This is a genomic window from Methylobacterium frigidaeris (assembly GCF_022179185.1).
Classification (GTDB): domain Bacteria; phylum Pseudomonadota; class Alphaproteobacteria; order Rhizobiales; family Beijerinckiaceae; genus Methylobacterium; species Methylobacterium frigidaeris.
Genome location: NZ_BPQJ01000039.1, coordinates 1 through 57,671, shown reverse-complemented (window position 1 = coordinate 57,671; position 57,671 = coordinate 1). Strand labels below are relative to the sequence as shown.

Genomic DNA, 57,671 nt, shown 5'->3' with positions numbered 1-57,671 from the left:
GCAGAAGCGCCTGGCCCAGGAGGGCCGCGAGGAGGAGTCGCGCCAGCGCACCATCGAGCGCGAGCAGGAATGGGTCTCGGCCTCGCCGAAGGCCCGGCAGGCCAAGTCCAAGGCCCGTATCGCCCGCTACGAGGACCTCGTCGCCAAATCCCAGGAGAAGGGGCCCTCGACCGCGCAGATCGTCATCCCGATCGCCGAGCGGCTCGGCAACAACGTCATCGAATTCGACCACCTCGAGAAGGCCTTCGGCGACCGGCTGCTGATCGACGACCTGTCGTTCAAGCTGCCGCCGGGCGGCATCGTCGGGGTGATCGGCCCGAACGGCGCCGGCAAGACCACCCTGTTCCGGATGATCAACGGCCTGGAGAGCCCCGACAAGGGCGACATCCGCATCGGCGAGAGCGTCAAGCTCGGCTACGTCGACCAGTCCCGCGACGCGCTGAACCCCGATGCCACGGTCTGGCAGGAGATCTCGGGGGGCAACGACATCCTGTATCTCGGCAAGCGCGAGATCAACTCGCGGGCCTATTGCGGCGCCTTCAACTTCAAGGGCTCGGACCAGCAGAAGAAGGTCGGCGTGCTGTCGGGCGGTGAGCGCAACCGCGTCCACCTCGCCAAGATCCTCAAGAGCGGCGCCAACGTGCTGCTGCTCGACGAGCCGACCAACGACCTCGACGTCGACACCCTGCGGGCGCTGGAAGAGGCGCTGGAGGATTACGCCGGCTGCGCGGTGATCATCAGCCACGATCGCTGGTTCCTCGACCGGATCGCGACCCACATCCTGGCCTTCGAGGGCGATAGCCACGTCGAGTGGTTCGAGGGCAACTTTGCCGATTACGAGGCGGACAAGAAGCGGCGCCTGGGCGTCGATTCCACCATCCCTCACCGGATCAAGTACAAGAAGTTCAGCCGCTGAGCGGCGCGAAAGGGGCGGCGTCCTGCCGCCCCGTCCCACCAACGAAAGGGGCGGCGCTCCGCCGCCCCTTCGCCACCTTCAGGCAATAGAAAACGGGCCCCGCGGGGCCCGTTCTCGTATCCGGACTGTCCCCGTGACTACCGGGTCGCCGAGTACAGCGACGCGCCGGAGGCGATCGGCGAGGTGACGGTGGAGAACACGCTGAGCACCTTCTGGACCTCGGTGAAGGGCGCGTTCGAGACGTAGACGAGGTCGCGGTTGCGCATCCGGAAGGCCTGGGAGACGAACAGGCTGTTGGGGTCGCGCATGTTGATCCGGTAGACTACCGGCACGAAGTTCGAGGACAGGAGCGCGCTGCTCGGGCGCAGGCGGCGCACCACCGAGGCCGGCTCGAACCGGAAGATGAACACGCCGGCCGGATCGGCCTGGAAATCGCGCAGGCCGCCGGACTTGGCGAGCGCCTGGGCGAGCGTGATGCCCTCGGCCGAGAACGGGATCTCGTAATTCGCCCCCGTCGCACCGACGGCCAGGAAGGTCTGGGGGTCGCGCACCAGGGTGAGGGTGTCGCCCGGGCGCAGGAAGATGTTCTCGCGCGGGTTGGAGACGACGGCCGTGAGCGGCACCGTCGCGGTGGTCGGGCCGCGCGACAGCCGCACGAAGGTCTCGTTGACCGGCGCCGAGACGCCGCCCGCCGTGGCGATGACGTCGAGCAGGCGGTCGCCCTTCTCGGTCAGCGGCACGCGGCCACCGCCGAGGTTGGAGACCGGTCCGCCGCGGGCCGCCGCCAGGCGGGCGCCGCCACCGGCCGCCGCTGCCTCGCCCAGCACCGTGACGCTGGTGCTGAGCGGCGAATTCACGGTGACGAGCACCTGCGGCTGGATCGCCTTGCCGGCGAGCTCCTGCTCGATCTGGGCCTGCACGTCCGGGGCGCGCCGGCCCGCCACCTTGATGCGGCCGGCATAGGGCACCGAGATCGTCCCGTCCCGGGCCACGACCTGCTCGGGGATGCTCGAGGATTTCGAGCCGGTGGAGAAGCGGTCGGCGATGGCCGGCCCCGAGAACAGGCCGCCGCTGCCGGCCTCCCAGATCGTCACCGTCACGGCGTCGCCGACGCCGATCACCGGCTGCACCGAGGGGCGGCGGTCGCCGAAGGAAGCGAGCAGGCTGTCGAGGGGGCGGCCGCGCAGAGCCTCCACCACCGCCGCATCGACGTCGACGAGTTCGTAGCGGGCGAGCAGGCCCTGGTCGGTGGCGACGTCGGCGCCCTCAACGACCGCGCTCGCCGTCGGGCCTGCCGCGGGCAGGAAGCTGCTGCATCCCCCGATGAGGCAAGCCGCCGCCAGGACCGCTGGCATACCGACGCGCACCATGCACCACCCCTTTTGAAACCACCCGGGTCGTCCGCGACGGCCCTCCCGGTCTTCACTCCATCGATGCCGGCGCGCCGGCATCCGTCCCGATCGTTCGAGGCACACACCCTTTACGGGCGTGCGCCGCCCGCGGCCACGCTTCGCCGCTCCTCCCTACCATCTCAGGTCTTCGGGAGCGATGAACCGGGCGCTCCGCGTGCACAAGCGGCGGCGGTGTTGCACGGAGCCCACGCCGCGAGGCGCAACCCTCACGGCACCTCGGCCGCAAATACGTCGCGAGCGTGGCGGTTGGGGGTGCCGGCTGTGGCGCGGGTGCCACGTGGTGCGGGAACGGCCTGTGAATCCCGGGAATAAACCCCGATCCGTCCACGTTCCTGCCCAGATCGCCAGCCTAATGGCGACGATCGTCCGTTGGACGATCGCGACGGCGTCCACCGTACCCGCGCGACGATGGCCCTGCGATTTCTCCCGACTGTTGCAGACCTGCCATTGTTCGTCCCGGACCGGCCGGTACTGTCCGCGTCGTCAGCGGCTCGCGCGCGGATCGCGCGCCCCGAATGTCCGTCCGGGCAGGCTGGCCGCAGCCTGCGCGGGCCTTGACCGTCGCAGGACCCTGCCGGGCGACTGGCCGTCGGCTCCTGCCCAGACTCGAGGTGTGCCCGTGAGAGCTGATCCCGCGCGAAACGTCGAACCGGCCCGGCAGGCCGTCCGTCCGGGCGCCCGTCAGGTCTTCCTGTTCCTGCAGGGCCCGGTCACGCCGTACTTCGCCCGGGTCGCCGACGCCCTCGAGGCGCGGGGCCACCGCTGCCTGCGGGTGAACCTCTGCTTCGGCGACTGGCTGTTCTGGCGCCGGTCCGGCGGGGTCAACTTCCGCGGCACCCGCGAGACCTGGCCGGCCTTCATCGCCGACCTGATCGACCGCGAGGGCGTGACCGACCTGATGCTGCTCGGCGAGCAGCGCTACTACCACAAGGTCGCGATCGCCGCCGCCAAGGCCCGCGGCCTGAACGTCACGGTGACGGATTTCGGCTATCTGCGGCCGGACTGGATCACCCTGGAGCGCGACGGCATGTCGGGCGACAGCTGCTTCCCGAAGGACCCCGAGGCCGTGATGGCGCTGGCCGCGCAGGCGCCCGAGCCCGACCTGGTGCCGCGCTACCGCGACAGCTTCCTCACCCAGGCCTCCTGGGACATGGCCTACCACCTGATGAGCAACTGGCTCTGGTGGCTCTATCCCGGCTACAAGTCGCACCAGGTGCATCACCCGGCCCTGGTCTACCTGGGCACCGGCCTGCACATCCTGCGCGCCAAGCGCACCGGCCCGCGGGGCGACGCCCTGGTGCGCCGCCTGCGGGAGGCCGGTACGACCTATTACGTTCTGCCGCTGCAGATGGAGAACGACTTCCAGCTGCGCGCCTACTCGCCGTTCTTCGACCTGAAGACGCCGATCCACGCGGTGATCCGCTCGTTCTCCGAGCATGCCCCGGCGGAGTCGCGCCTGCTCGTCAAGATCCATCCCCTCGATCCCGGCATCCGCAACTGGTCGCGCATCGTGCGCCGCTCGGCGGTGAAGTGGGGCGTGGCCGACCGGGTCGACTTCGTCGATGGCGGCGATCTCGGCGCGATGCTGGAGGGCTGCCGCGGCGTCGTCACGGTCAACAGCACCGTCGGCCTGTGGTCGATGCGGGCCAACAAGCCGACCATGACGCTCGGTGCCGCGATCTACGACATCCAGGGCCTGACCTACCAGGGCGCCCTCGAGACGTTCTGGACCCAGGCCGAGCCGCCCCGGCGCGATCTCTGGGACGCCTTCATCAAGGCGATCGTCGCCAACATCCAGATCCGCGGCGTCTACTACAAGGGCGAGGGCCTGGCGGCGGCGGTGGAGGCGACGGCCTCCCGCCTCGACCTCACACAGGGCGCCTGGCTCGAGGTCCGCTCCCGGGCGCGGACCATCTCGGAGGCTGGCGACGGCCTGCCGGGCATCGAGGCGCTGCAGAACGCCTGATCGCGCGACATCACATCCCATCAAGGATTGCTACGGGGCCGGAGACGGCCCCGTTTTCTTTTGAACATCCTGCCCTTGCGTCCCCCAATACTAGCCTTCGCATAGGTTAAAGCCAGCACGACGGCGTCCGTGCTGATCTGATGGCGCAACCCGTCTCAAAGAACGGGAGATTCATCGCCGTCCGGCTCCGTATTGCTGCATCGTTTCAGGTACCGGCCGGGCAGAATGCTTGCGCACCCGGACTGCACCGGCGGCAAGACCGCTCTCATCGCGCGACGACGCGGGCGGCGAGCGCGGCCGCGCGCCGGGTCCGAGGGGAGGATCCGCTCCGATGTCGTCCAACTCCAGCTCACCCACCGCCTCGGCCCCGTCGCTCGCCCGCCTTGCAGCGCGGGTCGTCGGCGCGGCCGTCCGGGCGCCGCTCTGGCTCGCGGGCGTCGCGGGGGCCGACAAGTCCTTCGCCAAGAACCCGATCCTCGGCAGCCCGGCCCTGAACCGGCTCGGCCTCCATGCCGGGCGGGTGCAGCTCGCCGCCCGCATGGCCGAGCAGCGGCGCGCGCGGCTCGCCCATCGCCTCGACCCGGCCGACCGCGCCGCGTTCGACCGCGACGGCATCGTGATCAAGCGCGACTTCCTCGACCCGGACGCCTTCGCGGCGCTGAAAGCCGAGATCTATGGGCGCCCCTTCGAGGCGCGGGAGCTGCGCCAGGGCCAGGCGGTGCAGCGGATGGTGCCCCTCGGCGGGCGCGCGATGGCCGAGTTGCCGCGCCTTCGGGCTCTGATCGAGCACCCGGATCTAAGGGCCCTGACCCACTACGCCGCCTCGCGCGCCGGCGAGCCGGTCACCTACCTCCAGACGGTGCTGGCCGAGCCCGACGGGCCGAACGACCCGCAGACCGCGCTCCACGCCGACACCTTCCACGCCACCACCAAGGGCTGGTTCTTCCTGCACGACGTGGCCGAGGAGGACGGGCCCTTCACCTACGTGCCGGGCTCGCACCGGCTGACCCCCGAGCGCCTCGCCTGGGAGCGGGCGCAGAGCGTCGCCGCCCGCGCCGCCGCCAACGGCCACCACGCCGCCGGCTCGTTCCGGATCGCCGAGGCGGAGCTGGCCGGGCTCGGCTACGGCCCGCCGGTGCGGGTGGCGGTACCGGGCAACACCCTGGTCATCGCCGACACGTTCGGGTTCCACGCCCGCGCCCCGAGCCTGCGGGCGAGCACGCGGGTGACGGTGCATACGTATATCCGCCGCAACCCGTTCCTGCCCTGGACCGGCCTCGACCCCAAGGGGCTGCCGGGCCTGCGTGGGCGGGAACTGGCGCTCTATCTCGGCCTGCAGGACATCCAGCGCCGGCTGACCGGCCGCGGCGCACCCTGGCGCCCGGTCGGCGCCATCGCCATCGACGCGCCGGCCCGGACCTGAGAGCTTCTCAGCCCCGCCGCAGCACGCGGCGCCAGACCACCGACCAGACCTGCTTGAGCAAGGCCTCGGGGGTGAGGGCGCGGCGCGCCAGTTCCGGATCGCCCTCGGCGAGGCGCTGCACGAGCACCTCGGGCGGGCAGGGCAGGCCGGTGCGCGGGTCGACGTAGCGCGGGTAGAGAATCAGGGCGCCGGCCACCAATTCGTCGAGCGTCAGGCGGCGGGTGCGGCGGGCGCAGCCCGGATCCTCGGTCAGGCCCCAACCGGCGTAGAAGGGCAGGCCGTGGGTGGTCACGGCCTTGCCGCGCAACAGCGCCTCGAAGCCGATCAGCGAGGTCACGACCTCGACCCGGTCCGCCGCCTCGATCGCATCGATCGCCGAGACGTCGCGCAGGACCACGTCGGCATGGGCGGCGAGCTCGTCCGGCGGCACCCAGCCGGGCCTCAGGCCCGCCTCGACGTCCGGATGCGGCTTGAAGGCGATCACGGCACCGGGATTGCGCTCCCGGGCGAGGCGCAGGAGCGCGGCATTGCCCGAGACCGTGGCGCCGCCGAGGCGGATCGAGGCGTCGTTCTCGACCTGGCCGGCGACCAGCACCACCGGGCCCGGCCGCGGCATCGGCGGCAGCGCGGCGCTGCCGACATTGTACTTGCTCACCCGCGCCTCGACCACCGCCTGGCGCAGGGCGGCCGCCCGGGCGAGGAGATCGGCCGGGAAGGTCCCGGTCTCGAGCAGGTGCTCGAGGTCGCTGGGACCGGTGGCATCGTAGTAGACGCCGGTGGCGTCGAGGACGTGCGAGGCGCCCGGCCGCAGGGCGACCCCGAGGCCGATCGAGCGCAGGAAGCCGTCCTCCATGCGCAGCAGCGGCACGCCCGCCTCGCGGCAGGCCGCCTCCGTCCCGGCCGGCATCCGGCTGGCCCAGGTCACGACGCGCCGGACCTCCGACAGCTCGCCCGCATTCACCGGCGCGTCGCCGCGGCGCACCACCGGGCGGCTGCCCGGCGCCGACAAAGTCCTGGTGATCCAGTCCCGCTTCCAGGCCGAGAAGCCGACGCAGAGGGTCGGCACCGCGTTCTCGCGCCAGCGCGACGCGACGAGGTCGAGGATCGCCACCGCGTCCTCGAACCGGGCGGGCGCCCCCGTATAGGGGTCGAAGTAGCGCGAGCAGACCAGGTAGGCGGCGGCGAAGACGTCCGCGGCTTCACGCCGTCGGGTGCGCCGCGGCAGGTGCAGCCGGTCGTGGGTGAAGCCCCAGCCGGCGTAGAAGGGCAGGCCGAAGCAGGTCACGGGCGTGCCCGCGAGCGCCGCCTCGAAACCGGCATGGGCCGAGACGACGTAGACGCGGTCGCATCCCTCGGCCACCGACCAAGCGGTGACGGGGTCGCTCACCAGGCGGGCGCCGGCCGCCTCCGCCGCCGCCGCGTCGATGTGGCCGCGCCGGCCGATCCTGGCGGCCGGATCCATCACCACCAGGCGCTCGGCCTCCGGCGCATCGGCGGCCGCGGCCGCCAGCATCGCCGCGAAGGCGCTGGCCCCGGCGAGGCCGAACCCGACCGTCGGGTCGCCGACCGCCTGATCGACGATCACCACGCGCCGATGGGTGGCGTCCGTCCGCGCCGGCAGGTCGCGGCGGCGGGGATCGTTGTCGAGGCTGAGCCTCCCCTCGCGCAGGCGCGCGATGCCGGCCCGGGCGCGGGCGAGAAGCTCGTCCGATTCCCAGCCGCCCTCCTCGAGCATGACCTCGAGCTCGCTCGGAGCCGTGGCATCGTAATGGATGCCGAGCCCGTCGATGATGTAGCTCAAGGCGCGCTCGGGACGGGCGTCGCCGAGCCGCAGGAAGCCCTCGTCCCAGCGGTCGCTCAGGCGCACCCGCCGCGAGGTCGGCTCGCTGCCCAGGCGCCGCGAGCGCCGTGGACCGGGCCCTTCCGACTCCGACGGCAACCGGGGCCACAACCGCTTCAGCTTGCCGCGATCCATCCGCCTCTCACTCACTGCGGACCGTGCCGCCCCGGCCATGCAACCTGGAGCAGGGCCCGTTCCACATCGCCCCGGCCCCGTCAAGCGGGCGCTCCGCGCGCAAGATCCGGGGCTTCAACGGGCCGGGGCCTGTGGTGCACCGGTTTTCCTTAAAGTGGATCTGGTTTTCAGTCCCGGGCCGACCAGATTTTTTCGCGACCCGACGGGGACCGCCGTGCTACAGGCGCGGGCCGTGCCGCCGCGTTCCGATCCCTCGGGAGAATCGCCTTTGCCCGTCATCCTGATCACCGGGGCCTCGAGCGGCATCGGCGCGGCCCTGGCGCAGCATTACGCCGCCCCCGGCACCACCCTGATACTGAACGCCCGCGGAGCCGAGCGCCTGGAGGCGGTGGCCGAGACCTGCCGGCGCAAGGGCGCCGCGGTCGAGACCCGGGCGCTCGACGTGCGCGACCGGGACGGCGTGCGGGCCTGGATCGACGACGCGGCCGAACGGCTCGGCCTCGACCTCGTCATCGCCAATGCGGGGGTCAATGGCGGCCATCCGGAAGGCGGGCTCGAGACCGAGGAGACCGCCTTCCTGGTCCTCGACGTGAACCTGATAGGCGCCCTCAACGTGGCGTTGCCGGCCGTCGCCCTCATGGCCGCGCGGGGCAAGGGCCAGATCGCGCTGATCTCCTCCCTCGCGGCCTACGCGCCGCTGCCCGACGCGCCGGCCTATAGCGGCACCAAGGCGGCGCTCCTCGCCCACGGCCTCGCTCTGCGCGAGAAGCTGGCGCCCAAGGGCGTGCGGATGAACGTGGTCTGCCCCGGCTACGTGAAGACCGCGATGGGGGCCGATTACGAGGGCTGGCGCCCGCTCGAGATGAGCGCCGAGGCCGCCGCCAAACGCATCGCCAAGGGCCTTGCCCGCGACGAGGCGGTGATCGCCTTCCCGGCGGCGCTCGCCGCGGCGGCGCGGGGCGCCGCGCTGATCCCGGAATCCTGGCGCCGCCTCGGCATGCGCGGCTTCAGCTTCCGGATGAGCGAGCGCCAGCAGCGCTGACCCGATTCTTGTCGCGGAGACGGTAGCCCGGTGCGGATCGCCCTGTTCACCCTCGAGGCCCTGCCCAACGCCCGGGCGGTGCGCCGCTTCGTGGCCGACCACGCCGAGCGGATCGCCTTCGTGGGCCTGTCCGATCCCGAGCGACCGAGCACCGGCGGGCTGACCGGCCAGGTGCGGCGCCACCTCGCGCGCTCCGGGCCCGGCTTCCTGCCTTACCTCGCGGTGAATTTCGGCCTGCCCGACCTCGCCCGGGGTCTGGCACCGGCGACGCAGGCGCTCGCCGGCAGCCGCGACGTGCCGGAGGCCACGCCCCTGCGGACCCTGTGCCGGCGCCTCGGCCTGCCGCACGCCACGATCACCGACGTGAACGGACCGGAGACGACCGGGCACCTGCGGGACTGCAGAGCCGACCTGATCCTGTCGTTCCACTTCGACCAGATCTTCGACGCTGCGACCCTCACGGCAGCCCCGAAGGGCGGGCTCAACGTCCATCCCTCGCTGCTGCCGCGCCACCGCGGCCCGGTACCGACCCTGCACGCGCTGCTGGAGGACGGGCCGAACTTCGGGGTCACGGTGCACCGGCTGGCGCCGGAGATCGATGCCGGCGGGATCCTGGCGCAGCAGGCCGTGTCGCTGCCGCCGGAGGTCACCGCTTCGCGAGCTGCCGTGCTGCTGCACGAGGCCGGGCGACCGCTGCTGGAGGAGGTGCTGGCCGAGGCCGGGCGGACGGGCGCCCTGCCGGAGGGGCGGAGCGTCCCGGTCCTGCCCTATTGCGGCTTCCCGACGCCGGCGCAGCTGCGCGACCTGAAGCGGCGAGGAAGGAAGCTCGTCGATGCCGGCGACCTGCGGGAGGCGTTGAGCCTGTCCCTCAAGCCGCAGGTGCTGGTCTGAACGAGATCACACCGCTCATCCCACCCGCGACCTCATCCTGAGATCGCCGGTGGGATTGAGCGAGGACCACGACACGGCCCCGTCCCGGGGCTATGCAACCCCGCGGCGACGAGGCGCGGTCACGCCCGTCGCGACATCAGCCGCTCGACCAGCGAGCCGCCCTGGTTCAGCTCGTCCAACTCATCGGCGAGCACCGTCACGGTCTCGCGGATCTGCTCGGGCGTGTGCTCGGAGGTGATGAAGAAGCGCAGGCGCGACGAGCGCTCCGGCACCGCCGGGTGGATGATCGGCTGCACGTTGATGCCGCGCTTGAACAGCCGATCGGACAGGGTCACGGCTTTCAGCGAATCGCCGAGGATCACCGGGACCACGGCGAGGCCGAGGCTGGTGCCGGTGTCGAGGCCGCGCTCGCGGGCGGTTGCGAGGAAGAGGGCGCCGTTGCGGCGAAGCCGCGCCACCCGCTCCGGCTCGCGCCGCATGAGCGCCAGCGACGCGGTGGCGGCAGCCGCGAGCGGCGGCGACAGGCCGACCGAGTAGACGAAGCCGCCGGCGGTGCATTTCAGCAATTCGACCAGCGCCGCGGCGCCCGCGATGTAGCCGCCGCAGGAGGACAGCGTCTTCGACAGCGTGCCCATCCAGATGTCGACGCTGCCGGGGGGCACGTCGCAATGCTCGTGCAGGCCGTGGCCGTCCTGGCCGAGCACGCCGAGGCCGTGGGCGTCGTCGACCATCAGCCAGGCGCCGTAGCGCTCCTTGAGGGCGACGACGCCGGCGAGGTCGGGGGCATCCCCGTCCATGCTGTAGAGGCCCTCGATCACGATCAGCGCCCGGCGGTGCTCGTGGCGCGTCGCGTGCAGCAGGGATTCGAGGGCCTGGAGGTCGTTATGGGCGAAGCTGCGGCGCTGGGCGCCCGACAGCTGCGCGCCGGTGACCACGGAGTTGTGGATCAGGGCGTCGTGATAGATCACGTCGCCGGGCTCCAGCAGGGCCGCGATCGTCGCCACGTTGGTGGCGTGGCCGCTCACCATCACCACGCAGGCCTCGGTGCCGTAATGCGCGGCGATGGCCTTCTCGAGGGTGAGGTGGCCCGGGCGCTCGCCGGCGACGATCCGGCTCGCTGAGGACGAGGTGCCGTAGGTGGCGAGCGCAGCTTGCGCCGCCGCGTTCACCTCCGGATGGCCGTTGAGACCGAGGTAATCGTAGGACGAGAAGTTGGTGAAGGCGCGCCCGTCGATCCGCGTCGTGGCGCCGGCCTTGGCGTCGTGCACGCGGAAGAACGGGTTGCCGAGGCCGATCAGGTCGGCCGCGGAGCGCTGGAGCTTCAGCTCCTTGTAGGCCGGCAGGCTGTCGAAGCTCTGGGCCTGGGCGAGGGCGGGCTTGGGCGCCGGACGGGCCGCCGCGGGACGGACAGGAGCCTTGCCGAGGCGGGCGGCGACGAAGCCCGCCAGGGCCTCGCGCCCGCCCGCTCCGTTGGAGGATCCACTGCTCATGAGGTGATGACCTTGATGTCCTGGCTGTTCTGTTCGACCAGCACCTGAAGGGACTGCAGCGCCTCGGCGTCGACCGCCTCCGCACCGCCGTGGCGCTGCGACAGGCTGAGCACCGCCGCCGCGCTCTCGTCGACCGGGGCCGCCACCGACTGGATCAGGGTGTCGGCGAGTTCGGTCACGGTCTGGCCGCTCGACACGCCGGAGGGCGGCGCGTCGAGGCCGAAGCGCTCCTGCAGGCTCGCGCCGAGTTCGACGCCCATCAGCGAGTCGAGGCCGATCTCCGAGAGCTGGCGCACCCGGCTGATGTCGTCCTTCGGCAGGCGCAGGATGCGGGCGATGTCCTCCACGATGGCGTCGGCGACGGTCTTGCGGACGTCGTCGAGGTCGTGGGCACGCAGGAGACCCGCGATGCTGATCGCGGCCTGTCCGCCGGCTTCCGCCTGCTGCTCCGAGCCGAGGCTGGCATAGCTCGGGGAACGCAGGGTCGCGAGGCGTTCGCGCGCCTTGCCCCAGTGCATCGCCGCGATGGCGATCACCGCGTCGTCCGGCGCCGCACCCTGCATCCCCAGAGCCTCGGCCATCAGGTCGAGGGACTTGCGGGCATCGACCGGGGTCACGCCGACCCGGCCGGCGAGCGTCTCCATCACCGCCTTGTTGCGGGCGAGCACGCCCACGTCGCCGATGGCGCCCCAGGCCACCGCCAGGGCCGGCAGGCCGAGGCGGCGGCGCTGGCGGGCCAGGCCCTCCATGAAGCCGTTGGCGGCGACGTAGGAGCCCTGGCCCGGATTGCCGATGAAGGTCGTGGCCGAGGAGAACAGCACGAAGTAGTCGAGCGCCCGGTCGCGGGTGAGCGCGTCGAGATGGCCGGCGCCGATCACCTTGGGGGCGATCACCGCCTCGAGGGCGGCCGGATCGAGATTCGCGATCAGGCCGTCCTGCAGCACCATCGCGCCGTGGATGATGCCGGCGAGCTTGACGCCCTTGGCCTCCACGCGCTCGATCAGGCGCTGCACCGCGGCGCGGTCGGTGATATCGCAGGATTCCACCTGGACCGCGACGCCGCGGGCGGTGAGATCGGCGATCGCCGAGAGCGCCGCCTCGCCCGTAGGCGCCTTGCGGCCGACGAGGGCGATGTGGCGCGCCCCCCGGTCGGCGAGCCAGCGCGCCGCCTCGATGCCGAAGCCGCCGAGCCCCCCGGTGACGAGGTGGACGCGGTCGGGCGCCACCACGAAGGGCTTCGTCGTCTCGGCCGGGATCGTGCCGGCCTTCGGCGGCGCGATCACGATCTTACCGACGTGACCCGATTGCTGCATCAGCCGGAACGCGTCGGAGACCTCCTCGGCCGCGAAGGGCTGGTAGGGCAGCGCCTTCAGGCTGCCGTCGGTGAAGAGCGCCATCACCTCGCGGAACAGCCGCTTGCCCTCTTCCGGCTGGAACTGGAGCAGCTGGTCGAGGTCGACGCCGAAATAGGACAGGTTCCGGCGGAACGGCCGCAGGCCGATATGAGTGTTGGCGACGTAGTCGCGCTTGCCCAGCTCGACGAAGCGCCCGAAGGGCTTGAGCGCGTTGAGGCTGCGCTCCATCGCCTCGCCGAACAGGCTGTTCAGCACCACGTCGACGCCGTCGCCGGTGATGCGGCGGATGTCGTCCACGAAGGCGAGCGAGCGGGAATCGAGCACGTGCTCGGCGCCGAGGGCCTTGACCAGCGCCCGCTTCTCGTTCGAGCCGGCGGTGGCGATGACCCGGGCGCCGCGCATCCGGGCGATCTGGAGCGCCGCGAGGCCGACGCCGCCGGCGCCGCCATGGACCAGCACCCACTCGCCGGCCTTGAGGCGGGCGAGGGTCACGAGGCCGTAATAGGCGGTGAGGAAGGCCACCGGCGTGGTGGCGGCGGCCTCGGACGACAGCCCTTGCGGAGCCGCCGCCACGACCATCTCGGGCACCACGATGTGGGTGGAAAAGCCCGACTGGGCGAAGGCCACCACCCGGTCGCCGGGCTTGAACGCGGTCACGCCCGCACCCACCGCGGCGACGCGGCCGGCGCATTCGAGGCCGAGCCGCGGGCCGGCGAAGCCGTCCTCGAGGATCTCCTCGGGCAGCATCGAGAGGGCCCAGAGCACGTCGCGGAAGTTGAGGCCGGTGGCCTCGACCGCGATCTCGATCTCGCCCGCACCGGGAGCGGCGCGCTCGGCCGGGCCCCAATGCATCTCGTTGAGGCCGCCCGTCGTGCTGCGCTCGAGCCGCGCCGCCGGGGCCGCGGGACCGGAGCGGCGGGCCGGCCGCGCGCCTTGCGAGAACCGCACGACCCGGGTGCGGTCGTCGTCGACCACGATCTCGGTCTCGGGCGTGCCGGACAGGATCAGGTCGCGCAGGCGCTCGGCGGCGCGCTTCGAGGGGATCGCCGTCGAGAGGTCGATGCGGCGCACGTCGAGGCTGGCGACCTCGTTGGCGAGGGTCCGGGTGAAGGCCCAGACACCGGCCTCGACGCCGCAGGCGAGCCCGCCGCGGTCGCGGGTGGCGCCGGGGCAGACCACCCAGAGCCGGGTCTGGCGGCTGCCGAGATGCTCGACGCAGCGCTTGAGCCCGAGGCAGCGCTCGCGCAGCCGCTCGGCCGGTTCGCCGCCGCGGTTGAAGGCGCCGGCGAGGTAGACCACCGTGTCGGGCGTCTCGCGCTCCAGCTCGCGTAAGGAGGCCTCGGAATCGAGGATGATCGAGACGTGGACCCCGCTCGCCACCAGGAGGGTGGCCAGCGACGAGGCGGTCTCGGCCGCGAACTCGTCCTCCGAGCCGATCACGAAGGCGAAGGTCTGGCCGGCGGCGGCCTTCGGCCGGGGCGGGGCTTCCGCCAGCAGCAGGAGATCGTTGCCGTTGCGGGTGACGGCGCGGTCGGCCGCGACCTTGACGAGGCCGACGGCGCTCAACGAGCGCTGCCAGCCCGCCACGTCGTCGAGGCGCCCGACCGGTACGTCGCCGGCGGTCTCGAACCAGCCCGAGGTGAGGCCGAACACCATGTCGCGGAACAGCGAGGCGCCGGGCTCGACCGCCGCGAACAGGCCGCCGGCCGCCAGCGACGCCGCGAGCGGCGTCAGGAGGTCGCGGGAGGCACGGTGGAGCACGTCGCTCGCCAGCACCGCGTCGAAGGCGGCGAGGCCCAGCGTCGCCGGATCCTCGACGATCGTGACGCCGGAGGGCAGGGCGAGGCGGGCGCGCTCGGCGAGGCGCCGGTCGGCCTCGAACACCGTCAGGCGCGCCTCGTGCAGGCCGGCCCAGGTCGCGACCTGGGCCGAGAGCGGCCCGAACCCGACCTGGAGCAGGCGCAGGGCCCGATCCCGGGGCAGCAACGCGGCGCTGTCGGCGAGGAGCCGCATCACCGCGTCGGCCGAGGCCCGCACGGTGGCACCGCGGAGCGAGAACGCGTCGAGGGCCGCCTGCGGCAGGGACGGGGCCTCCGAGAGGGTCCCGGCCAGGATGCGCGAGACCACGGCGCCGAGATCGGCGCAGAGCAGCAGCTCCGCCGACAGCTCCGGATGGTCCGCCGCGATCCAGCGCATGATCTCGTCGGGCTCGGGGAGCGTCACATCGGCGCGCAGGCGCCAGCGCCCGTCGCCCGCGGCGTCCGCGAGGCCGCTCACCTCCAGGGCCAGGAGCTGGTTGACGAGCCAGGGCCGCAGAGCCGCCGGCAGCCGGCGCGAGGCCGCAACGTCGACGACGCCGCCGACGGCCAGACCCCGGGCGAGCCGGTCGGCGAGCGAGGTCGCCCAGCCTTCGAGCAGCATGTGGCCGGCCCCGAGGGCCGCCTCGCCGGTCGCCGTGACCGCGCCGGCCTGCCGGCGGACCAGGGCCGCGATGGCGGGCTGCGGCTCAAGGGCGATCGCCGTCGGCTCGGTGGCGAGCTCGGTGAACTGGCGGATCGCGAAGGCGTCGAGGTCGTTGCCCGCCTTCATGCGCAGGGCCTGGAACCGGCCCTCGCGCAGGGTCGCGATCACCTCGCCGGCCTCGTCCACCAGGGTGAAGTCGGCCAGGATGCTGCGCTCGTTGCAGCGCCGGGTGCGGATCACCGCCCGGGCGATCGCCGCGCCGGGGCGCACGAGCCGGATCTCGCCGAAGCGGATCGGCACGTAGGCCCGGCTCGCCGCCTCGCCGAGGAGGTCGGCGAAGAGCAGGATCAGGCCGTGGAAGCAGGAATCGAGGCGCGCGGGCACCAGGCCGTAGCGGGCATTCGCCTCGGCCGTCAGGAGGTCGGAGACGATGGTGGCGTCGTCGAGCCGGGCGCTCCGGGCGACCTGCCGGAAGGACGGGCCGAAGCCGAGGCCGGAGGCCCTGGCGCGGGCGTAGAGCGCCTCGCCCTCGACTGTCGTCTCGGAAGGCAGGGGCGCCACGTCGCGGCCGGTGAGGCGCGCCGGCGGCGGCGTCTCGCCCTCGACCAGCTTGGCGACGGCGTGGAGCTGCCAGGGCGCCTGGCTCAGGCGCGGCCGGGACAGGATCTGCACCAGATTGGCGCCCGGCGCGAACCGGGACAGCACCTCGCGCACCGAATCCTCGGCGAAGACCATCGGCTGCTGGATCTCGAGATCCGCCAGCGTCACGCTCTCCGAGCGCACGATCTCGCGGCCGACCGCCAGCGCCATCTCGGCGAAGCCGGCGCCCGGCAGGATCGCCTGCCCGTCGATGCGGTGGTCGTCGAGCTCGGGCACCGTGGCGACGTCGAGATGCGCCAGCCATTCCAGCCCGTCCGGACCCTGGCGGGCGCCGATCAGCGGGTGGTAGGGCCGGGCGCTCGCCGGGTTCGTCGCCTCGGTGGTCTCCGGCAGGCGGAAGACCTTGCGCTGCCAGGGATAGTGCGGCAGCGCGACGCTGCCGGCCGGGTCGGCGCCGAAGGCGACCGACTCGTCGACCGCGGCACCCGCGGCGAGAGCCGACGCGAGCGCGCGCCGGAACGGGTCGGCCTCCAGGGTCTTCTTCGGCAGCACGCCGACCGTGGCGCCGTCGAGGCCGAGCGGCTCGAGGCAGTCGCCGATATGGGGCAGCAGCGTCGGGCGCGGACCGACCTCGACGAAGATCCGGGCGCCTCCTTGCGCCGCGGCCTGGACCGCCGCGCTGAACCGCACCGGCTCGCGGATGTTGCGCCACCAGTAGCCGGCATCGAAGGCGGTGCCGTCGAGCACGTCGCCGGTCACCGTCGAGGCGAGGGGCACGGTGCCCGCAGAGGGCTTGAGCCCGGCGAGGTCGCGCCGCAGGGGCGCCTCGATCGGGTTCATCAGCCGGCCATGGAAGGCGTAGTCGAGGTCGAGCTTGCGGCCGCGGCGGCGCTTGCGCGCGAGCGCCTTCATGGCGGCCTCGATCGCCGCCACGGGACCCGCCACCGTCACGGCCTTCGGGCTGTTATAGGCGGCGATGTCGAGCTCGGGGAAGTCGGCGAGGAAGGCCTGCACCTCCTCGACCGGGGCGAGGAGCACCGCCATGGTGCCAAGCCCGCGGGTCGCCTCCTGATGCTTCGAGCGGTAGAAGATGACCTTCACCGCCTGCTCGAGGGTCAGGATGCCGGCGGCCTCGGCGGCGCCGATCTCGCCGACCGAGTGGCCGACGATCGCGGTGGGCGTGAGGCCGACGGCGCGGAGCGCCGCGGTGGAAGCGGCCTCGATGGCGAAGATCAGCGGCTGCGACACGCTGGTGAGGGCGAGCCGCTCCTCCAGGTCGTCGGCGAAGAGCGCGTCCTTCAGCGACCACCCGGCGAGCGGCCGGAACAGGGCATCGGCCTCGTCGAAGCGGGCGCGGAAGACTGGGTTCAGGGAATAGGCGTCCCGGCCCATCCCGGCCCACTGGCTGCCATTGCCCGAATACACGAAGGCGACGCCGCCGGCGCGCTCGACCGCGGTGGCGACCACCGCCGCCGGAGTCTCCTCGCCCTCGGCGACGCTGCGCAGCACCTCGGCCACGCCCTCGCTGCCGAGATCGCGCAGCGGGATCGCGGCGCGGACCGGCAGGCGCTCGCGGCGATGGGCCGCCGCCGCGGCGACGCGGGCGATCTCGGCCGCGTCGGCCCCGTCGAGGCGGGCGGCATAATCCTGGGCGAGGTCGGCGAGCGCGGCCTTGGTCTGGGCCGAGACCAGCAGCACCTCGGGGGCCGGCGCCGCCGAGGGTGCCGGGGCCGCCACGGGCGCCGGGTCGGTCAGGATGACGTGGGCGTTGGTGCCGCCGAAGCCGAACGAGTTCACGCCGGCGAAGCGCTCCTTGGCCGTGCGGGGCAGGGGGCGCAAGCCGCGGTTGACCGCGAGGTTCAGCTCGTCGAACGGGATCGCGGGGTTGAGCTCGGCGCTGTGCAGCGAGGGCGGCAGCAGGTCGTGCTCCAGCGCCAAGCTGGCCTTTAGCAGGCCGGCGAGACCGGAGACCGGCTCGGTATGGCCGATATTGGTCTTGATCGAGCCGATCGGCAGGGGTGTGGAGCGGCCGCGGCCGAGCTTGCCGCCGATGGCGCCGGCCTCGATCGGGTCGCCCACCGGGGTGCCGGTGCCGTGGGCCTCGACGAAGGCGATGGAATCGAGGGAAACGCCGGCCTCGCGGTAGATCTCGTCGAGGAGCGCTCCTTGCGCGTAGCCGGAGGGCAGGGAGATGCCGGTGGTGCGCCCGTCCGAGTTGACCTTCGAGGCGGCGATCACGCCGCGCACCGTGGCACCGTTGCGGGCGGCGGCACGCGCCGATTGCAGCACCAGGACGACGCCGCCCTCGGCACGCACGTAGCCGTCGGCGCTCGCCGAGAAGGCCTGGCACAGGCCGGTCCGCGACAGCATCGAGGCGTTGGAGAACGACACGAAGTTGAACGGGCTCACCAGCAGGTTGACGCCCGCCACGACCGCCGTGTCGATCCGCCCCGAGGCGATCGCCGCGACCGCGGCGTCGAGGGCGACGAGGGACGACGAGCAGGCGGTGTCGAGGGTGAAGCTCGGCCCCTTCAGGTCGAAGATGTAGGAGATGCGGTTCGACAGGATCGACAGCGTGTTGCCGGTCGCCGCGTAGGCGTCGCCCGAGGCGGCGTCGAGCACCCGCAGGTTGCCGTAATCGAGCGAGGAGGCACCCACGAACACGCCGATCGGGCTGCCGGCGACTGCCGACGGTCGCAGGCCGGCGCTCTCCAGCGCCTCCCAGGTCAGCTCCAGCAGCAGGCGCTGCTGCGGGTCCATCTGCTCGGCCTCGCGGGGCGAGATCCCGAACACCGAGGGATCGAACGACCAGGGATCGTCGATGACACCGGCGGCCCAGGTGTAGCTCTTGCCCCGCTCCTGCGCCCGGGGGTGGCCCATGCGCTCCAGGGACCAGCGGTCCTCCGGGATGCGCGAGACGGCGCACCGTCCCTCGATGAGCATCTGCCACAGGCTGTCGACGCCAGAGGCGCCCGGAAGCCGGCAGGCCCGACCGATGATCGCGATGTCAGGACGCTGTGTCACGTTCGATTCGCTACACGCTCATTTACGGAGGACCGGACGCGACGGCGCCGCACCCGGGCAATTCAACCCAACCCATAGTATGAGGCCCGCGCCGCGCCAACCCCGGAACGGCACCACCCGCCCCGATGAAGCAAGACTTGGCCCAAGTGTGACATCCCTTCATCAGTCAAAGTCCTGCCGAGCGACAAGGCACAACGCCTGCACACGCGACACAACACTGTCATCGGAAAGAAATGCGGGGCCTCACAGACCATCCGGTTGAGCTTGACGCGATCCAGGCGGGGCCGGGGCGCGCCCGATGCGTTAGACCCGATGAATCGGGTCGCAATGGGGCAGACCGGCGCGGGAACCGCCCGCGCGAGCGGTTGCGGTCAGAATGCCTTGAAGGTGATGATGGTGCGGGTATCCTGGATATCCGCGATGGTCTGCACGTGCTCGGCCACGAAATGCCCGATATCCACACCGTCATCGACGTGGAACTTCGCGAGCACGTCGTAATGACCGGCCGTGGAGTAGATCTCGGAGGCGATTTCGCGGTCGGCCAAGGCGCTCGCCACGGTGTAGGTCTTGCCCAGGCGGCACTTGATCTCGACGAAGAAAGTCTGCATCGGCTGGCTCCCGGCGATCGGTGGAGTTTCGTATCGGAAAATTCTCAACGGTGCATCGCGCGGTCTCGTGCCCGCGACGGCACCGCTGCGCGTCCCGGCGTCTCATGCCCGATCAGGGCCGCCCGACGCTGGCATAGGTGAAGCCGTGCCGGCGGGCATCCTCGGGCCGGTAGACGTTGCGCAGGTCGACCAGCACCGGCTCGGCCATCGCGCCGTGCAGGCGCCTGAGGTCCAGCGCCCGGAACGCGTCCCACTCGGTCACGATCACGAGAGCGTGCGCTCCTTCGGCGCAGGCATACGGGTCGGCGGCGTAATCCACACCGGTCAACAGGGCGCGCGCCTGCTCCACCCCCTCCGGGTCGTAGGCCACCACCCGGGCGCCCGCATCCTGCAACCCGGCGATGATCGCGAGCGAGGGCGCCTCGCGCATGTCGTCGGTGTTCGGCTTGAAGGTCAGCCCGAGCAGCGCGATCCGCTTGCCCCGTACCGGACCGCCGCAGGCCGCCACCACCTTGCGGGCCATGGCGCGCTTGCGGCTGTCGTTGACCGCCACCACCGTCTCGACGAGCCGCACCGGGGAGCCGGCATCCTGCGCCGTCTTGACCAGGGCCAGGGTGTCCTTCGGGAAGCACGAGCCGCCATAGCCGGGGCCGGCATGCAGGAACTTGCGGCCGATGCGGTTGTCGAGCCCGATGCCGCGGGCGACCTCCTGCACGTCGGCGCCGACCTGCTCGCACAGGTCCGCGATCTCGTTGATGAAGGTGATCTTGGTGGCGAGGAAGGCGTTCGCCGCGTACTTGGTCAGCTCGGCGGTGCGGCGGCTCGTCACCAGGATCGGCGCGTGGTTGAGGTAGAGCGGGCGGTAGAGCTCGCTCACCACCGCGGCGGCCTTCGGGTCGTCGGCGCCGATGACGACGCGGTCCGGGCGCTTGAAGTCGGAGATCGCCGCGCCCTCGCGCAGGAATTCCGGGTTCGAGGCGACCGCGATGGCGATCCCGGGCCGGGCCTCGCGCACGATGCGCTCGACCTCGTCGCCGGTGCCGACCGGCACGGTGGACTTGGTGACGACGACGGTCGGCCCGGTGACGGCGGCCGCGATGTCGCGGGCCGCCTGGTGGACGTATGAGAGGTCGGCGAAGCCGTCGCCGCGGCGGGACGGCGTGCCGACCGCGATGAAGACGGCGTCGGCGCCGGCGACGGCCTCGGCGAGGCTGGTGGTGAAGGCGAGGCGGCGCTGGCGAACGTTCTCGGCGACGAGCGCGTCGAGGCCGGGCTCGTAGATCGGGATGCGGCCGTCCTTCAGGGCGGCGATCTTCTCCGGCGCGGTGTCGACGCACACGACCGTATGGCCGAAATCCGCGAAGCACGCCCCCGAGACCAGGCCGACATAACCCGCCCCCACCATCGCAACGCGCATCTCACGTCCTCCCGGCAGCGGCGCGGCCCGGCGCCCGCGCGCATCGCTGTAGCGTTGCAGTGCAAAACGGGCAACGGTGGCGCCGTCACCAGAGGCGGAACAGCGCCTTCGCCCGGGCGAGGTTCGGGTTGTAGTAGGGATCGTTGCGCAGCTCGGGCCCCCAGCGCTCGGTCATGGTGGCGACCTCGGCCTCGAAGCGGGCGCGCTTCTCGGGCGTGTCCTCCTTGCCGCGGCTCTTCGATTCGTGGTGCGTCAGGGCGGCGTGCGGCGTCCAGATCACGCTGTAGCCGGCCTTCCGCACCCGCAGGCAGAGGTCGATGTCGTTGAAGGCCACCGCCAGGCGCTCGGCATCGAAGCGGCCGACCGCCTCGAACACCTCCCTCCGGATCATCAGGCAGGCGCCGGTGACCGCCGAGACCTCCTGGGCGATCACCATCCGGCCGAAATATCCCGGATCGTCGGGCCCGATATCCGGGTGGCTGTGCCCGGCCACGCCGCCGACGCCGAGCACGACGCCGCCATGCTGGAGCGTGCCGTCCGGATAGGACAGCTTGGCGCCGACGGCTCCCACTGCCGGCTCGACCGCGATCGAGGCCATCTCGGTGAGCCAGCCCGGTTCGGCGATCTCGATGTCGTTGTTGAGGAACAGGAGCAAGGGCCCGCTCGCGGCCGCGGCGCCGTCGTTCGACAACCCTGAGAAGTTGAACGGGCCGGGCCGCGACAGCACCCGCACCCGCGGATCGGCGGCAGCCTCCGCGAGCAGCGCTTTGGCCGCGGGCTCGGTGCTGCCGTTGTCGACCACCACGACCTCGATGTCGGGATAGTCGGTCCCGGTCAGGAGCCCGTCGAGGACGACGCGCAGCAGCTCGGCGCGGTCCCTGGTCGGGATGACGACCGAGACGCGCGGGGCCGGATCGGGCAGGGCGCGCACCAGCCGGTTGAAGCCGAGCGGCCCCCGCTCGACCCGGTGCGGCCAGCCGCGCCGCGCCACCAGTTCCTCCAGGGCCCGCAGGCGCGCCGCCTCGGCCCGCGCCAGGAACGCGTCCGAGAAGGTGCCGGAGCCGATCGCGGTGCGCCAGTGATAGAGGATCACCGGCAGGTGGCGGACGCGGGCCGGATCGAGCCGGTCGCTCAGGCGCAGGAGCAGGTCGTGGTCCTGGCTGCCCTCGAACCCAGGGCGCAGGCCTCCCACCGCCTCGACCAGGCTGCGGCGCACCACGGTCAGGTGGTTGAGGTAGTTCTGGCCGTAGAGCAGCTCGGGGTTCCAGTCGCCCTTGAAGTGCGGCTCGAAGCGCCGCCCGTCGGCGTCGATCTTGTCCTCGTCGCTGTAGATCAGGTCGAGGTCCGGCTCGCGCCGGACGGCTTTCGCCACTTCGTACAGGGCATGGGCCGGCAGCACGTCGTCGTGGTCCATGAAGGCGACGTAGGCGCCGCGCGCGAGCCCGAGCGCGGTGTTGGTGGCCGCCGCGATGTGGCCGTTCTCGGGCCGGCGCGCGACGCGGATGCGGGGGTCCTCCGCGCTAGCCCGGGCGAGCAGGCGCGGCACCGCCGGATCGGTCGAGGCGTCGTCGGCGATGCAGAGTTCCCAATGCGGGTAGAGCTGGTCGCGGACCGAGCGCAGGGCCTCCTCCAGCACCCTCACGCCCGGATTGTAGACCGGCATCACCACCGAGAGCAGCGGCGGATCGCGCCACTGCGCCACCTCCGCCGCGATCCGGGCGCGGTCGGCCTCGCTCAAGCTGTCGAAGTGGCGGACCCAGGTGTCGTAGCCGGTGAGCCCCGGCGGCACGAGGGCGCGGGCGAGGCGGTGCTGCGAGCGCACCCTCTTGCCGACCGAGCGCCAGAACAGGGCCTGCGCGGTGAGGACCGGCCGGCGCAGGGCCGCCCGGCCGACAAGGGCGAGGCGGCTCCGCACCGTGACGGTGAACTCGGCGATGCTCAAGCCCGCCTCGCCGAGCATCGGCGTGAGCGTCAGGGCGGTGGTGCCGGCGGGCAGCCGCCCGAGCCAGGTGAAGCGCCCGTGGCCGAAGGCGCGCTCGGACAGGCTGGTGCCCTGCGGCCCCTCCGGCCCGTCCACGACCGCATTCAGCTCGACCCGGCTGAAGGCGCCGTGGTTCTCGTCCTTGAAGGCGATGGACACCCAGCGCCCGCCAAGCCCGAGATCCGCCACGTCGAGGCGCAGGCCTTGCGTCCCGAATTCGAGCCGGAGGCGGGCGAAGTCCCGCGCGACGACGCGCCCACGCCCGAGGTGGAGCGAGGCGCGCAGGGGGGTGCGAGGGGGGGCGGAAGGGGAAGGGGTCTGGGCTGTCACCTGTCCTCGCGCCTCCGGCGTCCGCCGGATGACGGCGCCATCATCGTCAATAAAATCAATTGGTTAGATCGATCTGTGCGGCCGACCGTGTAGCAGGGGGGCGGCGCGGCTGGCAAGGTCTATCCCCGCGTCTGCGGGGAACACGTCAACGAGGCGCTCCACATCCTGGCCACCCGCGATTCATCCCCGCGCCTGCGGGGAACACCCGGTCTACGCGGTCGGCTGCGACGAGTTCAGCGGTTAATCCCCGCGCCTGCGGGGAACACAGGATTGCCGGCGTAGTCGAGTTCGCGTGGCCCGATTCATCCCCGCGCCTGCGGGGAACACCTACACAAGGGAGCCCGCGCTTAAGCCGATTTGGGTTCATCCCCGCGCCTGCGGGGAACACTGCCGCGTCGCGTGGAACTGCGGCTCCTCCGGCGGTTCATCCCCGCGCCTGCGGGGAACACGGTTTGCTCCGCGCCCGCCTCGGGCCGGAGCGCGGTTCATCCCCGCGCCTGCGGGGAACACGACGGCCCGGCCGGCGACCAGTTCTCCTATGCCGGTTCATCCCCGCGCCTGCGGGGAACACGCGTCAAGGTACTTGGACTGGAGCCCAAGCGCCGGTTCATCCCCGCGCCTGCGGGGAACACCGATGCCGCGCGTCGCACGAAGTCCCGAACAGCGGTTCATCCCCGCGCCTGCGGGGAACACTTTCTCTGTCTCGGTCCCAATCGCTATCGCGGCGGTTCATCCCCGCGCCTGCGGGGAACACGAGTTCGAAGGGGCAGCATCGTTGTCCGGCGCGGGTTCATCCCCGCGCCTGCGGGGAACACCGCCAGCGATCGAAGCCGGAACGGCCGAGAACCGGTTCATCCCCGCGCCTGCGGGGAACACACGGCTATGCCGCGACCGGCATAGTGACGGTACGGTTCATCCCCGCGCCTGCGGGGAACACAGATTAGTGATCGGCTGGATGATGCGTATCAACGGTTCATCCCCGCGCCTGCGGGGAACACGAGGCCCGCTATCGGGAGCTGAACTGCGTCGCCGGTTCATCCCCGCGCCTGCGGGGAACACAGGACGATGGGGGTGGAGAGCGAGACGACGAGCGGTTCATCCCCGCGCCTGCGGGGAACACATCCGGCAGCGTAACGAACAGGCCCTGCCGACCGGTTCATCCCCGCGCCTGCGGGGAACACCCCTGCCCGAACAACGTCATCAAGGCCGAGCGCGGTTCATCCCCGCGCCTGCGGGGAACACACATCGTTGCAGATCCAGAATCGTAGCAAGGGCGGTTCATCCCCGCGCCTGCGGGGAACACGTCGTGGTCGGTCTTCACTCGGCGGCCTGCAGCGGTTCATCCCCGCGCCTGCGGGGAACACTTGCGCGCCTTGGCTTCCGCCGCGCGCTTGGCCGGTTCATCCCCGCGCCTGCGGGGAACACATGATGAGCGTGCCGAGCCGGTCCTCCTGGTCCGGTTCATCCCCGCGCCTGCGGGGAACACGTTGTCTCATTGGGCGGCGATCCACGCTATACCGGTTCATCCCCGCGCCTGCGGGGAACACACGTGATAGCGATCATCAGCAGCGCGAATGACCGGTTCATCCCCGCGCCTGCGGGGAACACGCTTCCAGGTTGATCACATCCTGCCGGATGCCCGGTTCATCCCCGCGCCTGCGGGGAACACGCGGAGAGCATAACCCGCGCATCCTGCCGATACGGTTCATCCCCGCGCCTGCGGGGAACACTGCCGGTACACGGCTAGCGAATGGAAAGACTACGGTTCATCCCCGCGCCTGCGGGGAACACCCTCTCCAGCACCGTAGCAATGGCATTCTGGCCGGTTCATCCCCGCGCCTGCGGGGAACACGCCGCGCAGTAGGCGTTAGCCTCGCGCTTGCCCGGTTCATCCCCGCGCCTGCGGGGAACACCATCATCCGGAGAAGGCCACCGGCCTCACCGCCGGTTCATCCCCGCGCCTGCGGGGAACACCTGCAGGCCCTCGCGATGCCCGACGTGCTCTACGGTTCATCCCCGCGCCTGCGGGGAACACGTCTCGTATTCGGGCGTCGCATCCCAGTACGCCGGTTCATCCCCGCGCCTGCGGGGAACACCTGTTTGAGGCCGGTCATACTGCGCCTCCGACCGGTTCATCCCCGCGCCTGCGGGGAACACTGGCGGATATACCACCCGGAATGGGGCTGAGGCGGTTCATCCCCGCGCCTGCGGGGAACACGCCAGAATGAGCGAGATCCTGAGCGACGTTGGCGGTTCATCCCCGCGCCTGCGGGGAACACTCGGAGGTGTGGCACCACTCCGCCCAGAGATCCGGTTCATCCCCGCGCCTGCGGGGAACACTTTGCCATCATCGGCACACCAGAGGCGGCGAGCGGTTCATCCCCGCGCCTGCGGGGAACACACCGGGCCTTACAACTTCTGGACGGGCCTGTACGGTTCATCCCCGCGCCTGCGGGGAACACATCTTCACGGACGGGTCTGGTAACACGAAGACCGGTTCATCCCCGCGCCTGCGGGGAACACCGGGGCGAGCCGGGCTCAATGCGCGGAGAACGCGGTTCATCCCCGCGCCTGCGGGGAACACTTGCCTAGATAGAGCGGGCTATTGTCTGGGGCCGGTTCATCCCCGCGCCTGCGGGGAACACGAGAGCGGCCTGCCCCACCTGGCCCACCTCGGCGGTTCATCCCCGCGCCTGCGGGGAACACGGGAGGGGAAGCTCTAACCTCCCCTCCGCGGGCGGTTCATCCCCGCGCCTGCGGGGAACACTGTCCGGCCTGCTCCTCGAGGCGCCCGATGCGCGGTTCATCCCCGCGCCTGCGGGGAACACGGCCGCTTGATCGTCCCCGTCTGCGGCAGCCGCGGTTCATCCCCGCGCCTGCGGGGAACACGCAACCGGGCGCGGGACGCCGAGTCGGATCCGCGGTTCATCCCCGCGCCTGCGGGGAACACGATGTGCTGGAGGCTGCCGACGCCAACAACGCCGGTTCATCCCCGCGCCTGCGGGGAACACAAGGCAGCCCGCGCGGCGATCCGGGATAAGGGCGGTTCATCCCCGCGCCTGCGGGGAACACGGCCTTGGGGCCGACCTGATCCACGCCGAGGTAGGTTCATCCCCGCGCCTGCGGGGAACACCGCGAGCGTCCGGATCGCGCCCTGCCGGTCGCCGGTTCATCCCCGCGCCTGCGGGGAACACATCCGATGCGCCCCGAACAGTCGGCCTTCTAGCGGTTCATCCCCGCGCCTGCGGGGAACACTGGTCGCCGATCTTCACGGTCTGGAGGTCCATCGGTTCATCCCCGCGCCTGCGGGGAACACTCTTCAGCCGCGCGCTCGGTCCGGCGACCAATCGGTTCATCCCCGCGCCTGCGGGGAACACGCGAGCTGCGCGTCGGTGAGCTGGCCGGCGATCGGTTCATCCCCGCGCCTGCGGGGAACACCCACTTCCGCATGGATGGCGCGTCGTGGTTCGCGGTTCATCCCCGCGCCTGCGGGGAACACTGCCACTTGGCGAAGTCCTCGTCGCTGACGGACGGTTCATCCCCGCGCCTGCGGGGAACACTGGCGCCAGGAGGCGTCCCGGGGTGCGCGAGGCGGTTCATCCCCGCGCCTGCGGGGAACACTCTTCCTGGAAGTGCCTGGTACGCCTCAGCTTTCACGATGTCAAAGAACCCACCGACGTTTCCCCTCCGTTCCGCCCCTCGTCAGAGCGGCGTCTCGTCGGGGTGGAAAGCGACCAGTGGGAGGCCGTCGAGGTCGACCGGCATGCGGCGGTTCCGGCCGCAGGTGTCGAAGGCGTAGCCGATGTCGGTCTGGGCGGTCCAGGCGATGACGCCGTTGCCCTCGCCGATGGCGGCCTGCACCTCGGCCCAGATCCGCTCGCGGGTGCGGCGGGAATAGTGACCGACATAGACCCCCGCGCGCACCTCGACGAGCCAGACCGCGAGGCGGCCGCGCAGGCGCGGGGGCGCGTTCTCGACCACCACGACCATCATCCGCGCAAGATCCTCATCCGCGCAAAGACCCTCATCCCCGATGGCCCCCGTCGCCGGACGGCGCCTCGGTGAAGGCAGGAGGCTGGGCGTCGGCGGGCTCGCCCGGGGGCGGCAGTCCGCCGGCGGAGAGCACGTCCTCGATGCTCGGGATCAGGCGCTCCAGGAGCTTGGTCCTGCGGAAGATGTCGCGGCAGTCGCGCCGCACCACGCCCTCGACCGAGCCCTGGAGCGGCTGCCCCTTGGCGACGCGGCCCGCGACCTTGAACGCGACGGGTACCACGGTCTCGAACTTGAACAGGTCGGCGACGTCGTAGACGAAGGACAGCGGCCGGCCGGAATGCAGGAAGCCGATGGCCGGCGCGTACCCGGCGGCGAGGATCGCGGCTTCGGCGAGGCCGTGCAGGCAGGCGGTGGCCGCCGAGAGGCAGCGGTTGGGGATATCGGCGGCGTCCCAGTCGCCGCGATCGTAGGCGCGGCGGCGCCATTCGACGCCGTTCTGCTGCGCCTGGATCTCGTAGAAGCGGCGCACCCGGGCGCCCTCGATGCCGCGGAGCTGATCGACGGAGCGGCGCTCGGGCGCCTCCTCCTCGAAGCGTAAGGAGAACATGCGGCGCACCACCTTGAGCCGCGCCGACTCGTCGAGGGCGAGGCGGGCCTGCCAGAGCAGCCGGTCGGAGCGGGCGCCGCCGGGCTGGCCGGCCGCGTAGAGCCGCACCCCGGCCTCGCCGCACCACACCAGCAGCGTCCCGGCCCGGGCCGCGAGCCCGACCGCCGCGTGGCTGACCCGGGTGCCGGGCTCCAGCATCAGGCAGACCAGGCCGCCGACCGGGATCTGCGTGCGCACGCCGCGCTCGTCCACCACCACGAAGGCACCGTCGAGCACGTCGAGCCGGCCCTTCTCGATGAAGACCAGCGAGGCGCGGTCGCGGATCGGGATCGGCTTCGGCGGGGCGAGGCCGGGGAGGGCGGAGGCGCTCACGGCCGGCGGATCAGCATCAGGCCGCAGCCGAACGCCTTGGCGCGGCCGAACCCTTTGGGGAGCTGAGCGAGGAAGCGGGCCGGATCCTCGACCACGATCTCGCCGTCGAGATCGAAGGTCGTGAAGGCGACGGCCGGGTGCTTGTGCCGGGGGTTCTCCGTCAGGTTCCTGCGCCGCGGCGTCTCGCGCAGGCGCTTCGCGTCGTAGGGCAGGCGGCGCTGGATGTCGCCGTCGATCGTCAGCACCGGGCGCGCGACGCCGTCCGCATCCGGCGCGGTCACCGGGCGGAAGCCGGACTCGCGGCCCTGGCGGGCGAGCCAGCCGCTGAGGACGTCGCGCTCGATCTCGAGCCGCAGCTTCTGCCGGTCGTCGGGCAACAAGGTCTTCAGACGATGTTCGTCCTTCTTCATCTCGTGCCAGACCGGATCGACCCGCTTGCCCCGCTCGCCCCTCGTCTTCGACGGAACGCTGAAGGACGGCGCGGCGCGCAGGCGGAAGCGCAGGGCCTGCCCCGCCGAGAGGGCGGGCGCGAACGGCTTACTCTCGACCTCGAACAGGCCGCCGCCGCCCGAAGGTTCGCGCGCCGACAGCACCAGGAAGGTGGTACGCTGCCACGCCGAGCCGCCGTCCTCGCGCCACAGGAAGTCCCGCTCGCGGTCGGGATGGTCGGCGAACAGCGACCAGATCAGCCGGTGGCCGGCGGCGATGCGGGCCTCGTCGTCCTCCGGCAGCAGCAGGCGGGCGAGGGCGGCCGTGTCGGGGGCGTGGCGCAGGCGCACGCGGCTGAGGAAGAGGCTCACGGGGCAACCTCCGGCTCGGGGCGGGGTTGGGGGAGGGCCACGATCTCGTCGCGCAGGCCGAATTGCCGGCGCACCCGGCTCGTCACCCGGTCGCGGCGGCGCTCGATCCGGGTCGCCTCGTAATCCGGAGCAAGCAGGTCTTCGAGTTCGGCATCGGCGTAGACGACGGCCTCGTCCCAGTCCTCCCACAGCCGCAGCGGCGCGAACGGGTAGGGCTCGCCGTCGGCCATCAGGTGCGTCGGCGCGCCCGCGAGATCGAGGAGGGCGGCCAGGCGCGTCACGTCGTCGAGACAGCGGGGCGCCGGCGGCCGGCCGAGCGGACAGGACTTGCGGCCGAGATAGAGCGTGTAGGCCGGGCGCCGCAGAGCCTCGGCGATCGCCGCGGGGGTGGGGGCCCGGATGCCAGCCTCCGTGTCGAGGCGCACCAGCCCCACCTCCACCCACAGGTCCTCGCGGTAGTCGCGGCTCGACAGGAGGGTGTTGAGCCGATGCGACGGCCGGTCCAGCGCCTCGCGCCGGGTGGCCCAGGCGGATCGGCGCTCGGCCGGCGGCGCCTGGACGGTGTGGTAGTCGGTCATCAGGCGCCCCGAGCGCCGCACGCGCTGGACGAGGCCGTAGCCCGCGTCGAGGTCGGCGTGCTGCGCCTCGGCGGCCCGGTCGTAGCCGAGGGCCGCCGCGACGAGGCCGAGGATCGCCGAGCGGCCCGGCCGGTCGAAGCCGCCGCGGCGCTCCCCCACCGCGAGGTCGCCGAGGCCTGCGAGCGGCGCGTAGAGCGTGAAGGCGAGGCCGGCCGGCATCAGCGCGTCGCGTAGGCGATCAGGCGCTTGAGGCTGCCCTCGCCGGTGAGCGTGTTGTAGACCGGCCACGCCGCGTCGTTGCCGCGCCAGCCCTCGGGGTTCTTGTCGCGCCGGCTCTCCGGCAGGTCGTAGGCGGCCCGGAAGCCGTTGCGCGTCGCCTCGAAGGCCGCGATCGAGCCGGCGAGCACGTCCTCGCCGCCGACCGGCTTCAGGAAGGCGGCCGCGAGCGTGTGGGGCGCCCCGTTGGACACCTCGACGAGGCCGTAGCTCGCCAGCGCCCGGCTGGCGAAGCTCGCCTGCTTGCCCTTCGGCCCCACCGTCGTGGCGGCGTGGATCAGCGCCGCGAGGCCGCGCCTGGCAAGCTCCGCGTCGCCGCCGAGGTTGCGGGTCAGGAGGTCGCGGTCGATGCAGAGATAGAGGTAGAAGGTGCCGGCGCCGAACCCTGCCTCGCCGACGAAGCCGGCCCCCGCATCCTCGGCCGGGGTCTTCAGGTCGTCGATGGCGGTGTAGTAATCGTCCTCGACCACCGCCCTGTGGGTGGTGACGGCGTGGGCCACCTGCACCGCCGCCTCGCGGTTGAAGTCCGGGTCGTCGGCCAGCATGCGGCCGAACATGCCGATATCGACGGCGCCGTCGACGGACCTGAGCAGCGGGGTCTTGCTCAGATCGATGCTCTCGCCGGCGGCGATCCGCTCCGCCAGCGCCAGGGCGTCGGCCCGCTCCTCGGCCGAGACGAAGACGAGCTGCTCGATCCGGGTCGGGTACTTGTCGCCCTCGCCCTTGACCTTGCCGAACACGTCGGCCACGTCCCGGGCCGCCTTGCGGGCGGCGGCCTCCGCCACGCCCCGCTTCAGGAGATGACCCTCGATCTCCTCGCCGAGGCGCTGGGTGCGCTCGCCGAGATGGCCCTCCAGGGCCGCCTTGAAGGCGGGGGAGGTACGCCAGGCCCGCTTGAGCGCCTGCGAGGAGACCCGCAGCCGGTCGACATTGCCTAACCGCGCCGTCTTCGGCCGGCCCGTATCGTCGCGGTTGAGGTTGGCCGGCGGATAGGCGGTCAGGAGGTGCAGCTGCACGAAGGTGGTCATGGCGGGCTCGGGCGAGAGAGAGGGGGCGTCAGGCGGCGGGCGGGCTCGCGGGCTCGGCAGGCAGTCCGGGCCGGCGGTAGCCAGCGGCGTGATATTCGTAGGCGAACATCGCCCGGGTTCGGTCGCAGCGCTCGGGATGCAGCCAATCGAGGATCGTCACTGCGAGAGCTCCGACATCGACCGCGGTGCTTTTGCCCAGAAGATCAATCGCACGCCGCATCTGCCGCAAAAGGTCTTCGGGGTCGCGGGCGGCCATCAGGCGCTTGAGCCGCGTGCCCGACAGCAAGGGTTTGGGCTTGTCGCCCGCCTTGTTCTTGTCCTTGCCTGCCCTGTCCTCGACCTGTCCGGATTTCGAGCGGGGCGATCCGAGGATCGTTTCAAGCCTGCGCTCCGGCTGATCGGCCGAAACGCGGGCGATCACACACGCGACGACGGCGACCGGCACCAGTCTGTAAGCCGCCTGCTCGTGCTTAAAACAGAGCTTGCGATAAAGCTCGAACACGACCGGCTCATCAAGGACATCGAACGGCGAAGAGGCACGCCGCAACCGAGCGATCGAACCCTTATCAAACAGGAATTCCCTATTTTTTACTTCGCCGCCTGAAGGAATACGGTCCCACCAAGCTCGCGCGGCTTCTTGCCTCTCAAATGATTTTGTGTTTTTAGGAGAGTTGCTCACTTCGCCTTCTTCCCTTTGGATTCGGGTGGCGACAAGTCGAGGGCTTTGTACAGGTTCTGGCCGAGTTTGCCGTAGCCGTACATTGCCCAGCCGAGGTCGATCCGTGCCTTGACACGGGTAGTAGCGACGCTCTCGCGGACCTCAACGAGATCCTTGATCGGCGCGAGTTCGTCAAAGACTGTTATCGTGCTCCGCTGCAGCACACCGAGCCACTGTTCGAGGGTCGGGCGATGAGGGATGTCGCCGGTGAGGCCCGCCTGCGGCAGGGCCTCCGCGAGACCTCCGAGCCTCCTGCCGAACGCGGCCTCCGTCCGCTCCCAGAAGCGCCCGCGGCCGAGATCGAGCAGGCCGCCCTTCTCGAGCGCCAGGGCCTGCTTCAGCGACACGCGCAGGATGAACTCGGCGTCGAAGGCGCCCCGCACCATCCGGCGCACGGTGTGATCGTAGGACCGGAACTCCGTCTCGCCGACGAGGTGCAGCGGCATCTCGCTCTCGACGAAGTCCCGGGCCTTCATGTTGTCCATGTCGTATCCGGCGGCGATCAGGCGGGTGCCGAGGCGGGCCTTGAAATCGTCGTGATTCAGGAGGCGCTTGAGGCCGTCATGCACCGCCGCGGCCGCTTTCCGGGCGGTCTTGTCCTCGTCGTCGCCGACGACGAGGCCGACCCAGTGGCGGTAGCCGATCCGGCCGGGCTGGCCGTGCACGGGCAGCCAGGGCTCGCCCTCCTTGGTGCTGTAGTGCGGCGAGAGCGGATGCGCGAAGCCGGCATAGCTCGTGCCGTGCGGCCGCGTGCGATAGCTGCGCACCACCACCGGGTCGACGCGGCCGGTGAGGTCGCAGGGGCGCCCCTCGGGATTGGCCTCGAGGACGAGGCGGATGCGCCGCGGCATGCCCCAGAAGGCCTGGAGTGGATCGACGTCGTCGCGCGTGGTCGTCCGTCCCTTGTCCGAGACGCGGGTGGGGACGAGCCAGGGAAACACCCGCTCCGGCACGACCGGCCCGTCCTCCGGGCGCGGCACCGCGAGCCAGAGGCTGCGCCACAGCGGCACCGGCGCCGTGCGGCGATCCTGCCCGGGGCTCGGGCTCGCTCCCGGGATCAGCAAGGTGGTCAACGGGCCGCCGCCCCGCACCGAGACGCGGTGGCCGGCCCCGCCCGAGGGGGCGTAGGTCTGCAGGGTGAACAAAGCCATGGCGGCGCCGGCCCGCGACAGGGTCTCGACCCCGCCGCGGCGGACGAAGTGATCGAGGTTGCGCCTCACCGTGTTGGCGCCCGGCGCCTCGATCAGCAATTGCGACACCGGCACGGCCTCGCCGGCAAAATCCTCCACGTCCTGCCCGAAGCGCGGCCCGTCGCCGTCGAGCACGAAGGCGCGGGCGAGGGGTCCGAAGGCCGCGTCCAACTCGGCGGGCGACGGCGGCGCGTCGAACCAGGCCGGCCACTCATCCTCGCCCGCCCGGGCGCCGCAGGCCGCCGCCAGGAGCCCGATCCAGAACTCCCGCGTCGCCGCATCGAAATCCGCCCGGCCCCAGGCCGGCGCGACGACAGGGCTCTTCTCGATGTCGTCGGTGATGGCGGCCGGCCGGATCACGTCCGGCTTGCCGTTCGCCCGCAGGACGGGGATCCAGGCCTCGGTCAGGAGGGAGAAGGGCGGGATCACGGCACTCCCTGGGGGAATCGTTCTTGGGTCGTCTCAGGTCACGGTTGCACGTTCGGCGGCGACGCGGAAGTGAAAAGCCAAGCTTGTCATGGAATTCTGTTTTCCATCAGAACACCCCGACTGGAGCAACGCGATGAGCGGACAAAGGCACTCTCAGCGCCTGCTCATCGCACACCGCTACCTCCCGATAGAAATTTTTCATGATTGTGAAAGCACAATCTTATCTGATGACGGAGCCGCTCGCGAAATCGAGCAGGAAGAACTGAACCGAACGGACCGCACGCAGCGAAGGATGAACCACCCGGGCACGGGAAGATGCTTTACGAATAAAGGCCGGAGGGATCACACCTCGCGAATCATCGCGGGGTGTGATCACCCTACTACCGCTTTCAGCGACTTCAAGTGCCCCATCCGTTACCGGAGCTGTCTTCGTCCCCGCTGATGCAGGGAACGCATCGCCTTCTCGTTCAGCCAAGTCGAGAACGCCGGTTCATCCCCGCGCCTGCGGGGAACACCCTTCCTGGGTCTATGACGATGCCGAAGACATCGGTTCATCCCCGCGCCTGCGGGGAACACATGGAGCGCCGGTTCGCCGCCGAGGCGGCCGACGGTTCATCCCCGCGCCTGCGGGGAACACGAGTTCGGGGTCACCAACCCCCCGACCGTCGTCGGTTCATCCCCGCGCCTGCGGGGAACACGGCCGTGAACGTGGCCCATATCGCCCGCACGCCGGTTCATCCCCGCGCCTGCGGGGAACACGCGACGCCGGCCCAGGCCGAGAAGCGGGCGAGCGGTTCATCCCCGCGCCTGCGGGGAACACTGCAGAACGTAGCGCCCCATGGGTATCAAGATCGGTTCATCCCCGCGCCTGCGGGGAACACACCCTCGGCGCCGACAGCCGGCACGCCATCGCCGGTTCATCCCCGCGCCTGCGGGGAACACACAAGCTGAACCGACTCGATTACCTCGACCGCCGGTTCATCCCCGCGCCTGCGGGGAACACAATGGCTAGGTCTCGTTCCACACGCAATCAGGCGGTTCATCCCCGCGCCTGCGGGGAACACTGGGGGTGGGGGTTAAGCCCGGGGCACATCCGCGGTTCATCCCCGCGCCTGCGGGGAACACCGCTGCGCCTCGTTCTCAGCCAGTCGATCGGCCGGTTCATCCCCGCGCCTGCGGGGAACACAATCGGGGTGCGAAAGTCGATCTTCTTGGTATCGGTTCATCCCCGCGCCTGCGGGGAACACCCCATCGCGAGGTTGGCGACGCCGAACTCCAGCGGTTCATCCCCGCGCCTGCGGGGAACACAACCACCACATGGGGCGATATTCGTCGCCGTTCGGTTCATCCCCGCGCCTGCGGGGAACACACCGGCTCGTAAGTCGCGGCGAAAATGTCGGGCGGTTCATCCCCGCGCCTGCGGGGAACACTGGACAGGCGATCACCGGCCATGCTCGGCCTCCGGTTCATCCCCGCGCCTGCGGGGAACACACCGTGACGGTGCTGATGGCCAGCGCGGTTCCCGGTTCATCCCCGCGCCTGCGGGGAACACCCGGCAAGGACCAGCAGTGGGGTCAGCGCGTCCGGTTCATCCCCGCGCCTGCGGGGAACACCCAAGCACCCCCCTTTGCTAGAGGGGGGTGGTCGGTTCATCCCCGCGCCTGCGGGGAACACGCTCATCCGACCGTCGCCAACAGGATCGCCGTCGGTTCATCCCCGCGCCTGCGGGGAACACGCCGGCGACCCCGCCCGGCCCCATGCCGAGCGCGGTTCATCCCCGCGCCTGCGGGGAACACTACGGGGCAGATAGCCGAAGCCATCCTCAAGACGGTTCATCCCCGCGCCTGCGGGGAACACCCTACCCCGAAATCCTGGAAGTGCTCTCGGCCCGGTTCATCCCCGCGCCTGCGGGGAACACTCCAGCTGCTTGACGAGGCGGTGAACGCCGCTCGGTTCATCCCCGCGCCTGCGGGGAACACGGACAAGCTGCTTTCAGAGATCGATGTTCCGTCGGTTCATCCCCGCGCCTGCGGGGAACACCGCTCGACAGGCGACGTCGCGCGCCTCTGGGGCGGTTCATCCCCGCGCCTGCGGGGAACACTCCTTCTGGAAGCAGTTGATCCGCCTCGCGTTTCACGATGTCAAACAGCGCACCGGCGTTTCTGCTCCGTTCCGCCGGCCCGTTTCGGCGGTCGGGACGGGCTCAGTGATGCCCCGGATCGGCGTCGGGCGCCAGGGTTCCGATCGCCAAGGTTCCGGGCGCCACAGCTCAGCGCGCCACGGCTCAGAGCATGAGCCCGAGCCGCGTTCCGTAGGTCAGGACGAGCGGCCCGCCATCCTCCGCCACCAGGGTGCCCTGCCAGGTACCGTCCGGCCCGGGCTCCAGGGGCAGCAGGATCACCGCATCGTCGAAGCGGCTCCAGCCGGCCCGGACCGCCGCGGCGGCGTCGTGCCAGCCGGGGACGGGGGCGAGGTGGCCGCGCAGCTTGCGCAACGCCACCGTGACCTCGGAGAGGGCCCAGGCCAGCCGGAGTTCCGGGTCGGGGTGCCAGGGCACCAGCCGACCGCCCTCGACCCGGGCGAGGCGGACCGTGCGGCTCTCCTCGGCGAGGCGGGTCGGCACCGCGCCCTCGTCGGGCCAGGCCTGGTCGGGCCAGTAGCCGGCGGCGAAATCGAGGAGCGCGCCGCGGGCGGTGGCGCGCTCGGCGCCGGCGCGGCCGACCGCCTCGAAGTGGATCGACTTCAGCGCCTTGGGGATGTCGGACTCGTCGGCGGAAAAGACCGCCTCAATCACCGGGCGCACGTCCTCCGGCACGCGGAAGGCGGGGCGGGCCGTCAGCTCCCGCGCGGTGCGCCACAGGATCGCGTGGTCGCGGTAGACGTGAGCCCCGCGGGGAAAGGCCGAAGCGGCCCAGTCGGCGGCGATGGGGCCGGCGGGATCGGGCGAGACCACGACGAGCTCCGGGCCGGGGATCGGGCGGTCGCCGCGGGTGTGGCGCCACAGGCGGCCGGCGCGCTGGAGCACCGCATCGACCGGCGCGAGATCGGTGACGACGAGGTCGAAATCGAGGTCGAGCGAGCTCTCGGCGACCTGGGTCGCCACCAGCACCCGGCGGCGCCGCTCCCCCGGCATCGAGGTCTTGCCGAACCGTGCCCGCACCCGGTCCTCGACCGCGAGGCGGTCGCCCATGGCGAAGCGGGCGTGGAAGAGGTCGGGGTCGAGGCCCGCCGCCCGCAGGGCCGCCGCGCCCTCGACGGCGTCGTCGACGCTGTTGCGGATCCAGGCGATGCAGGCCCCCGCCTCGGCGGCGGCGCGGATCCGGGCGAGGGCGGCGTCCCTGTCCGGCACGCGGGTGACCGCGAGGATGCGGCAGAGGTCCGCCCGGGCGGCGAGATCCTCCTCCACCGGGTCCTGCCCGGGGGCCAGCAGGGTCGCGAGCGGGTAATCGGCCCGAGTGAGGACCGCCCCGGCCGAGCCGACGGCGCGGCGCCAGTTCGCCACCAGCTCCGCCTTGGCCCCGGAGGGCAGGGTGGCGGAGAGGATCAGGGTGGTGCCGCCGCCGGCAGCGTGGAAGGCGACGAGGCGGGCGAGCTGGGCGCCCACGTAGGCGTCGTAGGCGTGGGCCTCGTCGACGATCAGCACCTTGCCGGCGAGGCCGGCGAGGCGGACCGTGCCGTAGCGGTTCGGCAGCACCGCCAACACCGCCTGGTCGATGGTGCCGACGCCGAGATCGGCGAGCAGCGCCCGGCGGCTCTCGCCGGCGAGCCAGGCCGGGGCGACGGCGGCCGATTCCGCCTCCTCGCCCCGGTCGGCCCCGGGCTTAGGCGGCGGAAACCCCTCGGCGGCGGCGCGAAAGCGCGGGTGCAGGCCGGCGCGGCCATGGGCGAGCGCCAGGGAGGGGCGGGCGCCCTCCGCGTAGAGCCGCCCGGCGAGGGGAAGGATCCGGTCGACCATGGCGTTGGCGGTCGCGGTGGTGGGCAGCGCCAGGTAGAGGCCGTCGGCCCGGCCGGCGGCGAGCAGCCGGTGAGCGAGCATCAGGGCCGCCTCGGTCTTGCCGCCCCCGGTCACGTCCTCGATCAGGATCAGGAGCGGCCCGTCCGGCAAAGAGACCGTCTCGGCCCAGGCCTGGATCGCGGTCGGTGGGTAGGGCAGGCCGGTCAGCTCCGCGAAGGCGCGGCGCGGGCCGGGGCGCGCCGGCACCAGGCCGGCCTCGCGCAGGGCCGCCTCGGCCCGGCCGCAGGCCTCGTCCCAGTAGGCCGCGAGACCGGCCTCCGGCGAGGCGTAGGGGAACCAGGCCTGGTTGGAGCCGATCCAGTCGGCGAGCGCCGTCAGCCCGGCGAGGGGCCAGCTCGCCCGCGCGGCCGCGGCGGCACTCGGGGCGGTCACCTCCGGCGCCGGCAGCAAGGCCTCCACCGCCCCCCAGTAGGCGAGGGCGGCCGCGGCCGAGGCCGGCGGGAAGAGGGGGCGCCAATCCTCCGGCTGCCAGTCCTGCGGCATCGCCGCCGGGCGGCCGTGATGCCCGAAGATCGGCTGGAGCAGGCGGTTGCGCGGCGCCGCGTTCCAGCCCCGCATCAGGCCGGAGGGCGCGGACCGGTCCATCAGCAGGCCGCCGACGAGGCGCAGGCCCGCGGCCGGGTGGCCGGGATCGGGGATCCCGGGCGGCGGCGGCAGGTGCGCGGGGCAGTGCGCCGGCACCTTGGCCTGGAACAGGGGGGAGAACTTGCCGATGTCGTGCAGCGCCAGCAGATGGAGCCACAGCGCCTCGAAGGCCGGCACCGCGAGCCCGAGCCCCGCCGCCAGGGCCCGGGCCGCCCGCGGCCGGGCCCGCAGCAGCGCCCGGCCGGCGGCCGCCACGTCGAGGCCGTGAGCCCAGGCCGGGTGGACGGCGTGGGCCGAGCCCGGATCGGGCCGGGCCTTGCCCCAGAAGATCCGCGCCGCGTGCTCCCGCATCGGGTCCATGATTCGCCTGCTCCCTCGTCGCCGGGGGCATGGTCGGCACGGCGGATCGGCGCCGTCGAGGGCCGGAAATGGAAAACTGCATTGGCGCAGGAGCCGGCGAAGGAACCCGCTTGTCACCCGCCGCAACTGCCTCTATACGCCCTCTCACACCGGGGCCGCGACACACGGCTTCGAGGGCGCGTAGCTCAGCGGGAGAGCACTACGTTGACATCGTAGGGGTCACAGGTTCGATCCCTGTCGCGCCCACCATCGCCACTCCGGATGTCGGGAGTTCATCTCCCCGGAGCGGTGCCGGACCGGATGGTCCGGATCGGATGAAAGAGAAAGATGGCCCCTCGTTCGCGAGGGTTGCCGATCGAGCCTGGGGCGGACGCCGCATGGGCCGATGGGCGCGTAGCTCAGCGGGAGAGCACTACGTTGACATCGTAGGGGTCACAGGTTCGATCCCTGTCGCGCCCACCATCATCCCTTTCGCCTTCTGCCGTGCGACCGGCTCCTCGATGACGAGGATTTCCCTCATGACCGATCAGGATGTGGGCGTGGCCTTCGCCACCCTGGCGACGGCACTCGCGGTCGCGCTGCACAAGCAGGGCGTCGCCGACGGCGAGGCGCTGCTGGCCGAGACCGTCGGCACCCTCGAGGCCGTGCTGCAGGACGATTATCCTGAAGAGGCCCGGGCGATCCTCTCGGCCTGCGCCCGCTCGCTGCGGGCGGCCGAGGGCTGAAGGGCGCCCGCCCGCGGTCACCGCCGGCCAGACTCGGCCCGGCTCGAATCGTCGGCCGGGTTCACGGAGATGAGCCCGAACGGCCCGACGCCGGGCACCTGGATCGTTGCGGGCTCCGCCGCGGTCCAGAGCAAATGCGGCATCCGGGCGGGCAGGACCCACGAACCCGCCCTGCGCCATCGCCGTCCCGCGCACCCTGTCGACGGTCTCCCCCATGGCATGCATCAGCGAGCCGGAGAGCAGCGTCACGCTCTCGTCGGCCGCATGGATGTGGGGCGTCACCAGGGTGTCGGCCGGAGACCTCACCCGCAGGGTGAACGGGCCGGGCTTGTCGGGATCGCTGCAGAGGATGCTGATCTCGCTGCCCCGCGGCAGGGAGGGCGGGGCGGGGCTCCATCGCACGGCCGCCTCGCCGGGCACCACGACCGTCCCGTGCCCGTCCTCGGCCCGCACCGGGTCCGCCGCCATGCCGAGGAGGCCGGCAGCGACGAAACCGACGGCCGCGCCCAGCCGCAGCGTTCCGCAGAACCGGCGACCGATGCTCGGAGCATCGATTGCACCAGGACTCGGGGTGAGCAGGGACGTCATGGCGCTGTCCTCCGGCCCGGGATCTCGACGGTGGATCTCAATCGGCAGACGCGATGCTGGGGATATTGTCCTCAGAGACAAGCACCCGTCGATCGTGCCGGCCGCCCGGACTTACGGACCCGGCCGCGACGGGGAGGCAGTCGCCCCGTCTCCCTCACCCGCACCGAGCCAGGCCGCGTGGACCGCGCCGCGGGCGGTATCCGGCTTCGCGTCGCCGATGAAGATCACGACCGGGCCATGCGCGTCGCGGCGCGGGTCGTAGAAGTCGAGCAGGGCCGGGTAGCGGCGCTGGAAGAAGGACGGCGTCAGATCCTGGCGCGCGAGCAGGTGATCGATGACGACCTGATCGCCATGGACCGCATTCGGGACCGGGCCGCAGGATCCCGGTCGCATCCAGCGCTCGGGCTCGGCCGCGAAGGCCGCGTAGAGGGGGGCGAGCGCGTCGCCGTGCCAGCGCAGCAGCGCGCTCGAGACGCGTCCTTGATGAAAGTAATCCTCCAGCGCGGCGAGGCCGGGCTCGGCGAGCGCGTCGGCCGGCCCGGTCAGGACGGTGTCGAGGTCGCACAGGAGCGCCGTCCCCTCGGCGAGGCCGGGCCGGAACGCCTCCATCTTCGCCCACCAGGCCGGCCAATCGTGCCGCAGCGGCACCCGCTCGACGCCCGCGACGGCGAGGGGCAGATCGGTGAGGCAGAGGATCCGCCGGAAGGCCGGCGCGTGGCGCCGCACGCCGCGGGCCAGGCGCGCGACCCAGGCCGCGTCGTAGCGGCCGCCGCTCTTCAGGACGGTGATCAGCGTGGCCATGGGGAAGAGGTCATCCGTCGGTCGGGGGAGGGTGCAGACGCAGCCGGCCGGCCGCCGCGGCTTGGGTGAACCAGGCGCGCTCGGCCGCCCAGGGGTGGCCGGGCCAGCCGGCGAAGCCGAAGCCGTGGGCCTCGATCGCGGGGGCGCCCGCCGGGCGCCCGGCGAGGAGGGCGAGCGCCACGAGGAAGCCGGTGCTCGGGTTCGGCCGGCCGCCGGCGTGACGGCCGAGCGCGCGCCGCGCCTCGTCGTGGAGCGCCTCGGGCAGGATGTGGACCGGCCTGCCGAGTGGGCGCAGCATCGCCAGCGCCTCGCGGGTGAAGCAGACCGGCTCGGGGCGGTTGTGCTCCTCCGGCAGCATCGGGAATGGCAGCACGAAGGCCCGGGCCTGCCGGACCACCGGGCGGTCGAGGAAGCCCGGATCGGCCAGCCATTCGCGCATCTGCCCGCCGCGATTGACCAGGGCGAGATGCGTGACGCGCGATCCTGTCCGGCCGCCGAAGCCCGGCGCGTTGTTGAAGCGCAGGACGGTCGCCGCCGCGTCGACCACGCCGGCGTCGGTCCCGGGCGCGTTGCCCACGAGGGCGACCGAGCCGAGATCGGACAGGCCCGGCCAGGCCGCGCGAAGGGGGTCGACGTCGTCGCTCACGCGCGGCAGATGTCTCGGCGACAGAGGACTGGCGACGGGGATGCGTCGGATGGACCCCGGAGGTATGGCGCCGGGCCCGCGCGACCAGCCCCGACCGGTACGGAACCGAGCGATGCCCGCCACGATCTCCTCGCGCCGCTGCTTCCTCTGCGGTGCCGCCATGCTGGCGCCAAGCGCCCGCCGCCTGATCGACCGCCACGGGCGCGAGCGCGCCTTTCCGGTGGCCTGCGAGTCCTGCGGCGTCCTGACGGAGCGGGGCGCGGACCCGGCCGAGAGCTGGCGCGACCTCAGCCGTCGCCTCGCTGCGCCGACCTTCGTGCCCGATCCGGACGCGCCCTACGGCCTCGACATCTACACCCTGCGCATCGCCGCGACCCGCCTCGGCCGCGGTCTGCGCCCGTGCGGGCCGGAGGACCGCGCCGCGTTGCTGGCGCCGCACAGCCCCCGGGCGGCGCAGGGCCAGCTCTACGATCTCGCGGAGGGGCGCCCCGTCTCCCTCGGCCTGCTCTGTCGTCCGGCGGAGCTCGACGCGGTGCTCGCCGGCCTCGCGCGACGGGCGGGCTGGACCGACGATGTGGCGATCCTCGTCGACGGCGAGGCCGTCCCGCCCCGCGCGGTGACGGTCGAAGGGTTCGCAGACGGCGCGGTGCGGGTGGCTGGCCGCCCCCTCGCGGGCGACTTCGCCGCGCAGCGCAACGCCCTGCAGGACCTGGCGCGCCACGGCTGGATGCTGCAGCTCGACGCCGACGAGACGTTCGACCTCGACACCGGCCGGCTGCTGCCCGCCCTCGCGGCACTGGCCGAGGACGGCGACGTCGTCTCGATCGGGCTACCACGGCGCAACCGCGTCGACGGGATCCTGTCGGACGTCTACCCGGACGTGCAGTACCGGCTGAACCGGACCTCCGTGCGCTATGCCGGCCGCGTCCACGAGCGGCCGGCCCTCGATGGCGGCTGGCGCCGCAGCTTCATCGCCCTGCACGGCGCGATCGACCACGCCCTGAGCCTCGCTCATGTCCAGGCACGCTCGCGAACCTACGAGGCGCTCGATCCCGGGCGCGGGCGGATCGAGGAAGAGGAGGCGCTGCGGCGGCCCTACCAGGAGTGAGGACCGGCCGCCGCGATCGCCCGCTGGTAGACATCAAGCGTCTCGCGCCCCAGGCTCGCCCGGGTGAAGCGTCCCGCCGCCGCGAGGGCGCGGGCGCGGTAGGCCCGGCGCAGGGCGGGATCGCGCAGGAGCGGGCGCAGGGCCTCGGCCAGGGCCGGGCCGGTGGCGGCGGCCGCGAGCGGACCCGCATCGGGCGCGCCGACGAAGGCGCGGGCGCTGGCATCCTCCGTGCAGGCCACGACCGGGCGGCCATAGGCCAGGGCCTCCTGGTAGACGAGGCCGAAGCTCTCGTAGCGCGAGGGCGCCAGGACCGCGTGCGCCGCCGCATAGGCTTCGGCCAGCGCCGCGGCATCGATCCGGCCGCGGGCGTGGAGGCACCGCCGCGCCGCCTCGGGCAGGTCCGCCGGCAGGTCCTCCGCCGGCACCCCGACGAGGTCGAGCCGGAAGGGCGGCACCTCGCCCCTGTCCTGTTCCGCGGCGAGGATCGCGACCGCGGCGACGAGGGCGTCGAAGCCCTTGCGCGCCTCCGCACGCCCGACGAAGAGCAGCCGCACCGGCGCCTCCGCCTCCGGATAGGGAGCGTCCCGGGCGCCCGCTGCGATCTCCGGCGGCAGGCTGAGGCCGATCACCGCGGCGGGCTGCCGGCCGGAGAGGCGGTAGGCCCGCGCGATCACCGCCTCGTGCGCCGCGGTGTTGGCGATGAGGCCGGCGCTCCCGCGCGCCTGGCGCCGCTCGAGGGCGTCGGCGCTCCAGCCGTCGAGGCGGTCGCGCAGGGTCGGCGCGGGGCCGCGGGTGAAGGCGGCCGGCGTCGAGGAGCGCGTCACCAGCGGCAGGTCCCGGCGCCCGGCGAGCAGCACCGCCGGCGCATACCAGTTCGTCGCCTCGACGACGTCGAAGGGCGCGCGGGCATGGGCGGCGAGGACCGCGCGGCGGAAGGCGAGCGGCGCGGCGAGGTGGCCGACCGAGCCCCGGAGGCGCAAGCGCGCGAGGCCTCCCGCCGGTGGCAGGGCGATCCCCGCGAGCGCGACGCCCCCGACCCGCTCGGTGACCGACCGGTCGAGGGTGAACACCGTCACGTCGGCGCCGGCCTCGGACAGACTCTCGGCGATCTCCCGGGCCGCGGTCGAGAGGCCGCTCGGGGCCGGCGGGTAGTCCCAGGCGAGGAGGGCGGTGCGCATCAGGGCTCAAGCAGGCACCAGTAGAGGGCGAGGTAGTCCCGCGCCATGCGCTCGGCGGTGAACCGCTCCTCGAAGCGGCGGCGCACCCCGGCCCGGTCGATCTCCCCGACCCGGGCGAGCGCCGCCACGGCCTCCTCCTCGGACGAGACGACGAAGCCGGTCAGCCCATCCTCGACGATCTCCGGCACCGAGCCGCGGTTCCAGGCGATCACCGGGGTGCCGCAGGCCATCGCCTCGATCATCACGAGGCCGAACGGCTCCGGCCAGTCGATCGGGAACAGGAGCGCGGCGGCGCCGGAGAGGAGCGCGCCCTTGGCCGCGTCGTCGACGGGACCGAGATAGACCGCGTCCTTGGCGAGCAGCGGGCGCACCGCGCGGTCGAAGTAGCCCGGGTTGCCGACATCGATCGTGCCGCCGAGCCGGATCGGCAGGCCGGCGGCCCGCGCCACCCGGATCGCGGTGTCGGGCCGCTTCTGGTCGGTCATCCGGCCGACGAAAGCGAGGTACGAGCCCGGCGCCAGGGAGGCGGCGTAGCGATCCCGGTCGATGCCGTGATGGACCGTACCGGCCCGGTTCGCGGCCGGGATGCCGGCCCCTTGCGCCGCCGAGATCGCCGCCACCGGGAGATCCGGAAACCCCTCGAAGAACAGGGCCCGGTCGAGCTCGTCGACCCGCCAGTGGATCGTCGTCAGGCTGCGGCGCCGCCGCTCCCCGAGGAGGGCGGCATGCGCGAACTCGCCGTGGCAATGGACGATGTCGAACGCGTCGAGGTGCCGGCGGAGGGCCTCGAGCTGCAGGGCGTCGAGCGCCGCCGGCACTCCGGGCGCGACGCTGCCGTAGCGACGTTCCAGGGCCGCGAGGCTCGGATGGGTACCAATGCGGGGTAAGTCTGTCGCACTGTCCGAAGGGGCGAACAGCGTTACCTCCGCACCCAAGCTTCGCAGCGCCGTGCTGAGGTCGTGAATGACCCGCTCCGTGCCGCCGTGATGTTCCGGGGGAATGGGAAAGATGTTCGGGGCGACTTGTGCGACGCGGATCACGAAATATACCTCACCTGATTCGTCCTGTCCTTCGGACCCGTCCGCTGCGGCAGCGTCCTGATGTTCGTTCTTCACATCGCCCTGCAGGGCTGCCTGCGCGGGCGGGACGTGGTGTACGGGCTCACCGCCGATACCGGCGGTCATATCCGCTACCTGCTCGACCTCGTCGCCGCCTCGGCGCAGGACCCCGGGATCGACCGGATCGTGGTGGCGACGCGCCGGTTCGACGGCCCGCCCGGGCCCGATTACGCCGTGCCCGAAGAGCATCTCGGCGACAAGATCGCGCTCGTCCGATTGGCGAGCGCGTCCCCGGGCTACCGCACCAAGGAGGAGATGCACGCGGAGGTCGCGAGCTTCGCCGAGAGCCTGATCGCCTGGATGACTCAGCAAGGCCGGGCTCCCGACCTGATCCACGCCCATTACGCCGATGCCGCCGCGGTGGCGGCGATCGTGGAGGAGAGGCTCGGGCTCCCGTTCGTGTTCACCGCCCATTCCCTCGGCCGGGTCAAGGCGTCGATGCTGGGCGAGGGAGCCGCGGACCGTCCCGAGCTCGCCCGCCGGATCGTCACCGAGGAGCGGGCGCTCGCCCGCGCGAGCCTCGTCATCGCCTCCTCCCGCGACGAGGCGGAGGTGCAGTATGCCGGCTACGCCGCCTACGATCCGGGCCGGGTCCGCGTTCTGCCGCCGGGCAGCGACCTCGCCCGCTTCGCCGACAGCCGGCCCGATCCGCGGGTCGACGCCACGATCGCACGCTTCCTGCACGATCCCGGCAAACCGGTGCTGCTCGCGCTCGCCCGCCCGGTAGCGCGCAAGAACCTCGCTTCCCTGGTCCGGGCCTACGGCGAGAGCACGGGCCTCCAGGCGCGGGCGAACCTCGTCATCGTCGCCGGCAGCCGCCAGGATATCGACGCGCTCGACGGCGACATGGCCGGCACGATGCGCGACCTCCTGGTACTCATCGACCGCTACGACCTCTACGGCCGCATCGCCTATCCGAAGACCCACCGGCCCGAGGACGTGCCGGCGCTCTACGCCCATGCCCGGGAGCGCGGCGGCCTGTTCGTCAATCCGGCCTTGAACGAGCCCTTCGGCCTGACCCTGCTCGAGGCCTCCGCCGCCGGCCTGCCCCTCGTCGCCACTGACAGCGGTGGTCCCAACGACATCGTCGAGACCTGCGGCAACGGGCTCCTGGTCGATCCGCGCGACCCCGACGCCATCGCGGCGGCCTGTACGCGCATCCTGGACGACCCGGCCTTCTACGCGGCCTGCGTCGCCGGCGGCGCGCGGGCGGCGGCGGCCTATGACTGGGACCGGCACGCCGTGCGCTACCACGCGTTGCTGCGGGCGCTGCACTCACCCGTGCCGCCCTTGCGGGCGCCGCGCCAGCTCCTCATCTGCGACATCGACAACACGCTCGTCGGCTGCGAGGCGGCTCTCGGCACCTTCCGGCGCTGGCGCAGCCGGCAGGCCTCGCTGGCCTTCGGGGTCGCGACCGGGCGCTCGTTCCACAGCGCGATGGCGGTGCTGGAACAGCAGGACAGTCCGCGGCCGCAGGTGATGATCACCTCGGTCGGCTCCGAGATCTACCACCTCGACGCCAACGGCGTGACCTACACGGCGGATGCCGCCTGGCGCGAGACGGTCTGCGCCGGCTGGGAGCGGGAGCGTCTCCGCGCCGCGCTCGCCGGCCTCGATGGGCTCGTACCCCAGGGCCCGCTGGAGCAGCGGGCGTTCAAGCTGAGCTATTTCGGCGACGTGGCGGCCGCCCAGCGGGTCCGCGCCCGCCTCGCTCGCGCCGGCCTGCGCGCCTCGGTGATCCACAGCCACGGCCGCTACCTCGATGTCCTGCCGGAGCGGGCCTCGAAGGGCACCGCCGTCGATCACGTCCGCGCCCTCTACCGCCTGCCAGAGCGGGCGGTGTTCGTGGCGGGGGATTCGGGCAACGACATCGAGATGCTGCGCGCCCGCGCCCAGGCGATCATCGTGGCGAACTACTCCGACGACCTCGCCGGCCACGCGGCGCTCCAGCATTCCTACGTCGCCCGGGCTTCGCATGCTCGCGGCATCATCGAGGGCGTGGCGCATTTCCGCCGGGCGCTCGCCCAACCTGCCGAGTCTCATGCCGGCTGACTCCAGCGTGCTCACCCTGGTGCGCGGCCGGGCCGACCGGCTGCGCAACCTGATGCGCGGCCTCGCCCGCCAGACCGTGCGCCCGCGCGAACTGGTGATCGCGTGGATGCAAGCAGCGACGGCCCCCGACCTGCCCGATCCCGGCTGCCCGGTCCGCCACCTGCACGTGCCGGGCGAGCCGATGCCGCTCGCCGCTGCCCGCAACCGGGCGGCGGAGGCGGCCTCCGGCGACCTCCTGGTCTTCCTCGACGTCGACTGCATCCCGGGCACCGGTCTCGTCGCGGCCTATGCGCGAGCCGCATCGCAGACCGACGGCCTGTTCCTCGGCGAGGTCCTGTACCTGCCGCCCGGCCTCGCCCCGCTCGACGACGCGGATCTCGACCGGCTCGGCCGCACCCACCCGGCCCGGCCCCCAGTGCCGGAGACCGGGCTCCGGCCGGAGCCCGATTCCGGCCAGCTCTGGGGTCTGTCCTTCGCCTTGGCCGCGCGGGCCTGGGGCGCGGTCGGCGGCATGGACGAGGCCTATGCCGGCTATGGCGGCGAGGAGACCGACCTCGCCGCCCGCCTTAAGGCGGGCGGCCTGCCGACCTTCTGGGTCGCCGGGGCGCGGGCCTATCACCAGCACCATCCGGTCCACGTGCCGCCTCTCCAGCACTTCGCGCCGATTCTCGCCAACGCGGCGCGCTTCCGGGCCCGGCACGGGCGCTGGTGCATGACCTACTGGCTCGGCCAGTTCCGCGACGCCGGCCTGATCGCCTGGGACGAGGGGGCGGAGGCGATCCGCCTGCTGCGCCACCCGACGGAACCTGAGATCGCCGCCGCCCTGCGGCCCGACGCCCTGTTCTCCTGACTTGCCGATTCTCCTGACTTGCCGAGCGACTTGCCGAGTGACTTGCCGAGTGACCATGAAGAAGCCGATCGCGTTCTTCGTCCACCATCAGGGCCGCGGCCACGCCAACCGCACGATGGCGGTGGCGGCGGAGTTCGCCCGCGACCGCCCGGTCTCGGTGCTGACCGCGGGCCCCCACCTGTTCGACGGCTTCACCCGCGACGTCGAGATCGTGGCTCTGCCGAACATGATCGGCGCCGCCGTGCCGACCCCGCGCCTCTACGCCGAGCCGACGCCGCAGGTGATGCATTGCGTCCCCCTCGGGCTCGCCGAGATGCGCCGGACGATGCGCCAGATCCTCGACCACCTCGACGAGCGCGGCATCGGCCTCTTCGTCGTCGACGTCTCGGCGGAGATCGCGCTGCTCTCGCGCATCGCCAGCGTGCCGGCGGTGCAGATCCGGATGCACGGCGACCGCCAGGATATCGGCCATGTCGGGTCCTACGAGGCCTGCGTCGGGATGCTGGCGCCGTTCGACGCCAGCCTCGAACAGGATGACTACCCCGCGCATCTCCGCGCCAAGACCTTCTACAGCGGCGGCCTGTGCACCAGCGTCAACCGGGTGCCGGACCGGGAGGAGGCGCGGGCGCGGCTCGGCCTCGACCCGGAGCGCGAGATCGTCGTGGCGGTCACCGGCGGCGGGGGCAGCGGCACGCCCTACGCGCCGCTCACGGTCGCCGCCCGCGCGGCGCCCGACGCCCTGTGGCTGACCCTCGGGCCGACCCACCGCGAGGGCCACGAGACCGACTTCTCCAACCTGCGCGAGCTCGGCTGGGTGCCCTCGGTCACCGAGTACCTGGCGGCGGCCGACATCGTGGTCGCCTCGGCCGGCGACAACACCGTGCACGAGGTCGCCCGGGTCGGCGGCCGCCTGATCGTGATGCCGGAATGGCGCTATTTCGGCGAGCAGACCCGCAAGGCCGAGGCCCTGGTGCGCCTCGGCGCCGCGGTCCAGGCGCCGGTCTGGCCCGGCGACCTCCAGGGCTGGCGCGACCTCCTGGCCCGCGCCCGCGCCCTCGACGGGGCCGCCCTGCGGAGCCTCTACGCGCCGGACGCCGCCGCCCGCGCCGCCGGCTGGCTCGAAGGCCTGACCGACGAGCTCTGGCAGGACGCGGCCGCGCTCGGCCCCCTGCGCGTCGTCGCGGCCGGCTGAACTCACCGCATTCCCGCCTTCCGTCCCACTTGCCGGAGCCGAGAGCCCGCATGTCCACCGTCTCCGTCGTGACCCTGGCGAAGGGCCGCCCGGCCCACCTGGCGAACGTCCTGCGCGGCCTGGTGCGCCAGACGCACAAACCCGCCGAGTTCATCGTCGCGGTGATGCAGGACGATCTCTACGATCTTCCGCAAGCCGCGTTCCCGGTGCGCCAGATCCGGGTGCCGGGCGAGGCGCTGCCGCTCGCCGCCGCGCGCAACCGCGGCGTCGCGGCCGCGACCGGCGACGCGATCGTCTTCCTCGACGTCGACTGCATCCCGGCGCCCGACCTCGTCGCCGATTACGCGCAGGGCCTCGCCACCCTCGACGGCCTGCTGATGGGCGAGGTGCTGCACCTGCCCGAGCACGCCGCGGCCGGGGACTGGACCTACGAGGGTCTGGCCAGGGTCGCGGAAAAGCACTCGGACCGCCGCGGCCCTCCGGCCTCCGGCCTCGAGATCTGCCACGACTACCGCTGCTTCTGGTCGCTCAACTTCGCGATCCGGCGCGCCACCTTCCTCGCCGCCGGCGGCTTCGACGAGCGCTATACCGGCTATGGCGGCGAGGACACCGATTTCGGCAAGGCGCTCGACCAGCGTGGCCTGCCGATCGCCTGGATGAAGGGCGGGCTCGCCTATCACCAGTACCACCCGCACCACATGCCGCCGGTCCACCACCTCGACAGCGTGGTGCGCAACGCGGAATTGTTCGAGGCCAAGTGGGGCTACCGCACCATGGGGCACTGGCTCCACGCCTTCCGGGTGATGGGGCTGATCGACGACACGCCGGACCGGCCGATCCGCATCCTGCGCCGCCCGGATGCCGACGACCTCGCGCTCACCGGCCAGCAGGGCCACCAGCCCTACACCAATTCCGCGTCCGTGATCCGCGCCATCGAGGCCCGCGAACAGCCCGTCCCCGTCTCGGTGCCAGCGTGAGGATCGCGCTCCTCGCTCATCTGCGCCACCCGATCGCGCCGCCCTTCGCGGGCGGCCTGGAGGCCTGTTGCTGGCACCTCGCCGAGGGGCTGACCGCGCGCGGCCACGAGGTCGTGCTGTTCGCCTCCGGCGACAGCGACCCGCGCTTCTCCCTCGATCCGGTGAGCCCGGTCCACCACGAGAAGCGCTTCCCGGGCCTCGAGCACCGGGGCGACCCCGGCCTCAAGGCCCATGTCGACGCGGCCTACGCGGCCGCCTGCGACCGGATCGCCGCCGGGGGCTTCGACGTCCTGCACAACAACTCCTTGAGCCGGCTGCCGCTGGAGCGGCGACGCACGCGGTCGGTCCCCACCGTCACCTCGCTGCACGCGCCGCCCTACGACGCCCTGCGCTGGTTCGTCCACGACAGCCCCGCGCCGACCCACCGCCTCACCGCGACCTCGGCCGCGCATCTCCGGGCCTGGTGGCCGGAGGGCGCCCCGCGCGAGGCCTCCGTCCTGCATAACGGCATCGATCCCGCCGCGTGGCCCTATGCCGAGCGAGGCGACGGCTCCGCCGCGTGGAGTGGACGCGTCGCACGCGTGAAGGGCGCGCACCTCGCGATCGCGGCAGCGCGGCGCGCCGGCCTGCCCCTGACCCTGTTCGGCCCGGTCGAGGAACCGGATTACTGGGAGCGCGCGATCGTCCCGCAGCTCGGCGGACCGATCCGCTACGGCGGCCACCTGCCCGGGCCGGCGCTCGCCGCCGAGCTCGGCCGCGCCTCGGTGTTCCTGTTCACCCCGTGCTGGGACGAGCCGTTCGGCCTCTCGGCGATCGAGGCGATGGCCTGCGGCCTGCCGGTCGCCGGCTTCACCCGGGGCGCGGCCCAGGAGGTCGTCGGCGAGGCCGGCTGCCTCGTCCCGTCCGAGGACGACGCGGCCCTGGCGGATGCGATCCCGGCGGCGCTCGCCATCCCGCGCCGGGTCCCGCGCGAGCGGGTTCTGCGCCTGTTCACCCGCGACCGCTGGCTCGACCGCTGCGAGGCCCTCTATGCCGAGGCCCGTGCCGGCGCCGCGCTCCCCCCGTCACCCGCACCGCGAGCCGCACCATGACCCGCCAGACGATCATCGACGCGCTGTGGCACGGCCGCGACCCCTTCGCGAACCCGCCGGAGACCTTACGCCCCCTCGACCTCCAGGGCTGGCGCAGCGTCCATCCCTACCTCGACGAGGCGGTGCAGGAGTGGCGCCCCGGCGTGGTCGTCGAGATCGGCACCTGGAAGGGCGCGAGCGCGCTCCATCTCGCCCGGACGATGGCCACGAGCGGCGTTCCCGGCACGGTGATCGCGGTCGATACCTGGCTCGGCGCCGTCGATCACTGGGCGGATCCGGCTTTGTTCGCGGAACTCGTCGTCGAGAACGGCTATCCGAGCCTCTACCGCACCTTCCTGGCCAACGTCCTGCGCGAGGGCATGGCCGACCGGATCGTGCCGCTTCCGCTCGACTCGGTGAACGCCGCCGAGCTGATGCGCCTGCGCGGCGTCACCGCCGACGTGATCCACCTCGATGCCGGGCACGAGGAGGCCTCGGTGGCGGCCGACCTCCGGGCGTGGTGGCCCGTCCTGCGCCCCGGCGGGCTGTTCATCGCCGACGATTACGACCGCCTCGGGGGTCAGTTTCCCGGCGTCGGCCGCGCCGTCGATGCGTTCTGCGCGGAACGCGGGCTCGAGGGACCCTGGTCGTTCAAGGGCAAGGCCAAGTTCCTCAAGCCGGGTTCGGCGGGGTGACCACCCGCCGGAACGCATCTGGTCATGCTCTCGTTTGCTTGAGGCCCCCACACGGGGAGCAGACGAAACGGGAGCGCGCCATGGCCGTCGATAAGGACCGCGTTGAGGGCTCCGCCACGAACCTGGGTGGCAAGGTCAAAGAAGGTGCTGGCAACCTGGCCGGCGATGAGAAGCTGAAGAAAGAGGGCATCGCCGATCAGGTGAAGGGCAAGGTCCAGAATGCCGTAGGCGGCATCAAGGACGCCTTGAAGGGCAAATAGTTAGATCAAAAATCCCTCTCGCGCCAGATTGCGAGTCGTGAGAGGGAATTTCATGAACAGCATAATTTATGACATCATATCGACACCCTTGTTAGATGATGAATTTTAACCAACCAACCGAACAGTTATTGCCATCCATTAGTTGCATTCTCCCATCAAAGCTCGACCAGCGTTCACAGGCGCTTATGCGGCCTTTAGGATTGGAAGTTGACCCCGCTGGTGGGCTTCGACACACGCGGCAGCCCACTCAAGAGCCTCCTCAGGCGCCGCGAAGGTCAACGAAGTGCCCACGTGGTGGCATGGGCCAAACGCGGCTTCCAAGCACCAGCGTCCCCAAAGCGTACCGTCAAGTTCGTCATCACGCTCGACGCGGACCAAGACAGCGACCAGCTTGTTGTCCACGAACAAGAGGTAACCCTGCTCGTCAGGGCTGGCGGTGTTCACCAGAAGGGGCTCACACCGAGTGGTGGGTGTGGTCATCGACCTACCTACGATCCATCAAACGTGCACTGTCATATTGTGGGCGTTCAAACTCCGTATTAACAAATGACATACAATCAGCCAAAGGTACAACCATGCCAGTGGCCGCCTGGAAGCTCGCAATCTAAGCCGGCGCGTCAACCAGAAGCTTGGCGAGACTGGGAGCGATACGAGCGCTTTTGGGGGACGCGGCACTCGTGACACGGCGTCACGCAGAAACGCTGGGCTGAGCCTGTCCGCGGTGAAGCCCGCCCACCGCCTCGGCCTACTTGCGAGGAACCTCAACGTCTGCCGTCAGCCTTGCGAGTTCCTGGGCCACCCCCTCGCGAGTATTCCCCGCGCCGTAGCCAAAACGCACATGGCCTCTACCTCCCCCTGTTCATCATAGCGGAGGTGACGATGCCTGAAGATGGCAAAAAGCCCGATCCCGAGATACCGCCCGCAACTGACCCGACAGGTATTGGGCCGCCTCCCGCAGGCGCCAAGATCAGCCCAGATGGGATAGTTACCTCTGAAACCAATGGGGCCGACGCGTCCCCTGACAAAGCTGGAAGCTAACTGTCCGACAGCAGAACGCCCGCCTGAGGGATAGGACCTTGGCGGGCGTGCTGCAATCGAGGAGATTACGAGATGACGCCGTCTCGCGTGAGCCCAATACCGTCCAACTCGGACGGTTCCGCCTTGGTGCGATGGCATACCGAAGGGCCAGAATGGAGGCCGAGGGCGATGCAGTGATCGCAACAGCTAGAGAGACAGGGAACGCCTTGAGCGTGATGAGTGTTGGAGGGCATCAGCGAGGGTATAGCACCACATGGATATTTGGCGCCTCATCGAACGCGATCATGCAAACATCAACCAGCTCGTCCGTGAAATCCCTAACGCGTTAAACGGCACTGGCGTTATACGCAGTCGAGAGCGGCTTTTAGCCGACCTGATGGACGAGTTGCGCTCTCATGGCATTGCGATAGATGCGAGCCTTCTAGCGCCACTACGGTCCCATGCCGAAGCGAAATCTCTGATTAATGAGCTTGCGGGTGAGCATGAGCAATTTACATCCCAGCTCGACAGCCTTTTGAAGTACCAGAATAAGGGCTCGGAGGGGTGGCTGAACACCTTTGAGGACGTGACTTATCTGGTGGACCAGCATCTCCATCGGCACAGAAACGAACTCTTGCCGATGGCTCGTCGTCTTCTCTCTCCTCAGGAGGTGATTACAGCAGCCTCGACGTTCATCCGCGCGAAGTCGGACGTGCTCCGAGCTGGCGGACGGGGCAGGCAGGCATCTGCGGGGTCAAGCGAGTTCTTCCTTGTTGCGGCGGTCGGCCTGGCTGCGGCTGGCGCGGCGCTGCTCGCGTGGCGCTTTGGTCTCCTTCGGGGCACTCAGGAGCTTGGACGCCAGAGCCGTAGAGATGACGGCGTGAACAGAGGGCAGCCCTTAGCTGATCTTGCTGCGGCCTCTGCGCCAGGAAACCGGACGCCTGGGGAAGACCTGAACAAGCGACAGGACCAGTTGCTGGACGAGGCTGTCGAGGAGACGTTCCCGGCGAGCGACCCCATCTCGCCGAAGCGAATCACGAAGTAGGCCGCTGTCGGAGTGGCGGGCCGGGTTGCCCCTTCTGATACGAGACCCGGCCCGCATGTGACGCCGACCGAGCGGCCGAGAGGCGGCAGGGCGGGTGTGACTGCCGGTCCAATGCTCTCCCGCTAGGCCGGTTCCAGGGCACCGGACGAGGGGCTGCCAGCCTAATCAGAGCCGTCGGACCTGGGCGGGTCCACCTCTCCCATCCAAAGATCTGCGAAGGTCAGCGTTGCCGGATACCTGGTCAGGCTGCCTTCGTTGCGCACGAGCACGGTGAAGGACGGCCTGTCGCCATCCTTCGGGATGGTGTCCCGTGCGATCGCAGGGAGAACGTGCATCGCCTTGTGCTCATAGCGGCTCGGCCCCATCGCATCCGCACAGGTCCGGATCAGCCGGAAGCCATCGTGAATGCCGAAGCAATCGCGGCCCGCACCCATCCTCTGCGCGCATGCTCAGGCTTGCAAACTCGTCGAGGCTTCAAGCGTTCGGTCAACTGGAGTGCTCTGATCGGATGATCATCTGGTCCAAGAGATTTTTTGGCGTCCTTCCGTCTTCTACCGCCGCGCCTTCGAACGGACGCGTTCGAAGGTGCCAGGCAAACCCGAACGGGCGCCGGCGCTGATGCGCCAGTCGCCTTCGCGTCGACACGGCGATGCGAAGGCGCGAGGATATTACGTGTGGATCACCCGCCCATACGCGTCGAGCACGCTCTCGTGCATCATCTCCGACAGGGTCGGGTGCGGGAAGACCGTGTGCATCAGCTCCTCCTCGGTGGCAATTAATCATTGAAAATCATCATCTTAGGGCAGGCTACCGCGGTTGAGGCTGAGTGACGAGAAAACATCGCTGAACACGCTTGGCACAAATTTGTCACAGCGAGTGCAGCAATGGCATCGTTTCGAAAGCGTCAGGGTAGTTGGCAGGTTCAGGTCCGAAGGAAGGGAGCGCCGTTGGTTACCCGGACGTTCGCCTCCAAATCAGATGCTCAAGCGTGGGCGAGGCAGATCGAGACCGAGGCGGATCGAAGGGGGCTGCCTACTGACCGCAAAGCCTTGGACCGGATGACCGTAGGCGACATCCTCGCGCGCTATAGAGACACCGTCACTCCGACTAAGAGGGGAGCAGTCCGGGAGGGGATGGCGATACGGGTGCTCATGAAGCACGGACTGGCGAAGGTGCCTTTGAGCAGCCTGACAGTGGCCAAGGTAGCGGCTCACCGGGATCTCAGGCTGAAGACCGTGAAGCCAGCGAGCATAAATCGGGAACTGGCACTCTACAGCCACGCCTTCGAGGTAGCCCGGAAGGTGTGGGACATACCGATTTCCGAAAACCCGTTCGCACTCGTCACCAAACCCAAGGTGGCCGATGAACGCTCAAGGCGGTTGGAGACGGGGGAATGGGAGATGCTGCGCGAGGCGTGCCGTCGATCCCGTAACCCACACCTGCTGCCGATGGTCGAGTTCGGGCTTGAGACGGCTATGAGGCGAGGGGAGGTGCTGCGACTTCGGTGGAGGGACATCGATTGGACTCGGCGCACCCTGCACATCCCGAAGGCCAAGAACGGTCATCCCCGGACCATCCCGCTTACGAGTCGGGCCTTGAGCCTGCTACGGGAGTTGAAGCCCGCGGAGGTAGTCCTGGATGAGGTGGTTTTCCCGACTACGGAAGATGCTGTGAAGATGGCTTGGCGTCGGGCTATGGGACGTGTCTCGTTGCCGGACTTCCGCTATCACGACCTAAGGCATGAGGCCGTTAGTAGGTTCTTCGAGATGGGCCTGAGCATCCCTGAGGTAGCCCTCATCAGTGGGCACCGGGATACTCGTATGCTGATGAGGTACACGCACCTGAGACCCGAAATCATTGCCGATAAGTTACAGAATATGCCCCGATCAACATAATTCATATTTAAGGCCGGCATTAACCCCCTGAAGAATCAGAGAATAGATTGAGTCTGCGGGAGACAGCAATAACAAGTGGACGCCAATCTCCCGTCTTTGATTAAAAAAAGCGTGTATCGGAGACTTATATCAAAGTGTCAATTACGGGAAATGCACGATCACTTCCGCCACCCGCATGTCTCGAAAAACACACTCTGTCACCCGTCTTGATTCTATTATTTCCATAATAGCTGTCAATATGAAAGAAAACGTCAGGTCCGTTATCTGCCTGAATGAATCCCTACGACGGGTTATCGAATTTTGATATTCTTCCAAACTCCCGAGTTTCAATCGGATAACACAACGATTCGCACATACTAACGACTTCATCCGCCGATGGACGTGCGGAAGGACTGGCGACAATACAAGAATGTACAATATTCATAATATCTTTGAACGCGGACGAAAATTGGGTTTTTCTAGACTGTGGTTGACTGTAACTAGGAACCTTAGCAGCAAGTATGGCGGGAACAGCTTTGAGGCCGGTACCAAAAGGCTTGGCGCCCGTTACGAGTTCATAGGTAAGTGCACCAAGTGACCAAATATCGGCCGGCTTGTCAGCGTTCTTGATATCATGAATTAGCTCAGGAGCCATGTATGGCAATGCACCAATCGCAGTCTGGGACGCCGTTAAACTTTCGTCACCGCCCTCGATTGCTTCTCCGAGCTCGTCTTCGACCATTTTTGCTATCCCAAAGTCAGTGATCTTTATTTCGCTGACGAAGGGACCATCAACGCTCATAATATTACTTGGTTTTAGATCGCGGTGAACAACTCCGACGTGATGGGATGCGGCGATTCCTTTCGCAAGACGGTGTACAATCTTACACACCCACAGAGGGTCAAACGATCTAAAATTATGCTTTAATAAAAATCCTAGATCCTTACCCTCAATGTGTTCTTCAATGAAGAACGAACGGTCATGCGCTTCTATATAGCCTAACGTCTTGGCGACATTAGAATGGTTTACTCTTGCGCTTACTACCGCACTACGGCGAAACCGTTTTAAAGCATGCTTATTTTTTGGGACCTTTAACGCGACGAAACGACGAAGCAGCTGATCTTCCGCAAGATATACTTCCTGCATTCCTCCTTCGTTTATGAATGATTTAACTTCGTATCTCTCAGCAATCATCTGTCCTATTAATTTTGTAGACTCGCTCATAGAGTTACCTCCGGATGAGAAACATCCATGGTGATCATTGTTCGTTGTGCTTTGGACAAAGGATTTCCAAGTACGATGACGCACGAAGCTGGCAGCTTCATACCGTCCGATGCTGGCAAATTGTTTATGTGCACAAAGCCAGAGGGAGTCACAACCCTGAAGTCGGTACCTGTATAGATAAGGCCGAGAGATCCTTGACCATCTACTTTGAGCTTAACAGATTTATTGGATGCATCTAGTTTGTACTTAGAACCGCGATAGGCGAGCAGAGCTCGGTGCTTCCCATTTAGAGCGCTGTGCGATCGGCCTGCAACGGCCAAGTTGGGTAGGGCGTTGGCTGGGTGAAGGAGCCGGCGATGACCTCACCCTTGTCCGTCGATCTGCGTGAGCGTGTGGTGTCTGCTGTCCTGGCGGGTGCGTCCTGCCGCCAGGCTGGCGCGCGGTTCGGCGTCAGCGCCGCCAGCGTCAGCCGCTGGCATGCCCGCCATCTCCGGGACGGCCACGTCCGGCCCAAGCCGATGGGCGGAGACCAGCGCTCGCAGGTCATCGAGGCTCACGCCTCGCGGATCCTGAGCCTGTGCGAGGAGCGCGGCAACATCGTGCTGTCGGAACTGCGCGACGCCTTGGCCGGGCAGGGCGTCACCACCAGCACCAGCAGCCTGTCGCGCTTCCTGGCTCGCCATCGCATCACCCGCAAAAAGGGGTTCTCCACGCTGCCGAGCAGGACCGGCCGGACGTAGCTAAGGCGCGCCAGGCGTGGTTCGAGGGTCAGCTCGATCTCGATCCGGACCGTCTGGTGTTCATCGACGAGACCGCAGCCTCGACCCGGATGGCGCGTCGCTACGGCTGGGCCCCGCGCGGCCAGCGCTGTCGCCTGCCGATGCCGTGCGGGCACTACAAGACCACCACCGTCACGGCGGCTCTGCGCACGAGCGGCCTGACGGCAACGGCCATCTTCGAGGGAGCCACCAACGGCCAGCGCTTCCTGGATTACGTCACAGACAGAGGAGCGAAGCAGGCTCCACTAGCACCATTTTTGTAAGAACACGTTGATCGAGGCTATATGGCCATCAACCGTTTCGCCACCCGCTTCCGACCGGCTGCATTCCAGTCCGCGGCCACTCAACCTGGATGCAATGGTGATGCCCTGGTGCACGCACCGGCTCTCTCTGAACATAATACCCACGGCCGGCTTCGATCGAACCACAGCAACACGATAAATGACTTCGATGCTAAAACCCCACGGCTGGACGCGATATCCAACAGGAAGGGCACTGACTGGCACTTCTCGACGAGGGATCACCTTCGGGATCTCAACGCACGTCGGCGAGACATGTCAGTCGTGGGAGGTATTGGTCAGCCCCCATCGGAGTGGTCCGCCCTGAAGTATGGCTTTGAGCCGACGG

General features: G+C 70.6%; 39 protein-coding genes, 2 tRNA genes, 1 pseudogene and 2 CRISPR repeat arrays (1 of these 44 running past the window's edge). Of the genes and pseudogenes, 20 read left to right on the top strand and 22 right to left on the bottom strand.

From position 1 onward, the window contains the following. Positions 1-916: the 3' portion of an energy-dependent translational throttle protein EttA gene (gene ettA / locus MFF64_RS28105; protein WP_099903300.1), read on the top strand. Its footprint begins 737 nt before the window's first position; the window shows 916 of its 1,653 coding nt (coding positions 738-1,653); its start codon lies beyond the left edge, outside the window; it ends in the stop codon at positions 914-916. Between the two features lie 137 nt (positions 917-1,053). Here ettA and MFF64_RS28100 read toward each other — a convergent pair whose 3' ends face one another. After that, complete coding sequence (locus MFF64_RS28100) at positions 1,054-2,286, bottom strand: polysaccharide biosynthesis/export family protein (protein WP_238192911.1); 1,233 nt, start codon at positions 2,284-2,286, stop codon at positions 1,054-1,056. A gap of 661 nt (positions 2,287-2,947) precedes the next feature. On the opposite strand from MFF64_RS28100, the gene MFF64_RS28095 reads away from it, so the two are divergent. Next, positions 2,948-4,294: a capsule polysaccharide biogenesis protein gene (locus MFF64_RS28095; protein ID WP_099903725.1), complete on the top strand. Its 1,347-nt coding sequence runs from the start codon at positions 2,948-2,950 to the stop codon at positions 4,292-4,294. 331 nt (positions 4,295-4,625) lie between these two features. Further along, positions 4,626-5,717 (top strand): phytanoyl-CoA dioxygenase family protein, encoded by a 1,092-nt coding sequence (locus MFF64_RS28090; RefSeq protein ID WP_238192910.1) that lies wholly within the window; start codon positions 4,626-4,628, stop codon positions 5,715-5,717. 7 nt (positions 5,718-5,724) lie between these two features. Here MFF64_RS28090 and MFF64_RS28085 read toward each other — a convergent pair whose 3' ends face one another. Then, a complete protein-coding gene (locus MFF64_RS28085) occupies positions 5,725-7,692 on the bottom strand; it encodes a capsule polysaccharide biogenesis protein (RefSeq protein WP_238192909.1) in 1,968 nt (655 codons plus the stop codon). Positions 7,693-7,960: 268 nt separating this feature from the next. On the opposite strand from MFF64_RS28085, the gene MFF64_RS28080 reads away from it, so the two are divergent. Next, positions 7,961-8,734 (top strand): SDR family NAD(P)-dependent oxidoreductase, encoded by a 774-nt coding sequence (locus tag MFF64_RS28080; protein ID WP_099908715.1) that lies wholly within the window; start codon positions 7,961-7,963, stop codon positions 8,732-8,734. Positions 8,735-8,764: 30 nt separating this feature from the next. Next, positions 8,765-9,625 carry a formyltransferase family protein gene (locus MFF64_RS28075; protein WP_099908717.1) on the top strand — a complete coding sequence of 287 codons (861 nt, stop codon included), beginning with the start codon at positions 8,765-8,767 and terminating at the stop codon, positions 9,623-9,625. Positions 9,626-9,744: 119 nt separating this feature from the next. Here the strand turns inward: MFF64_RS28075 and MFF64_RS28070 are convergent, their stop codons facing one another. The 13 genes from MFF64_RS28070 to MFF64_RS28010 all read right to left on the bottom strand — a co-directional run bounded on the left by MFF64_RS28070 (position 9,745) and on the right by MFF64_RS28010 (position 37,844). Further along, the gene (locus tag MFF64_RS28070; RefSeq protein ID WP_099908719.1) at positions 9,745-11,115 is read right to left on the bottom strand and encodes an aminotransferase class I/II-fold pyridoxal phosphate-dependent enzyme; all 1,371 of its coding nucleotides are present in this window, start codon (positions 11,113-11,115) and stop codon (positions 9,745-9,747) included. After that, positions 11,112-18,557, bottom strand: coding sequence for a type I polyketide synthase (locus MFF64_RS28065; RefSeq protein WP_099908721.1), 7,446 nt, complete (start codon positions 18,555-18,557; stop codon positions 11,112-11,114). Before MFF64_RS28065 ends, MFF64_RS28070 begins: the two co-directional genes overlap by 4 nt. Before the next feature lie 371 nt (positions 18,558-18,928). Continuing rightward, positions 18,929-19,165 (bottom strand): Lrp/AsnC ligand binding domain-containing protein, encoded by a 237-nt coding sequence (locus MFF64_RS28060; RefSeq protein ID WP_048426071.1) that lies wholly within the window; start codon positions 19,163-19,165, stop codon positions 18,929-18,931. Positions 19,166-19,277: 112 nt separating this feature from the next. After that, on the bottom strand, positions 19,278-20,582 hold the full coding sequence (locus MFF64_RS28055) for a UDP-glucose dehydrogenase family protein (RefSeq protein ID WP_099908724.1): 1,305 nt from the start codon (positions 20,580-20,582) through the stop codon (positions 19,278-19,280). Positions 20,583-20,667: 85 nt separating this feature from the next. Further along, positions 20,668-22,764, bottom strand: a complete 2,097-nt coding sequence (locus MFF64_RS28050; RefSeq protein ID WP_238192913.1) for a glycosyltransferase family 2 protein — start codon at positions 22,762-22,764, stop codon at positions 20,668-20,670. A 244-nt stretch (positions 22,765-23,008) separates the two neighbouring features. Beyond that, positions 23,009-26,514: a CRISPR direct-repeat array (repeat unit 29 nt; unit sequence CGGTTCATCCCCGCGCCTGCGGGGAACAC). 81 nt (positions 26,515-26,595) lie between these two features. Continuing rightward, positions 26,596-26,886: a type I-E CRISPR-associated endoribonuclease Cas2e gene (cas2e, locus tag MFF64_RS28045; protein WP_099908725.1), complete on the bottom strand. Its 291-nt coding sequence runs from the start codon at positions 26,884-26,886 to the stop codon at positions 26,596-26,598. Positions 26,887-26,917: 31 nt separating this feature from the next. Then, entirely contained in the window at positions 26,918-27,865 is a 948-nt protein-coding gene (gene cas1e / locus MFF64_RS28040; protein ID WP_238192908.1) for a type I-E CRISPR-associated endonuclease Cas1e, read from the bottom strand. Then, positions 27,862-28,665, bottom strand: a complete 804-nt coding sequence (gene cas6e / locus MFF64_RS28035) for a type I-E CRISPR-associated protein Cas6/Cse3/CasE (protein WP_099902122.1) — start codon at positions 28,663-28,665, stop codon at positions 27,862-27,864. Before cas6e ends, cas1e begins: the two co-directional genes overlap by 4 nt. Beyond that, on the bottom strand, positions 28,662-29,462 hold the full coding sequence (gene cas5e, locus MFF64_RS28030) for a type I-E CRISPR-associated protein Cas5/CasD (RefSeq protein WP_099902124.1): 801 nt from the start codon (positions 29,460-29,462) through the stop codon (positions 28,662-28,664). Before cas5e ends, cas6e begins: the two co-directional genes overlap by 4 nt. Next, positions 29,462-30,547 (bottom strand): type I-E CRISPR-associated protein Cas7/Cse4/CasC, encoded by a 1,086-nt coding sequence (gene cas7e / locus MFF64_RS28025; RefSeq protein WP_238192907.1) that lies wholly within the window; start codon positions 30,545-30,547, stop codon positions 29,462-29,464. The genes cas5e and cas7e overlap by 1 nt, the downstream gene beginning before the upstream one ends. A 28-nt stretch (positions 30,548-30,575) precedes the next feature. Then, a complete protein-coding gene (casB, locus tag MFF64_RS28020; RefSeq protein ID WP_165795733.1) occupies positions 30,576-31,226 on the bottom strand; it encodes a type I-E CRISPR-associated protein Cse2/CasB in 651 nt (216 codons plus the stop codon). Further along, positions 31,223-32,884 (bottom strand): type I-E CRISPR-associated protein Cse1/CasA, encoded by a 1,662-nt coding sequence (gene casA / locus MFF64_RS28015; RefSeq protein WP_165795734.1) that lies wholly within the window; start codon positions 32,882-32,884, stop codon positions 31,223-31,225. The genes casB and casA overlap by 4 nt, the downstream gene beginning before the upstream one ends. A gap of 486 nt (positions 32,885-33,370) precedes the next feature. Next, positions 33,371-34,985: a CRISPR direct-repeat array (repeat unit 29 nt; unit sequence CGGTTCATCCCCGCGCCTGCGGGGAACAC). Positions 34,986-35,168: 183 nt separating this feature from the next. Further along, on the bottom strand, positions 35,169-37,844 hold the full coding sequence (locus MFF64_RS28010) for a CRISPR-associated helicase/endonuclease Cas3 (protein ID WP_099904454.1): 2,676 nt from the start codon (positions 37,842-37,844) through the stop codon (positions 35,169-35,171). Positions 37,845-38,018: 174 nt separating this feature from the next. Between MFF64_RS28010 and MFF64_RS28005 the strand changes: the two genes are divergently transcribed. From MFF64_RS28005 to MFF64_RS27995, 3 genes are all read left to right on the top strand, one after another. Beyond that, a tRNA-Val gene (locus MFF64_RS28005) sits at positions 38,019-38,093 on the top strand. A 138-nt stretch (positions 38,094-38,231) separates the two neighbouring features. After that, positions 38,232-38,306, top strand: a tRNA-Val gene (locus tag MFF64_RS28000). Positions 38,307-38,362: 56 nt separating this feature from the next. Next, positions 38,363-38,569 (top strand): hypothetical protein, encoded by a 207-nt coding sequence (locus tag MFF64_RS27995; RefSeq protein WP_099899233.1) that lies wholly within the window; start codon positions 38,363-38,365, stop codon positions 38,567-38,569. A 699-nt stretch (positions 38,570-39,268) separates the two neighbouring features. On the opposite strand, the gene MFF64_RS27990 is transcribed toward MFF64_RS27995, so the two are convergent. Beyond that, positions 39,269-39,958, bottom strand: a complete 690-nt coding sequence (locus MFF64_RS27990) for a hypothetical protein (protein WP_099899231.1) — start codon at positions 39,956-39,958, stop codon at positions 39,269-39,271. 10 nt (positions 39,959-39,968) lie between these two features. Then, positions 39,969-40,604: a glycosyltransferase family 29 protein gene (locus tag MFF64_RS27985; protein WP_099899229.1), complete on the bottom strand. Its 636-nt coding sequence runs from the start codon at positions 40,602-40,604 to the stop codon at positions 39,969-39,971. Between the two features lie 112 nt (positions 40,605-40,716). Between MFF64_RS27985 and MFF64_RS27980 the strand changes: the two genes are divergently transcribed. Beyond that, positions 40,717-41,712, top strand: coding sequence for a glycosyltransferase family protein (locus tag MFF64_RS27980; protein ID WP_099899227.1), 996 nt, complete (start codon positions 40,717-40,719; stop codon positions 41,710-41,712). Here the strand turns inward: MFF64_RS27980 and MFF64_RS27975 are convergent. Further along, a complete protein-coding gene (locus MFF64_RS27975) occupies positions 41,700-42,890 on the bottom strand; it encodes a glycosyltransferase family 4 protein (RefSeq protein ID WP_099899225.1) in 1,191 nt (396 codons plus the stop codon). The two genes, MFF64_RS27980 and MFF64_RS27975, sit on opposite strands and share 13 nt — an antisense overlap. Beyond that, positions 42,890-43,930, bottom strand: a complete 1,041-nt coding sequence (locus tag MFF64_RS27970) for a glycosyltransferase family 4 protein (RefSeq protein WP_099899223.1) — start codon at positions 43,928-43,930, stop codon at positions 42,890-42,892. The genes MFF64_RS27975 and MFF64_RS27970 overlap by 1 nt, the downstream gene beginning before the upstream one ends. 60 nt (positions 43,931-43,990) lie before the next feature. On the opposite strand from MFF64_RS27970, the gene MFF64_RS27965 reads away from it, so the two are divergent. The 8 genes from MFF64_RS27965 to MFF64_RS27930 all read left to right on the top strand — a co-directional run bounded on the left by MFF64_RS27965 (position 43,991) and on the right by MFF64_RS27930 (position 53,166). Beyond that, positions 43,991-46,060 (top strand): HAD-IIB family hydrolase, encoded by a 2,070-nt coding sequence (locus MFF64_RS27965; protein WP_238192906.1) that lies wholly within the window; start codon positions 43,991-43,993, stop codon positions 46,058-46,060. Then, the gene (locus tag MFF64_RS27960) at positions 46,050-46,910 is read left to right on the top strand and encodes a glycosyltransferase family 2 protein (protein ID WP_207767859.1); all 861 of its coding nucleotides are present in this window, start codon (positions 46,050-46,052) and stop codon (positions 46,908-46,910) included. Before MFF64_RS27965 ends, MFF64_RS27960 begins: the two co-directional genes overlap by 11 nt. A 55-nt stretch (positions 46,911-46,965) precedes the next feature. Further along, on the top strand, positions 46,966-48,102 hold the full coding sequence (locus tag MFF64_RS27955; protein ID WP_099899221.1) for a glycosyltransferase: 1,137 nt from the start codon (positions 46,966-46,968) through the stop codon (positions 48,100-48,102). A gap of 50 nt (positions 48,103-48,152) precedes the next feature. After that, on the top strand, positions 48,153-49,079 hold the full coding sequence (locus tag MFF64_RS27950) for a glycosyltransferase (RefSeq protein ID WP_099899219.1): 927 nt from the start codon (positions 48,153-48,155) through the stop codon (positions 49,077-49,079). Then, positions 49,076-50,170 (top strand): glycosyltransferase, encoded by a 1,095-nt coding sequence (locus tag MFF64_RS27945; protein ID WP_099899217.1) that lies wholly within the window; start codon positions 49,076-49,078, stop codon positions 50,168-50,170. The genes MFF64_RS27950 and MFF64_RS27945 overlap by 4 nt, the downstream gene beginning before the upstream one ends. Next, the gene (locus MFF64_RS27940) at positions 50,167-50,844 is read left to right on the top strand and encodes a class I SAM-dependent methyltransferase (RefSeq protein WP_099899215.1); all 678 of its coding nucleotides are present in this window, start codon (positions 50,167-50,169) and stop codon (positions 50,842-50,844) included. The genes MFF64_RS27945 and MFF64_RS27940 overlap by 4 nt, the downstream gene beginning before the upstream one ends. An 80-nt stretch (positions 50,845-50,924) precedes the next feature. Continuing rightward, entirely contained in the window at positions 50,925-51,104 is a 180-nt protein-coding gene (locus MFF64_RS27935) for a CsbD family protein (protein ID WP_099899213.1), read from the top strand. A gap of 1,291 nt (positions 51,105-52,395) precedes the next feature. Beyond that, positions 52,396-53,166: a hemerythrin domain-containing protein gene (locus MFF64_RS27930; protein WP_238192905.1), complete on the top strand. Its 771-nt coding sequence runs from the start codon at positions 52,396-52,398 to the stop codon at positions 53,164-53,166. 161 nt (positions 53,167-53,327) lie between these two features. On the opposite strand, the gene MFF64_RS27925 is transcribed toward MFF64_RS27930, so the two are convergent. Beyond that, on the bottom strand, positions 53,328-53,600 hold the full coding sequence (locus MFF64_RS27925) for a hypothetical protein (RefSeq protein WP_133123144.1): 273 nt from the start codon (positions 53,598-53,600) through the stop codon (positions 53,328-53,330). Between the two features lie 513 nt (positions 53,601-54,113). Here MFF64_RS27925 and MFF64_RS27920 point away from each other — a divergent pair. After that, a complete protein-coding gene (locus MFF64_RS27920) occupies positions 54,114-55,061 on the top strand; it encodes a site-specific integrase (protein WP_238192904.1) in 948 nt (315 codons plus the stop codon). 124 nt (positions 55,062-55,185) lie between these two features. Here the strand turns inward: MFF64_RS27920 and MFF64_RS38205 are convergent, their stop codons facing one another. Next, positions 55,186-55,335 (bottom strand): S1 domain-containing protein, encoded by a 150-nt coding sequence (locus MFF64_RS38205; RefSeq protein WP_369010722.1) that lies wholly within the window; start codon positions 55,333-55,335, stop codon positions 55,186-55,188. Between the two features lie 6 nt (positions 55,336-55,341). Next, the gene (locus MFF64_RS27915) at positions 55,342-56,265 is read right to left on the bottom strand and encodes a serine/threonine-protein kinase (RefSeq protein WP_238192903.1); all 924 of its coding nucleotides are present in this window, start codon (positions 56,263-56,265) and stop codon (positions 55,342-55,344) included. A gap of 356 nt (positions 56,266-56,621) precedes the next feature. On the opposite strand from MFF64_RS27915, the pseudogene MFF64_RS27910 reads away from it, so the two are divergent. Beyond that, a pseudogene (locus tag MFF64_RS27910) lies at positions 56,622-57,268 on the top strand (IS630 family transposase); the annotation flags it as partial. Positions 57,269-57,328: 60 nt separating this feature from the next. Continuing rightward, positions 57,329-57,671, top strand: a 343-nt coding sequence (locus MFF64_RS27905; protein WP_238192902.1) for a hypothetical protein, incomplete at its 3' end; no start/stop codon positions are given.

Excerpts from the sequence above, each read along its gene's own strand:
- cas5e (WP_099902124.1), bottom strand. The coding sequence starts at position 29,462 with ATGCCGGCCGGCCTCGCCTTCACGCTCTACGCGCCGCTCGCAGGCCTC.
- MFF64_RS27950 (WP_099899219.1), top strand. The coding sequence starts at position 48,153 with ATGTCCACCGTCTCCGTCGTGACCCTGGCGAAGGGCCGCCCGGCCCAC.
- MFF64_RS28010 (WP_099904454.1), bottom strand. The coding sequence starts at position 37,844 with ATGGACCCGATGCGGGAGCACGCGGCGCGGATCTTCTGGGGCAAGGCC.
- MFF64_RS28070 (WP_099908719.1), bottom strand. The coding sequence starts at position 11,115 with ATGAGCAGTGGATCCTCCAACGGAGCGGGCGGGCGCGAGGCCCTGGCG.
- MFF64_RS28055 (WP_099908724.1), bottom strand. The coding sequence starts at position 20,582 with ATGCGCGTTGCGATGGTGGGGGCGGGTTATGTCGGCCTGGTCTCGGGG.
- MFF64_RS27990 (WP_099899231.1), bottom strand. The coding sequence starts at position 39,958 with ATGGCCACGCTGATCACCGTCCTGAAGAGCGGCGGCCGCTACGACGCG.
- MFF64_RS27960 (WP_207767859.1), top strand. The coding sequence starts at position 46,050 with ATGCCGGCTGACTCCAGCGTGCTCACCCTGGTGCGCGGCCGGGCCGAC.
- MFF64_RS27925 (WP_133123144.1), bottom strand. The coding sequence starts at position 53,600 with ATGGGTGCGGGCCGCGATTGCTTCGGCATTCACGATGGCTTCCGGCTG.
- MFF64_RS27995 (WP_099899233.1), top strand. The coding sequence starts at position 38,363 with ATGACCGATCAGGATGTGGGCGTGGCCTTCGCCACCCTGGCGACGGCA.
- cas2e (WP_099908725.1), bottom strand. The coding sequence starts at position 26,886 with ATGATGGTCGTGGTGGTCGAGAACGCGCCCCCGCGCCTGCGCGGCCGC.
- MFF64_RS27915 (WP_238192903.1), bottom strand. The coding sequence starts at position 56,265 with ATGAGCGAGTCTACAAAATTAATAGGACAGATGATTGCTGAGAGATAC.
- MFF64_RS27940 (WP_099899215.1), top strand. The coding sequence starts at position 50,167 with ATGACCCGCCAGACGATCATCGACGCGCTGTGGCACGGCCGCGACCCC.
- MFF64_RS27980 (WP_099899227.1), top strand. The coding sequence starts at position 40,717 with ATGCCCGCCACGATCTCCTCGCGCCGCTGCTTCCTCTGCGGTGCCGCC.
- MFF64_RS27955 (WP_099899221.1), top strand. The coding sequence starts at position 46,966 with ATGAAGAAGCCGATCGCGTTCTTCGTCCACCATCAGGGCCGCGGCCAC.
- MFF64_RS28085 (WP_238192909.1), bottom strand. The coding sequence starts at position 7,692 with ATGGATCGCGGCAAGCTGAAGCGGTTGTGGCCCCGGTTGCCGTCGGAG.
- MFF64_RS27930 (WP_238192905.1), top strand. The coding sequence starts at position 52,396 with ATGGATATTTGGCGCCTCATCGAACGCGATCATGCAAACATCAACCAG.
- MFF64_RS27935 (WP_099899213.1), top strand. The coding sequence starts at position 50,925 with ATGGCCGTCGATAAGGACCGCGTTGAGGGCTCCGCCACGAACCTGGGT.
- MFF64_RS28100 (WP_238192911.1), bottom strand. The coding sequence starts at position 2,286 with ATGGTGCGCGTCGGTATGCCAGCGGTCCTGGCGGCGGCTTGCCTCATC.
- cas7e (WP_238192907.1), bottom strand. The coding sequence starts at position 30,547 with ATGACCACCTTCGTGCAGCTGCACCTCCTGACCGCCTATCCGCCGGCC.
- MFF64_RS28090 (WP_238192910.1), top strand. The coding sequence starts at position 4,626 with ATGTCGTCCAACTCCAGCTCACCCACCGCCTCGGCCCCGTCGCTCGCC.
- MFF64_RS27965 (WP_238192906.1), top strand. The coding sequence starts at position 43,991 with ATGTTCGTTCTTCACATCGCCCTGCAGGGCTGCCTGCGCGGGCGGGAC.
- MFF64_RS28060 (WP_048426071.1), bottom strand. The coding sequence starts at position 19,165 with ATGCAGACTTTCTTCGTCGAGATCAAGTGCCGCCTGGGCAAGACCTAC.
- MFF64_RS27975 (WP_099899225.1), bottom strand. The coding sequence starts at position 42,890 with ATGCGCACCGCCCTCCTCGCCTGGGACTACCCGCCGGCCCCGAGCGGC.